Annotated in this window: 44 protein-coding genes (2 of these 44 running past the window's edge); 16 read left to right on the top strand and 28 right to left on the bottom strand. The window is 30.8% G+C overall.

The genetic code is table 11. From position 1 onward, the window contains the following. The 5 genes from atpB to Q0828_RS04685 all read right to left on the bottom strand — a co-directional run. A protein-coding gene (gene atpB, locus Q0828_RS04705; protein WP_298418120.1) for a F0F1 ATP synthase subunit A crosses the window boundary here: on the bottom strand, positions 1-489 show its 5' end (the start). 642 nt of this gene lie to the left of the window's left edge; only the first 489 of its 1,131 coding nucleotides appear in the window; its start codon is at positions 487-489; its stop codon lies off the left edge, out of view. Positions 490-571: 82 nt separating this feature from the next. Further along, entirely contained in the window at positions 572-970 is a 399-nt protein-coding gene (locus tag Q0828_RS04700) for a DUF6168 family protein (protein WP_298418119.1), read from the bottom strand. Further along, positions 963-1,184, bottom strand: coding sequence for an AtpZ/AtpI family protein (locus tag Q0828_RS04695; RefSeq protein WP_298418117.1), 222 nt, complete (start codon positions 1,182-1,184; stop codon positions 963-965). Before Q0828_RS04695 ends, Q0828_RS04700 begins: the two co-directional genes overlap by 8 nt. Continuing rightward, positions 1,153-1,563 carry a polymer-forming cytoskeletal protein gene (locus Q0828_RS04690; RefSeq protein ID WP_298418116.1) on the bottom strand — a complete coding sequence of 137 codons (411 nt, stop codon included), beginning with the start codon at positions 1,561-1,563 and terminating at the stop codon, positions 1,153-1,155. The genes Q0828_RS04695 and Q0828_RS04690 overlap by 32 nt, the downstream gene beginning before the upstream one ends. 47 nt (positions 1,564-1,610) lie before the next feature. After that, positions 1,611-4,133, bottom strand: coding sequence for a hypothetical protein (locus Q0828_RS04685; RefSeq protein WP_298418114.1), 2,523 nt, complete (start codon positions 4,131-4,133; stop codon positions 1,611-1,613). A 230-nt stretch (positions 4,134-4,363) separates the two neighbouring features. On the opposite strand from Q0828_RS04685, the gene Q0828_RS04680 reads away from it, so the two are divergent. The 7 genes from Q0828_RS04680 to Q0828_RS04650 all read left to right on the top strand — a co-directional run bounded on the left by Q0828_RS04680 (position 4,364) and on the right by Q0828_RS04650 (position 12,402). Next, positions 4,364-5,239 carry a LytTR family DNA-binding domain-containing protein gene (locus Q0828_RS04680; protein WP_298418112.1) on the top strand — a complete coding sequence of 292 codons (876 nt, stop codon included), beginning with the start codon at positions 4,364-4,366 and terminating at the stop codon, positions 5,237-5,239. 127 nt (positions 5,240-5,366) lie between these two features. Further along, complete coding sequence (locus tag Q0828_RS04675; RefSeq protein WP_298418111.1) at positions 5,367-6,527, top strand: aspartyl protease family protein; 1,161 nt, start codon at positions 5,367-5,369, stop codon at positions 6,525-6,527. Positions 6,528-6,535: 8 nt separating this feature from the next. Beyond that, the gene (locus Q0828_RS04670; protein ID WP_298418109.1) at positions 6,536-7,561 is read left to right on the top strand and encodes an alpha/beta hydrolase; all 1,026 of its coding nucleotides are present in this window, start codon (positions 6,536-6,538) and stop codon (positions 7,559-7,561) included. Positions 7,562-7,915: 354 nt separating this feature from the next. Next, positions 7,916-9,229: a tyrosine-type recombinase/integrase gene (locus Q0828_RS04665; protein WP_298418107.1), complete on the top strand. Its 1,314-nt coding sequence runs from the start codon at positions 7,916-7,918 to the stop codon at positions 9,227-9,229. Positions 9,230-10,283: 1,054 nt separating this feature from the next. Beyond that, positions 10,284-10,463 carry a hypothetical protein gene (locus Q0828_RS04660; protein ID WP_298418106.1) on the top strand — a complete coding sequence of 60 codons (180 nt, stop codon included), beginning with the start codon at positions 10,284-10,286 and terminating at the stop codon, positions 10,461-10,463. Positions 10,464-10,465: 2 nt separating this feature from the next. Beyond that, entirely contained in the window at positions 10,466-11,752 is a 1,287-nt protein-coding gene (locus Q0828_RS04655) for a hypothetical protein (RefSeq protein WP_298418104.1), read from the top strand. A 422-nt stretch (positions 11,753-12,174) separates the two neighbouring features. Beyond that, complete coding sequence (locus Q0828_RS04650) at positions 12,175-12,402, top strand: hypothetical protein (protein ID WP_298418102.1); 228 nt, start codon at positions 12,175-12,177, stop codon at positions 12,400-12,402. Positions 12,403-13,692: 1,290 nt separating this feature from the next. Here the strand turns inward: Q0828_RS04650 and Q0828_RS04645 are convergent. The 3 genes from Q0828_RS04645 to Q0828_RS04635 are packed head-to-tail and all read right to left on the bottom strand — an operon-like array spanning position 13,693 to position 17,419. Then, positions 13,693-16,371, bottom strand: a complete 2,679-nt coding sequence (locus tag Q0828_RS04645; protein WP_298418100.1) for a carboxypeptidase-like regulatory domain-containing protein — start codon at positions 16,369-16,371, stop codon at positions 13,693-13,695. Between the two features lie 3 nt (positions 16,372-16,374). After that, complete coding sequence (locus tag Q0828_RS04640) at positions 16,375-17,118, bottom strand: GLPGLI family protein (protein ID WP_298418098.1); 744 nt, start codon at positions 17,116-17,118, stop codon at positions 16,375-16,377. 52 nt (positions 17,119-17,170) lie between these two features. Further along, positions 17,171-17,419 carry a hypothetical protein gene (locus Q0828_RS04635; RefSeq protein WP_298418097.1) on the bottom strand — a complete coding sequence of 83 codons (249 nt, stop codon included), beginning with the start codon at positions 17,417-17,419 and terminating at the stop codon, positions 17,171-17,173. 396 nt (positions 17,420-17,815) lie between these two features. On the opposite strand from Q0828_RS04635, the gene Q0828_RS04630 reads away from it, so the two are divergent. Next, entirely contained in the window at positions 17,816-18,256 is a 441-nt protein-coding gene (locus Q0828_RS04630; protein ID WP_298418096.1) for a hypothetical protein, read from the top strand. Positions 18,257-18,259: 3 nt separating this feature from the next. Here Q0828_RS04630 and Q0828_RS04625 read toward each other — a convergent pair whose 3' ends face one another. The 8 genes from Q0828_RS04625 to Q0828_RS04590 form a co-directional block, all read right to left on the bottom strand. Continuing rightward, complete coding sequence (locus Q0828_RS04625) at positions 18,260-18,454, bottom strand: hypothetical protein (RefSeq protein ID WP_298418095.1); 195 nt, start codon at positions 18,452-18,454, stop codon at positions 18,260-18,262. Between the two features lie 15 nt (positions 18,455-18,469). Further along, positions 18,470-19,084 carry a hypothetical protein gene (locus Q0828_RS04620; protein WP_298418094.1) on the bottom strand — a complete coding sequence of 205 codons (615 nt, stop codon included), beginning with the start codon at positions 19,082-19,084 and terminating at the stop codon, positions 18,470-18,472. Further along, positions 19,047-19,187, bottom strand: coding sequence for a hypothetical protein (locus Q0828_RS04615; RefSeq protein WP_298418093.1), 141 nt, complete (start codon positions 19,185-19,187; stop codon positions 19,047-19,049). Before Q0828_RS04615 ends, Q0828_RS04620 begins: the two co-directional genes overlap by 38 nt. Positions 19,188-19,699: 512 nt before the next feature. Beyond that, a complete protein-coding gene (locus tag Q0828_RS04610; protein ID WP_298418092.1) occupies positions 19,700-21,247 on the bottom strand; it encodes a hypothetical protein in 1,548 nt (515 codons plus the stop codon). Positions 21,248-21,430: 183 nt separating this feature from the next. After that, positions 21,431-22,105 (bottom strand): hypothetical protein, encoded by a 675-nt coding sequence (locus tag Q0828_RS04605; RefSeq protein ID WP_298418091.1) that lies wholly within the window; start codon positions 22,103-22,105, stop codon positions 21,431-21,433. A 167-nt stretch (positions 22,106-22,272) separates the two neighbouring features. Next, the gene (locus Q0828_RS04600) at positions 22,273-22,881 is read right to left on the bottom strand and encodes a hypothetical protein (RefSeq protein WP_298418090.1); all 609 of its coding nucleotides are present in this window, start codon (positions 22,879-22,881) and stop codon (positions 22,273-22,275) included. Positions 22,882-22,991: 110 nt separating this feature from the next. Next, on the bottom strand, positions 22,992-25,052 hold the full coding sequence (locus Q0828_RS04595; protein ID WP_298418088.1) for a nitrilase-related carbon-nitrogen hydrolase: 2,061 nt from the start codon (positions 25,050-25,052) through the stop codon (positions 22,992-22,994). A gap of 330 nt (positions 25,053-25,382) precedes the next feature. Next, a complete protein-coding gene (locus Q0828_RS04590; RefSeq protein WP_298418221.1) occupies positions 25,383-25,778 on the bottom strand; it encodes an IS110 family transposase in 396 nt (131 codons plus the stop codon). A gap of 710 nt (positions 25,779-26,488) precedes the next feature. Here Q0828_RS04590 and dndC point away from each other — a divergent pair. From dndC to Q0828_RS04565, 5 genes are read left to right on the top strand one after another with little or no spacing between them, the layout of a single operon-like run. Beyond that, positions 26,489-27,826, top strand: a complete 1,338-nt coding sequence (gene dndC, locus Q0828_RS04585) for a DNA phosphorothioation system sulfurtransferase DndC (protein WP_298418086.1) — start codon at positions 26,489-26,491, stop codon at positions 27,824-27,826. Continuing rightward, entirely contained in the window at positions 27,826-29,937 is a 2,112-nt protein-coding gene (dndD, locus tag Q0828_RS04580) for a DNA sulfur modification protein DndD (RefSeq protein WP_298418084.1), read from the top strand. Before dndC ends, dndD begins: the two co-directional genes overlap by 1 nt. Next, positions 29,927-31,480, top strand: a complete 1,554-nt coding sequence (locus tag Q0828_RS04575; protein ID WP_298418082.1) for a DndE family protein — start codon at positions 29,927-29,929, stop codon at positions 31,478-31,480. The genes dndD and Q0828_RS04575 overlap by 11 nt, the downstream gene beginning before the upstream one ends. A gap of 2 nt (positions 31,481-31,482) precedes the next feature. Further along, positions 31,483-32,112: a hypothetical protein gene (locus Q0828_RS04570; RefSeq protein ID WP_298418080.1), complete on the top strand. Its 630-nt coding sequence runs from the start codon at positions 31,483-31,485 to the stop codon at positions 32,110-32,112. 2 nt (positions 32,113-32,114) lie between these two features. Then, positions 32,115-33,356, top strand: a complete 1,242-nt coding sequence (locus Q0828_RS04565) for a DGQHR domain-containing protein (protein ID WP_298418078.1) — start codon at positions 32,115-32,117, stop codon at positions 33,354-33,356. A gap of 117 nt (positions 33,357-33,473) precedes the next feature. Here the strand turns inward: Q0828_RS04565 and Q0828_RS04560 are convergent, their stop codons facing one another. Next, complete coding sequence (locus tag Q0828_RS04560) at positions 33,474-35,294, bottom strand: NACHT domain-containing protein (RefSeq protein ID WP_298418077.1); 1,821 nt, start codon at positions 35,292-35,294, stop codon at positions 33,474-33,476. 124 nt (positions 35,295-35,418) lie between these two features. Between Q0828_RS04560 and Q0828_RS04555 the strand changes: the two genes are divergently transcribed. Both Q0828_RS04555 and Q0828_RS04550 read left to right on the top strand, forming a co-directional pair. Beyond that, complete coding sequence (locus Q0828_RS04555; RefSeq protein WP_298418075.1) at positions 35,419-36,567, top strand: hypothetical protein; 1,149 nt, start codon at positions 35,419-35,421, stop codon at positions 36,565-36,567. 8 nt (positions 36,568-36,575) lie between these two features. Beyond that, a complete protein-coding gene (locus Q0828_RS04550; protein WP_298418073.1) occupies positions 36,576-37,499 on the top strand; it encodes an HNH endonuclease in 924 nt (307 codons plus the stop codon). 52 nt (positions 37,500-37,551) lie between these two features. On the opposite strand, the gene Q0828_RS04545 is transcribed toward Q0828_RS04550, so the two are convergent. The 11 genes from Q0828_RS04545 to Q0828_RS04495 form a co-directional block, all read right to left on the bottom strand. Beyond that, the gene (locus Q0828_RS04545; protein WP_298418072.1) at positions 37,552-38,355 is read right to left on the bottom strand and encodes a hypothetical protein; all 804 of its coding nucleotides are present in this window, start codon (positions 38,353-38,355) and stop codon (positions 37,552-37,554) included. Beyond that, positions 38,348-41,647, bottom strand: coding sequence for an AAA domain-containing protein (locus Q0828_RS04540; protein ID WP_298418071.1), 3,300 nt, complete (start codon positions 41,645-41,647; stop codon positions 38,348-38,350). The genes Q0828_RS04545 and Q0828_RS04540 overlap by 8 nt, the downstream gene beginning before the upstream one ends. 496 nt (positions 41,648-42,143) lie before the next feature. Then, on the bottom strand, positions 42,144-45,053 hold the full coding sequence (locus Q0828_RS04535; protein WP_298418069.1) for a PQQ-dependent sugar dehydrogenase: 2,910 nt from the start codon (positions 45,051-45,053) through the stop codon (positions 42,144-42,146). 35 nt (positions 45,054-45,088) lie between these two features. Further along, positions 45,089-51,298, bottom strand: a complete 6,210-nt coding sequence (locus tag Q0828_RS04530) for a LamG-like jellyroll fold domain-containing protein (RefSeq protein WP_298418068.1) — start codon at positions 51,296-51,298, stop codon at positions 45,089-45,091. Positions 51,299-51,594: 296 nt separating this feature from the next. Further along, positions 51,595-52,290, bottom strand: coding sequence for an ABC transporter ATP-binding protein (locus tag Q0828_RS04525; protein WP_298418066.1), 696 nt, complete (start codon positions 52,288-52,290; stop codon positions 51,595-51,597). 18 nt (positions 52,291-52,308) lie between these two features. After that, positions 52,309-53,793, bottom strand: coding sequence for a DUF5687 family protein (locus Q0828_RS04520; protein WP_298418065.1), 1,485 nt, complete (start codon positions 53,791-53,793; stop codon positions 52,309-52,311). A 61-nt stretch (positions 53,794-53,854) separates the two neighbouring features. Continuing rightward, complete coding sequence (locus Q0828_RS04515) at positions 53,855-54,550, bottom strand: hypothetical protein (RefSeq protein ID WP_298418064.1); 696 nt, start codon at positions 54,548-54,550, stop codon at positions 53,855-53,857. A gap of 46 nt (positions 54,551-54,596) precedes the next feature. Then, positions 54,597-55,310 carry a hypothetical protein gene (locus Q0828_RS04510; RefSeq protein WP_298418062.1) on the bottom strand — a complete coding sequence of 238 codons (714 nt, stop codon included), beginning with the start codon at positions 55,308-55,310 and terminating at the stop codon, positions 54,597-54,599. A gap of 27 nt (positions 55,311-55,337) precedes the next feature. After that, on the bottom strand, positions 55,338-56,063 hold the full coding sequence (locus Q0828_RS04505) for a hypothetical protein (protein ID WP_298418061.1): 726 nt from the start codon (positions 56,061-56,063) through the stop codon (positions 55,338-55,340). Positions 56,064-56,078: 15 nt separating this feature from the next. Beyond that, positions 56,079-56,810, bottom strand: a complete 732-nt coding sequence (locus Q0828_RS04500) for a hypothetical protein (protein ID WP_298418059.1) — start codon at positions 56,808-56,810, stop codon at positions 56,079-56,081. Positions 56,811-56,864: 54 nt separating this feature from the next. Next, the gene (locus Q0828_RS04495; protein WP_298418058.1) at positions 56,865-57,203 is read right to left on the bottom strand and encodes a helix-turn-helix transcriptional regulator; all 339 of its coding nucleotides are present in this window, start codon (positions 57,201-57,203) and stop codon (positions 56,865-56,867) included. A 157-nt stretch (positions 57,204-57,360) separates the two neighbouring features. Between Q0828_RS04495 and Q0828_RS04490 the strand changes: the two genes are divergently transcribed. Beyond that, a protein-coding gene (locus Q0828_RS04490; RefSeq protein ID WP_298418056.1) for a ferredoxin--NADP reductase crosses the window boundary here: on the top strand, positions 57,361-57,671 show its start. Its footprint extends 730 nt past the window's final position; only the first 311 of its 1,041 coding nucleotides appear in the window; the start codon lies at positions 57,361-57,363; the stop codon falls past the right edge of the window.

The raw sequence follows: 57,671 nt of genomic DNA, 5'->3' as shown, positions 1-57,671 counted from the left end.
CAATCCTACTAGTAAAACTCCCATTACACTTTTAGTAATTGAGAAGTCTAATACTTTGTGTGCATTTGTTGCGTGGTGATCTGCGTCAAATGCTACATGATCAGCACCTGCGTCTAATTCGTAGATTTTTCCGTGAATTTTTGTCAATTTCGTCCCGTCTTTGTCAACAATTACATGTCCGTCATCATTGTGATGAAACTCAGAAGACATGAACATTTTAACACCATTACTCGTAGAAACAATTACTGGTAAAGGAAAACCAAAGTGTTTTCTTTCTCCAGCATCGCTTGTATAAGAGAATAGGTTGAAATCGTGTGAATCTTGAATGTGGTGTAGAATGTATGCTTCTACTTCTTCTTTGGTATTGATCATACCACCATCATTCTGATCGTCGTGTTTTTTGTCTGTATCACTAGCGAAACTATGAAAAGAACATAGTGCTATTGCTAATACTGTAAGAAACTTGATAGATTTTTGTACTATCTTCATAATTGATTTATTCAAAAATTACCCTTCGTAAATTCTGCGCAAAATTAAACAATTAATTAGAAAAACAGCTTTTTTTTCAACTTTATTTCAGAGAATGATTTTTGTTTAAGATTTTGATGATAAAATAGACCTCTTGTATTAGAAAAATAAACATTGGAATTAGTAGTGCTATTCGCTGTGCATTTGATAATTTTTCTGCTGTGACTATTGGATCATAAAAAACAGCACAAAATGCAATTATTTTCAACACAAAAGACGCTAAGTATATGAATCCCAATTGCGGACTTATTTTTTTGTTGTTTACCAATAAAGCAAATATGATACAGATTTGCAACGAAAAGAATGCATGAAAAGCATACATGTTTCGCAATGAAAGCCCAAGTGCTATTTCTTGACTTTCTATATAGTAATTATGAATGAAATCTCCTAAGAAAAATAAGATTCCAAAAGCCAGCATGTATACAAGGATTTTTTTAGTCATCATTGGTGATTTTTAATACTTGCTTAATGATGAGATACATAGATGCAAATATTCCAAAAAGCGTGAAACTTGTTTCCCAAAATGCTTGATCGTATTTTATATCTAGCCAATTTCCTAAGTAATTACAAGCATAGATAGTTAAACCCATTTGTAATCCTGCTCCACTAAGTCGTAATGCTTTATTAAGCGGTTTTGTCGGCTTTTTTTCCTTCACCTGCGTTCAGTTCTTTAATTCCTGTTTTCATAGCACATGTAGCGTTAAAAGTAGCGCCAGGATCTATAGAAAGTTTGCTTACAACAACTTCTCCTTCTATCACAGCCGTACTTTTTAAGGTAAGCAAGTTAGACACCGTTAGCTCTCCGTGAAATTTCCCTTCAATGTCTGCATTGGCACAAATTACTTTTCCAACAATAACACCGCTAGCTCCTATTACAATTTTTCCAGAAGTTTCTACGCTTCCTTCAAGCTTTCCATCGATTCTAAAATCTGCCTTTGAGACCACATCACCTGTAATGTGCGTAGATTTTCCTATTCGGTTTGATTGTCCACGTGTTTCATTTGCCGTGCGCTTTTTTTTAGATTCTGAAAACATGTTTTTGGGTTTGAGGAATTGTTGTTTTGATTAATTTGTAGGTATGGTTAGTTTACTTCACTTAAGTTTTTATGAATTTGCACTATTTGATAATTCTCAGATGATAGTAACACATGATCCTTTTTTATCAGATATTTTGGATTTGAACGCAGCGTGTATTCAAAACTTGCAGCGGTCATTTTGGTTGAGAATCCATGTATTACAATGAAAATTTCGTTTCTGTTATACACATCTTGCGTCACTGTAATCATTTGATATCCAAAATCATTTAATGCTTCTTTTACTGTTTTATCTAATGCTTCTATTGCTTCTGTTTCATCAGCATTGAATTGATAGATAATTTTAAAGTGTCTTGATTTTTCATCATTTACCAATTTGTTATTTTTTAATTTTGGTAATGATTTTTTTATAATTTCTTGCGCACGCTTTCCTTCTTCATCATTTGGATAGTTTAGTGCCACAAAGTTTAGTGCTTTTTTGTACGCTTGATATCCATCTAATCGTGCTATACTAATTGCTTTCAGCATTTCAAATTTTGGCACTATTTCTTCTCCAGTAAATTGTCGAATGTATTTTTCACAGTCTGCTAATGAACCTTTGAAATCTTGACTTGCAAATTTCTTATATGTTTTAGCGTATAGACTTTCAGGACTGTTTTCGTCAGAAGCAATTACATCTTCCGGATTTCTTAGAATTTGCGCATAGCGACTATCACCATGATTGTTTAAGATATCATTTTTATAATCATCTGCTTTACTTGATTCTAAAAGCGTGTATATTTTGTATAGGTTATATTTTGAAGGAAGAATCAATTTTTCTTCAGGACCGTTTTCTAGTAATTGTTCTAAACGATTTGCTGCCAATTGATATTCTTTGAATTTTTCCTTGTAGATAAGTCCTAATTGGTAATAAGCAAAGTTTCTTTCTTTCCCAATGCTATCAATTATTTTTTCGTCTGATGGAATTCTTCCAGTGTAAAAAGCTACCGAATAGATATCTTTTTCATCTTCATCAGCTACATTTTCACTTTCTCCGCGTGTGTTTGTTCTGACGATGGTTTGCTTGTCTGATAATCTCCAATTATCTTCTAATGGACGATCGCCCCATTTTTTTCTAAATTCATTTTTACCATATGCAGCCGTTGTTTGATTGTAAAAGTAAAATTCATCACTTCCAGTTCTTGGCCCTACATTGTTTCTACTACTTGCAAATTCATTAGCTACAAAGTTTTTCTTTTGCTCTTCTTCTTCAAGTTTTGCTTGTTCTGCTGCTTTTAGTTCGTCAATATGTTTTTGAAAATAGTCTGTACGTTCTGCTTCTGATAGACTCACCAAATTTAGAATACTATCATTTACATAGGCAATATCTTCATATTTGATAACATCATCTAGGTTGGCTCTTTTCTTTTCAATACGTCTAAATTTCTTTGTATTCTTTTTTAGGTTTAAAAGTGTACTGTCAAAATACTTTCCAGCATCTTTATATTTTGCATCGTCAAAACGCAACGCCGCAACGTTTTCATAATCTAATGCTTTTAAGTATCTATCTTTTGTTGCTTTTTTAATGGATTTATTGAAAAATTCTTCTGCAAGTTCTAAGGAATCATTTTCTAAATGATAGGTTGCTAATTGACGATAGATTCTATCTAAGAAAGGTCTGTTTTCACGATCTTCAGCTAAATCAGTTAACATTTCTAAAAACTCTTCTTTGTTTTCGTCTGTTACTTCAAAGTTTTTCGCTTTTTCAATGTATGCATTTATCATATACACTCTTGGCGATTTTCTGTTAAGATCAATTACTTTGTCAAACGCAATATCTGCACTATCTTTATAACCAAGTTCATTAAACAACTGTCCGATAATGTAGTTGTAACGTCCTTGTTCTTCTCGTTTTTTTGTAGAAGCTGCTGCTAATTTCATTACTTGCACAGCGCTGTCTTTTTGTTTTAGATTGATATATGCCTGACCCAATACTGCATTTGCATCTGCATATTGTTGATTGTCTAGTTTTTCAAAACGTAAGATTCGTTTCAAATTCGCAATAGCATATTCTTCATTTTCTAAACGAAGGTGTGTTTTTTCGCGCCAAATGCGAGCTTCATTGATTTTATCACTATCAGGATATTCCCCTAAGATATAGTTAAATGCTTCTAATGCCGGAATGAAACGTTGGTCAAAGTAACGCGCTTCTCCTAATAGTAAATACGCTTCGTCCATTTGCGGATTTCGTTGACGGCCTCCAATTTCCATGGAATGTTTTTGAATCGCTTTTACTGCTTTTTCTTCTGCTTTTTCGAAGTTTGGGTTTTTTCCACCTTGTCCCGGAAGTGTTAAATCGTCTAGGATTTCCATACGTTCTACAGGAAGAATTTCCCAATAGTCATCTACATATGCATTCATTAAGGCTTCACGACCTTCTTCAAAAGCTACTTTTCCATTGAATAATACATTGTATTTTGTGGTAACAGAGTGGAAATTTCTGTTGATAAATGTATCTTTTTTGGTAGAACAACTAAAGAGCAAAATCCCTAGTACTGATAACGTTACCGATATATAAAGTGTTTTCTTCAAGGTGAATCAATTTTGTATTTCTAAAACTAAATTCTTAATCATTTAGTATACAGAAGGGTAAAAATACATTTCTTTTTGAAAAAATTAATAAAAAGGCGTGTAAAATGTTGATTTTGACTTTTAGCTACACTCCTTTAACCATTGGTATTTTAGCCACTCATAGCGCACTTTTATATTTAAAAGTTAACATTTGAGTTTTATCCTATTTTCTTCGCTAACTTTACACTGTTATGCTTACTTTTCTTCAAAAACCTCATCCATTTATTTTTAACAGGTATAGTATTGTCATTCCTGGCGCAGCTACTTTTTTGATTATTGTGCTGTTAGCACCTTTTGTATTTGGTGAGATTGAAATTTTCCCAAGAAGTTTTTACGCCTTAGTAATTGCCTTGTTCGTAGCCGCAAGCATTTTTACAGGTGTGAAGTTATTACAAAAGCTATTTCCTTCTTTTATGAAAGAAGATGTTTGGACTGTTGGACGTGAAATTTTGCTTTTTTTGATGATTACTTTTTTGATCGTTTTGATCATTTTTGTTTGTCTATATTTTTTACATACCGGACACGATTCTTTTGTGCAACTTTTTGCAAAAACTGCCTTTTTCACATGTTGTATCAGTATTTTCCCCATTGTTATTTTGGTATTGTTTGAACAATTTAGGCAACAAAAAATACAGTTAAACCGCGCACAAACATTGACACAGTTATTGAAAGCGGAAAATGAAAAATTACTACTAGAAACACAAAAAACAAGTATTTCCAATCCGTTATTTCAATTAAAAGAAGAGAATGGAAAAGTAGCATTGTTAGTACACGCTCCGGAGATTATCTGTTTACAATCCGACGGGAATTATGTTGAAGTTTTTTTTGAAGAGAATCAAATTATCACCAAAAAACTCATTCGAAATCGATTAAAAAATCTGGAAGAACAATTGCCAAAAACGATTTTTTTTAGATGCCATAATCGCTTTTTGATTAATGGAAATTGTATTGTTACTATTGAAGGCAACGCACGAAATTTAGAACTTACCTTACGCGGAATCGATTTTAAAGTACCTGTTTCACGAAGCAAAGCAACCCTGATTTCTGATTTTTTACAGTCCTTGTAAAAGTTACTTACGGCATTTTATCACAAATACATCCCAAACACACCAAAGCACACGTACGAAAGACGTATTCACGTTTATAGCTGCAATTTTGTGGTTTTCGGATAATAAATATTTAAAATAGAAAGCTTTGAAGAAGTATATTATTTTCAGTGTTATTTTTTTAGTTTTTCATACGAATTGCGATACCGCAAAGCAATTGCAATTAGAAGCAAATGCAGATGTGAAATTTTCCAGAAAAACACATCGTATTCCTTTTGAATATAGAAAGGATTTGATTTTGGTAAAAGCACAGTTGCAAGGAAGCAATTTTAAGAATACGTTTATTTTTGATACAGGCGCTTTTAATAGTAAGATTGAATATGAGTTAGCAGAATCGCTTGGGCTTGCTACAGCATCAAAGCAATCTAATGGAACAGCGCAAGGCATTCGGAGAATGATTGAAATGACTGTTATAGATTCTGTTCTGTTTGACGAGTTAACTTTTTATGGAATTTCCGCAGGAAAACTGAAATACGATTCAAAGTCATACAGTCTGTGTTTGGCTCCTGACGGAATTATTGGCGCCAACCTTATTAAATTGGCAAATTGGAAAGTGGATTACAAACGCAAAGAGTTAGTCGTTTTTGAAGATGCGTTTCAGTTTGATGAACAATTACCAAAACATAGTGTTAATTTTTACACGTCTTTTTTGTCGGGCATTCCAAAAATTGATGTTGAAATTGAAGGCGTTGTGATTAAAGATGTGTTGTTTGATTTGGGTTATAATGGCGGATTGGTTATTCCTAAAAAATATGCTTCTAAGTTTTCAAATATAGCTTCTAAAACATTTGTAGATCAATCGACTTCGGGTATTTACGGAAGCAATCGTGATACGTTGATTGTAAAAGATTTACAAGTAAAAATTTCAGATTTTAGCACTAAAATTCCTGTACAATTTTCATCGCTTGATAAAGCTTTATTGGGAAATGATTTTTTAGAACATTTTACGTTGTATATAGATTATACGAACGAAAAAATAATTTTACAACCTACTGAAGTCGTTCATATTGAAAAAGAGAAACCATTTATTCCGGGTATTTTAAATGATTCCCTTTGGGTTGTAAATCGCTGTAAAACCAATGAACAACTAAAAATTGGAGACACATTACGTAGTATTAATGGTTTGACACCAAAAGAGGTTTTTGATTCGCATTGCGATTATTTTCTGAATTTGACCACCTTTTTACAGAAAGACACACTCGTGTTAGAGACACTGGATTATCAAAATTTTTACTTCACTTTAAAATAAATCAAAAAATGAAATGTATTCGAGTATTTTTTATATTGATTTTTATCAGTCAATTTATTTATGCGCAAAAAGTAAAAGACTTTTTTTATACAATACCTGAAACTAAAGAGCTTCCTGTTTTCGTTAGAGGAAACATACGAAACCAAAAAATTTTATTATTTGTACAAGGTGGATCAGCCGAAAATGGCATTGATTTTGGACGATCTAATTATCCAAAATGGAAGAAAACTCTGGAGAAAAATGTTGCTATTGCCTATTTTGATCAACGTGGCTTAAATAAATCTATTACGAAGATTGATACTAGCAAAATTAATCCTATACAAGTTTCAAAAGATATTTTACTAATTGCCAAAAAATTACACAAAACCTATAACGCAGAAATTTACTTGTTTGGTCATAGTACTGGCGGACAAAATGTATTGGATTGTTTGGCTACATTTCCCAAAGAAGCTAGTTTTATAAAAGCTGGAATTGCCTTTAATGCACCTATTACCACTGATTTTTCTCCTGAACGCTATACAACATATAGGCCTTTGTATTTAAAGAATTTAGCCCATCATTTTATTGCAAAAGATACAAATACTGCATATTGGGAAAAGGCACTGCATTGGATGACTGCAACCGATTCCATACATACGCCTGAGATTTCACGACAATGGAATAGCTATGTCGATCGTGCTTATAACCCCAAGAAACGAAGTATTGGATTGGGAATGGTGCTAAGCGTTATTTTTTCACGCCCGTATAATCCTATCAAGTATTTGAATCAAAAAGATAATGATTTGGTTGGTGATTTACTATGGAAAGCAGATCGTAATTTGAATCGTTGGGAATTACTCCCGAAAATTCAACATCCTTTACTATTACTTACAGGGCAATTTGATGCAATTGCTGTTCCCGAAGAGCTAGAAGTTGCACAAAAACTGATTCCAAATTCAGAATTAATAATTTTACCCAATTGCGGACATAGTCCTTTTTTTGACCAACCAAAATTGTTTGAAAAAGCTGTGTTATCGTTTATCGGAGTTGAATGAGTAAACCGTATTTATACGCTATAAGAATTTGTTTCGCGTTAAGGACATTTCGACTGCGCTCAATGTGACAAGTAAAAATAAAAGAAATGTCACTTTTACAGAGGTATTTCTCGTTTTATTCGTCTTACGAATGCTTCAGTTCTACTCAGTATGATGCATACTCGTTTGTACGCATTAAGGATAGCAGCATTTGTTTGAGCTCTTCATGATTGGAATTCCTATATACGCAGGAATGATAAAACAGGAAAGCGAGTGCGGATAGCTATACCTATTGACTTTTTGAGTTAAATGTATGAAAATGGCTTCAATCCCAGTATTCGTCTGTGTTTTTCTTATTTTGAAAACACAAATTTTATGTATAATTTTAATGATATTTTACAAAACGAATACGTTATCGAATACAGTTTGAAAGGAAAGAAAGATTATTCAGAACCGAAAATTTATGATGCAGGAGGAGATTTAAACAAACGTTGGTACGTTTATTATTCCTATCGTGATCCCAAAACTAACAAGTTAAAAAGACAGCCACCAATCTACAAAGGTGCTAATCGCTTTAAAACTAAAGCTGAACGCTATGAGATACTCATGGCGTATAAACAAGCTTTGAAGAAATTACTTTCTAAAGGATACAGTCCTTATGAGAATTTTAAAGTGACTGACGCCAAAATAGAAAAGGAGCAAAAAGAAGCCTCCAAAGAAAATAATTCAGCTTTCAAAGCAACTAACTATACGACTATTAAAGCATTGGAATTTGCTGTTGAACAAAAAGAGGCATATTGGTCTGACCGCGCTAAAATCACTATTAATGGACATTACAAGAGATTTGTAAAATGGTTAAGAGAAAATGAGCTAGATACGGTTGACATTAAAAAGTTAAAACGTCGCGAAATTGCTGTTTTTCTAAATTCATTGAAGAAATATAATAAGCAACGAGAATTAACGGATGAACCTGTACGTGCAAAAACAAGAAATAGCTACCGAACTTCCTTATCACTTTTATTCAATCAATTGGTAAGTGATGACATCTTGGAATACAATCCTGTAAAGGCTATTCAAAAGCTTAAAGAGAATCCTAAAGCACATAAAGCGTATACAGATGAGCAAGTTGTACAAATGCGCGAGTATATGGATCAAAATGATCCGTATTTGAGAAAGTTTACGCAATTCATTGCGTATGCTTTTTTAAGAAATGTAGAAGTATGCAGATTAAGGGTAAAGGATATTGATCTTAAAAATAGAAGATTGTATGTTCAAACCAAAACAGAAGCACAAGAAGTAGTTCCTATTATTGGTAATCTTGCTAAGGTGATTGAGCAAATGGAGCTTCATAAATATGAGCCTAATGATTTTGTCTTTACCAATAAGGAACAATGTGGAGAATGGAGTACCACTGAAAAAGCAAAAACATATTTCTTTTACCGCAGATATGCTGATATGAAAGAAGCTTTGAAACTTGATGAAGATCAGACCTTATATTCTTTTAAGCATACTGCGGCATCCAATTTATACAAATCACTAGCTTCCGAAGGAAAAGCAGACGAACAAGTCCTTACCGAACTGATGAGCTTTACAAGACATAAAACCAAATCACAGCTTCGCAAATATTTAAGAGGTATTGGAGCTTCGTTGGCAAAAGATTATTCTAATAAATACACGATTGACTTTTAAATCCAAGACATAAAAAAGGGCGTTCGATAAAATCATAACTATGGTTGTCATTACTTTTAAAAGCATGGCGCTCTTTTTTTATTTCAATCAACTCATCACTTAGCGGTAAGCTTTTTAAAACAACTTATTGCTTAGCGATGAGTTGTTTTTATTTGTATTAAAATGAATGAAAAGTAATTTTCTTTTAGCAGTTCCAAATTCTCTTTAAGTTGTTCAGTTTTTCAATCCAATTTCTCAAAACTAGCGTTTTGTAACTTTTTTACATACTAATTCACAACGAAAAACATCAGAAAAAGATTATTATTCATTGTTTTTTTGATGCACATCAAAACTTTTTTTCAAAAAAAATAAAATTCTTCTGTTTTTTTGAAGAGTTTTATGCTAAAAATCATCGTTTAGGAGTCAAAAAATAGTCTTTGGGATTTTTATTTTTAGTTTCTTAAATATAAGGTGTTGATTTTTAATCGTTTAAATGAATTTAAAAAAAAACGCAACTAAAAAAGGGTAAAAAGTACACCAAAAGTATCCAAAACTTTGTCCAAACTATGACCAAAGTTTTATCAAACTTTAATGAAAATTTTAACAAAACTTACATAAAATTTGTTACAACTTTCAGTAAATAAGAGAGTTACATTTTTAAAAAATCTTTGTTTTTCAAATGCTACGCTAGTTTTTAAAAGAAAAATTAATTAGATTTACTACACATCAAAAATGATATACGTATCATTCTATGGCGATTTGATTTAGAGATTAAATGCTCATAGTTCAGAACTCGTTTTATAAACCTTTTAAAAAGAACAGGAAGTCGTAAAGAAACAAAATTGTAGAACCGAACAATCATATTGATTGCAAAAAAATAGTCAGCATTCCATAGAAGACATAAAGAAGTAACCAATATTCAATCAGATACATCTAGCTGATTAATCTTAGATGTAAGTATCTCAGACATATTTTAAAAATGCGAAGTTGCCTTTTTGAGCGACCAAGGATTCTTTTGTCCAAAATTATAGAAATCGCTGTTCATTAATTCTACACAAATTATGTAATAATTTAATTGAAAGCAGAAACAGTATATAACGTCATTCAAGCATTAAACTCAGAAGAAAAGCTGAGATTATATGCTATGCTTGACTTACCTAAAGTTTCTGTCGTAAAGCGTAAAATAAAAAAAGAAAAACTCATCTCTGTGGCTTCGGCAATGGATGATTTGTTAGTCAATACTTTTAATAAATAATAATGAGCATCATTCATTTTTCAACTGTTTTTAAAGCGCTTGATGTTTTTGTAGAAAAACACAATGCTTTTTCTGATGATCTTTCAAGTCGTTTGCGTCAACCTGTGATTGCAACAGCTAGAGAGATTATTAGAATTTATGGTGCTTCATTATTTAAAGCTAGTAAAAAAGCTAGTTTTGATACTGCTTCTATTCCTCCCTTAGCAACAAATAACGTACAGTTGGCGAAGATTTCTCACACAAGTACCAGAACTATTAAAAGACATCTAAAAAAGCTTTTAAAAGCCAATGTTATCATCGAGAAAATTAATTATGGTCGTAAGGCAAATTATGAACTTTATTTAAACCCTAAAATACTGTTGATAAACAGTGAAAAAGCTGTCAATAAGCAACCAAATCAAAAAGAAAATAAAAAACTAAAAAAGACTGATAATCAGTTTTTTAAAAAAGATTATTGGACAACTTGTCCCCAAACAGACGCTAGTAACAATAGTTACATAAATAATATATTAATAGCAGTTGATAACAAAATGAACATTGATCGTAGCTTAAGTTATAGGTCTTCCAAAGTTGAAGCTTTGGCTGGTAACAATTTTACAGGATACGTAGAGAAGGAAGGCGGTAAAAGAATAAAAGAGCCACTTTCGCAAGGCACACCAGGCGCGCGAAATTTGAAGCGTACTAACGATGTAGAGAAGGAAGGAGAACTCCCTGAAGTTAAAACACAGGCAAAAGACATAGATTCAAGGCTTGAAGCTTCGGGGATTCCCTTTCTTAATTCGTATGTTGATATTTTGTGGGAACTCGCTAAAAAGAAATTATACAAAGAGGTTTGCTTGACTGAAAATGTGGAGAAAAAGACCAAAGAGTTATTGTATTTGTGGTATCAGCCTGTAAAAAAACAACATTTAGATAAAGTTCACAATGTCTACATGAAACGTATTGAATTAGTCCAGAAGTATCTTGCCAAAGATTCCAAGAATAGATTCGTTCAATTACCGCATTTGTATTTCGACACAAAAAATAAAAATGGATTTGCAGGAACTAAAGTTTGGTATGAAGACCATATACGCAGTAAGCAGAAAATAAGATTAAAATTAATTACTCATGCACAAATTCGTCGTTTTTTAAATAATGAGCAAAAAAATACTATAAATCAAAAGCCACGTTTGGCATTATTTAAAGATTGTGAAAAACGAATTCAACAACTTGGAAAACCTGTATTGCTTAATCAATTTTACACAGCAGTTTTAAATGAAAAAAATAAGACTGTCTTCATATCTGAATAGTTTTTAATCGAAATAGCTTTTATGAAATTTCAAAGCCTAAAAATGACTGATTCAAGTGTTCCCTATAAGTTCCCAAAGAGTGACTCAGAAGTGACCAGAAGTTGACTTAAAATACTTTTTAAAATTCAAATTACTGATTATTTGAGTTTTAAGCGCTTACGATTTGGTAAACAAGTTTGGTGGGTCACCTTTTATTCAAAAACCGTTGAACTCATCATTGGTATTGTAAAAATCTTCTAAAGCTTATATCCTAAATTTGTAATTGGATATTTTTGACTCCTTTCAAATTGTTCAAGTTACAAAGGTTAACAAATGATTTTTAACAGCTTCTATCCATCTTTGCTTTATAACGGAATTTAGAGATTCTTAAAGATGGTGCTTTGCTCTCCTTAAATTATTTATTAATTATAAAACTTCATTCAATGAGAAGAAAAGAAAAATCAATAAAAGAGAAACTCGATTTAGATTCGATAAAATCAGAAATAAAACCCATTATAAACACAAAAGAAATTTTAAAGCATCCAGCGACTAAAATTATTATTACAGGAATTGTTGTTTACGGATTTTTAAGAGTTTCAAAATATTATGTAAGTGCCTTTAGCGGATTAGTGAAAGCTGTACGGGATGCGAAAAGCAACCTTAACGGATGACTTGTTTATTTATAAATTTCTTAAACACTATTTTATGTTTTTATGGAAGACAAAATTTAAGCAAGATCGAGTAATTTTTTGAACTTAATTTTCTTAAAGATTCGCACGGCAACATCTTTTTTTTAAAAAATAAATTGAATTCATTTTTTTAAAAAATTACGCCTTTTTAGAAAAAAAAGATAAAAATTAAAAAAAAATCATCTTTTTAAAAAAGTAAAAGCGGTTTTACTTTTTACGGTAAAAATAAAACCACTTTGATTTTTGATTTATTAATTGACTATATATCAATATTTTAGATATTTTTAAAAATAAACCGAAAAAATAAAAGCAAAAAATAAACATTAAAAACAATGTTTTTTTTAAATAAACATTGTTAAAAATAATTTATTCACGTTTTTCTAAATGTTTCATCAAAAAGTGAAATATATTATTAAGCTATAAACTTTAGAAAATTAGATGTGTTTTTCCACAAAAAAATTGATGTTATGATTTATTAATTTTCCTTGAAATCTAGTCTTTCAAAAACGCATGCCAGTTTTCACTCCACTTAAAGTATTACTTTAAGGTTTTTTTTGCTCTATTTTGAATAGGCTCAACATTGAATTCGTTTGAAAAGATGTATTGAAAATTTTGAAGCATCTAATTACATAAATGATTTTCTATAGGTGTAAATATTTATGGATTCGTTTATGTCTCCAGAAATTTTATGAATGCCTTTGCTGAACATAATTTCTAAACAGTAATACGATCAAAAAAGCTTCAATCATTACAATTGAAGCTTTCGGGTAAAAGAATAATTCTAGTTTTACGATAATTTAGGGTTTCTAGGTAAATTATTCTGTTTATCTATAGTATATGTAGAATCCAATAATGGTTATGAGTACCACAAAACAAGCACATGAGCAAAACCCAATTATAAACCATCTGAAACGTTCTAATTTTTTTAAAGACATTATTTATTTAAATTTGTTAGAGTGGCAAGGCGATGAGTATTAAGCCTCTCGTATATCGCCTTGCACTAAACAACAAAGTTCAATGAAAACTTCGTTAATAATACGTCAAGAGTAATTAGCACTAAAGTTGGTAAAAGTGCTTTTTAGTAGAAACTTAAATTGAAAAAATGATACTATTCTTGACGTGTTAATTTTAGTTTTTATTCGTCATTAAAACGAGTCACATATTTTTTTATGTAAGGGAACAACCAAAAAATTGATATGCAAAATGTTATTATTCCTAACATATAAAAAACTGTCTCTACTATTCCAAGTATATAATCCATCATCATATCTTTTAGAGTTTATATGAGATTTTTAATAATAATATTCTAGGTTGAATAAACGTTCTTTCGTCTGATACTACGATGTTACTAAATGAGTTTCGTTGTCTAAAGTCTACACCAAATAAATTTGACGCTGATATCTCAAAACCCCAAGCGCTGTTATCTTTTTGGTAGAATAAAGAACTGTTAGCTACATCAAAAGTATTTGTATTGTTCAAAGTCGTATTTTGAAATTCTTCACGTTTGTAATCAACTTTGAAAATAAAGTCATTCAGAAAATCATAACTAAGATTGATATTGAATACGTCATTTTCAAACTTTGCATTTGTATTCGCTTTGTAACTTGAAAATGTTTTATTGTAACCAATACCAATGTTTGGGTAGTCTTTAAATCGTGTACTTATTCCGCCACCTACTGTATAATTATTTGAAGTATTTTCTATCAATTCATCATTTACGGACGTAAAGAAATTGGAAAATGAAAGATTTGTTTTTGCTGATAGTTTTACTTTTCCATATCCTTTCTTCAACGAACCTCTAACATTTACATATTCATCAACCGCATCCAATAGTATTGGTGTTAAAATATTATCAATTCCTTGTATAACATTTGCCGTTTTTAAATTTCGGGTACTCTTGCGATAGTTTACAGATAAGTTGTATTGAATATTTTTAAACATACTGAAACGATAGTAGCTAATACGTGCGTTGTGGTATAACTCATTTCCTAGCGTTTCGTCTCCTCTGTATATGTTATTGAAATTTGTAAGCGTGAAACGATTTGCAAATTGTGTAACAGTAGGGAAACGTGTCTGCAAGCTATAATTGAAGCTTAATATCTTTGAGCTGTTAAATTCAACTTTTGTAGTAAATTTTGGAAGCAAAACTGCCTTTGATTTATTGCTACGTTCTGTAAACTGCTCAATACCCCAAAAGAAATTATGATATGTTAAACTTGGTTTTATGGTTACGATTCCGCTTTTGAACTTATAATCGACACCAAAATAAATATCGTTGAAATTTACCCTTGATTGATTCCCGAAATTACTATCTGTAAAATCGTTTGTTGTACCATCTTGTAACCGTTGGAAATCAAAAGTAGAATAGTTATCATTTACCACATTTGCACCCGTAGTGAAATATAAATGGTTCAATTTATTTAAAACGTAGTAGTATTTTCCAACAACTTTAAAAGATTGTGTTTTGCGGAGTTTATTACTGTTGATGTCTAAAATAGCTTCATCTTCAATCGGAAGTAAACCATTTAAAAATGATTGATCAGTTTGCCAATTGGTTTTAGGTTGTGATCTATTAAAGTTATAATTTAAAACAACACTAATTGTATTTTTTTGATTGAATTGTTTGTGAAGTTCTACGCTTTCACGAAACGAAAAATCGTCAATACGTTCGTTTTGATTAATCGAAGAATTTATAAAACTTGATTCCGTTAAAATATTTCCCTGTATGGTGTTTTTTGACGCTTTTATGTTTGTTTCAAAAAGTAACTCCGTGTTTTCATCTGGAGCGTAACTAAACGCAAATTTCCCAATTCCAAACTTATTTGTGTTGTCAAATTCATTTCTTCTGTTTTCAATAAGGTTGTCACTCGCTATATAGTTGTTAGTAGTTGTAGTGAGTGTTTGAAGCTTGTCGTTTGATAAAATACTATATCCTGTTAAAGATAATTTGTTGTTGAAATCATGGGAAATATTTAATGCGTTGAATTGATTGGTATTTTCTACAAAGTTTTGATTATCCAAAAATCTTGTAAAGTCATTATCAAATAATGACAAATAGGATTCGGTATCAGAAAAGAGTTTGCTAATTCCACCATTGAAATCTAAGTAGTCTTTGAATGTAAACGACTTCTTTCCTGTATTGTTAAAGTCCGTTATCATGTTTAGTGATGTTTTAGGACTGTAATAGTAAATCTTAGGATTCAAAATATAACGTTCTTTAATACCCATAGCGGTTTCTATATCTCCAAAAACAAACTTTTTTTTGTCCTCTTTCAGTTTGACATTCATAACCATTTCATCACTATCTTCTAAGCCTTTTAAAAAGGCAACATCTGAATAATTGTCAAGCACTTCAATTTTATCAACTACATCAGCAGGAATATTGTTCACTGCAAGCTTACTATCGCCTGTAAAAAATTGCTTATTCTCAACAAGTACACGAGAAACCTTTTTCCCCTTTATAGTTACATTTCCCTGTTTGTCAACTTCAACAGTTGGCAAGTTCTTTAAAATGTCTCTCAACTTGCGTTCGTCTCCTGTTTTAAAAGCGTCCACTTTAAAAGACATTGTATCTTTTTTTATAACCACAGGCGGTGTATAGTTTAGCGTTACTTCTCCTAAAGACTCAGTATCTTTTTTTAATAAAACAGCTATCGTTTTAGATTCAATAGCTTTGTACGTGATCTCCTGTGGAACATACCCAAGATAGCTAATAGTTATTTTATACGTTTCATCCTTTTCAAGCTTCAACTCAAAATATCCTTTATTGTTGGATATTGAAAACTTCATTGCACTATCGCCTTGCGGTTCTGCTATGATGTTCGCATTTGACAATATTATATTAGTAGTATCTTCCTTTATTGTTCCCGACAATTTTATATTCTGACACAAAACATTCTGAAAGAATCCTAAAAGTATTATCAAATAAACAATTGAATACTTTTTAAACATTAATTAGTTTTTTTTATCTGATATTATAATACCATTCATTTTTTCAATTTGTCTTTTGTATTCCTCTTCTGTGATTTTTTCACCTTTTAGAATAGGAATTTCAACTTCTTCTTCACTTAAAAAATTTATTTTATAGACATAAAAAGTGAAATGTGAATCTTGCAGTTCTAATATTAAGCCTGGTAAATTATTAAAGTCTTTAATTCCAAAATTTACAGGAATTTGAGGTGCATACCAAGCAACAATATTGAATGTAAATTTTTTAGCAGGATTAATGATTGTTTTTGTTTTATATGCCTTGTAACATTTGTATTTACCAATCATTTTACTCTCTTTGGTAAGTGTCCAATCCGATGAAGAAAGAGTATTTGACGTAACTAAAAATCGTTCTCCAAAAGAGTCCGTTTGTCTAAAAACAGTCTTATTTTGAAGATCCGTTAAATAATTGCCACCTCCAACAACAATTTTTGCGTGGCTGTGTCCCATAGGAGACACATCATTTTCTAAAACTTCATCTATATAAAAATATGATTTTTTATCCTTAAACTTTAAATTAAATGTTATGCCTTTGGATTGTCGCATAAGTTCATCATTAAGCTTATCGAATTCATTTTTTTTCTTTGTTGAATCTCTTTGATTTTGAATAAACTTATATACTATGTGACCAGCAACATTTTCATTAGATTGAGAATAGAGAACAGAATTAAATAAGCAACAAATAATAAGTAATAGATATATTTTTTTCATCATAGTTATTTTTAATACAAGGCTACCATTAAAGGTAGCCTTTTCATTTTGTTTAGTTAGCATCCAATATTTCTTGCATTGTGTAACCTTCACATAATGCGTAAGCTGCATTCATGTGAAATGTAGCTGCTTCAATTGAATACCCTGCATTAAGTGATTGGTGCATGACGATATACGCTCTATCTTCACACTCCTCAGAAGTTTCAACTTCAATAATTTCTTCTTCTAATAATGAAGCACTAAAACTCATCGTAGAAAACATCAATAATAGCACCAAAGATGCTGAAAATAATTTTTTCATTTTGTAAATAATTAAATTAATTGCCTACTCTTTGAAATGGTTTTCGGCATTCCCATAAATTACTGCAACACAATTTTTTGAGAATTAGGAGGAATTTCACTATTTACAACCATGAAACTATAACTATGAAAAAAAATGAAAATTGCATTTAGGTAAGAGTATTCTTCCCCTTTTTTGAGGGGATTATTCCCTTTTTTAAAATTATAATAAGTAAACACAATCTTTAAATTTTAGTATCTTGCTAGGCTAATACTAATTAAATATTTATGAAATTTTAAGACTGTGAATAAACAACTCTTTAGGTATTAACATGAAAAGCAAAGAATGTACCCATCACAGCCTTATATATATAAATATCTATACAAATATAGATATTTATCTCAATAATTACAAAATATGGAGCGATTTTACTCTAAAATAAAATCAAGAATACTTAAACACATTGAAGATAAAGGAATTAGCAAGCGTCAATTTTATATTGAGACTGGTATTTCTAATGGTGTTTTAGATAAAAAAACAGGCTTAACTGAATTGAATATCGAAAAATATCTCAATACTTATGAAGAAATTAATCCTACTTGGCTTCTAACAGGTAAGGGAAATATGTATACTGATAATAGAAATGAAACTAATGATATTGAACAGGGAAGTGATTTTAGCTTGTCTTTACTAAACGCATTGGTAAATGATGAAAAAATCAGAAAAGCTTTGAAATTGATAATAGGCAAAGAGATAAACGATTTTATTACAACCAAATCCTTGGATAAGTTAAACAACACAGAAGCTTCGGAAAGTTTAGAAAAAAATGAAATTAAAAATACAGAAGATAAAAGTTAAAGTTTACTTTTTCTTGTTTTTTAAAATTGAGGAAGCCAAACGTGCAATTTTTTTAACTTCTTCATAGTTGGTTTCTTTAGTAGTCAATCTTTTCATCTCCACTTCAATAAACCATTGAAGCGTTTCAGATTCTTTGAATTCAGATTCTAACTTTTTGAGAAGTTCATTTTTGATATTTTCTAATTCTTCATCGTTCATCACAAAGACAGAAATTTAATCTTTATTAATTTCATTTACAATTTCTTGAATAGTGACATTTATATCTTCTCCTGTTACATCAATTAAAGCTTTGTAAGTTATCGTTTCTTCCTTCGATGGCATTATTGAAGCTATATCGCTAATTCTTTTAGAATCACCTTGTAATACTTTAATATTTCTAGCTATATTAGAAAGCCTTACTGCATTTTTTGTTGTTCTTTTAATAAAAAGTATAAATAAATAGCTTATCAAAAGTGATAGAATGATAATTGATGTGTAATAGTAAAATTCATCAAAGTCATTTCTTGCCCACAACGACCAAGTAATATAATAAATTGATATTGACATAAGCATAAATGAAATAAATATCATTATTTTTCTAAACAAGGCTATATGGATAAATAATGATGAGAAATAGGTAGCAACGCTACTTATAAATAAAGTAATTGGAACACCTATTGCATAGAAAAACATTCGTGCATTGTAATAACCAAAGACTTTTACTTCTGAACTTTTATCTAAAAAAATATGAATGAAAGGTGCTGTGAAACCAATTACAGCACCAATCAAGATAATAATGATAGTTAATTTGTTACCTATCGTCTGGGTGTTGGATTTTTTCTTTGTCAATGGCTTCAATTGTGTTGTTATCTTCTTCGTTTAAAGCTTCGGGATTACAACTTGTCAAATTCATAAATAAAAGTCCTAATACTAATAATGATAATTTTTTCATGTTAATACTTTTTAGATTAATTATTACTTACCTGTAAAGTAATAATAATCATAAAGTATTTATAGATTCAAATCATTAAATTTCAGTATTTTAAAACTATTATTCCACTAATTTTTAAGTCAAATAATTACCAATTACAAAGTTAGAATTAAGACATTCTAAAGAATATAGTAAAACCGTAAAATATCTATGGTTTAAGTTTTGAAGTGAATTGTGTAAAATAAAAATGATTTCCTTACGGTTTTCCGTAATGGTTATAAAAAAAAGAGTTACGTTAGTAAAAGTAAATATTGTTATGCTAATTTTGTTTACTGTACTACAGGTTTTCCGTATTCTATGTATAAAGAAAGTTGATCCATTAAAAGTATTAACAAACCTGTCTGTATAGGAAAATATATCTTGAAAGTTTAATAGGCTAGAATTAAAGAAATTTGTATCACGCTCTTGCATAGTCTTAGTGACCAGCTTTTAAGATGTATGGGTATTATATGTGCTTATTGTGTGCTATTTTTTTATGATTCAATTCTTTTTCTTTCTTTGAAATCTAATAATAGAAGCACGACCATTAAAATTATCATCAAGATATTAATCCATCCCGTAAATTTAGATTGTTCAATCTGTAGAAATACATCAGGTAAAATCAACTTGCCTCCAGTTAGAAGTATTAAATTTGGTATAAAGTTGGTTGTGACAAACGTAGCAAGAACAGACCAAAACGCACGCATATATCTTTTTTTTGGGTCTTTAGTTAATAGATATAAAAAAACAAGTATAGCAGCAATCGTAGGTATTTGAAATTGAATTGATATTACGGGTAGAATGTAAACAAAAACTCCAATAAATAAACCTCCAATTAATGATTTAAAACCCCAATATGTATTGTATCTGCTTCTTCTGGAATTTAAATTATTTTTTAACCATTTCTCGTAATCTACTTTTTCCTTTTTCCATAATTCATTTAATCCTATTCGGAAATTTTGATAAGCTTTACGAGTAAGTTCTCTTTTCTTCTTTTGTTGTTTAGCCAATTCAGCCTCTTTTAGTTTAAGTTTTAATTCTCCAACGTAAGAAGTAAAGAGTGCTAGAGCTATCTGTGATTCTCTTGACTTTCTTGCCGAATTACTACTATAAACTCCAATGATTATACTTAATAATATTCCAATTGAAACAAGTTTCATCAAATTTTCGTCCACAATAAATAGTGAATAAATACATATTCCCAAGACTGTGGTAAAAAAGAAAATATTGGAAGCTAGTGTTAATTTATGATGAAACTTTCTGTTTCTTTTTAAATCAGCTTCAACTTCTTTAAGTCCTAATTCATCGTTTGAAAAAATGAATTCTGTTATTCCTGGAGGCGCTGGAAACGATATTTCTGGATTTGCAATTAAGTCTGGGTCTGATTTTCTATCAATATTAGATGAACTTAGATTCTTATTTTCTCCTAACATTTTGTGGATTTTCGACTTAATATCTTTATGCTCAGAAGCATTCTTTGGTTTAATTTTATCCCATGAGATATCATTACCACTATCAACAATTGAAGGTATTAAGGCAGATACTTTATTGATTCGCATTCTCAGTAGAAAAAGAATAAAAATGCCTAGCACTAAAAATATCATCATATTAGGATTCTCTATCAAAAAATGAAATCCAAATTGAACAACTAAAACAATTATCCAAATAAGAGCAATACAAGACGAAATAGCAATAATAATTTCTATTATGAAAAATATTTCTTTACATATAGAAGATTTATTCTCTTTATTCTTTTCTTCATATTCCTTTAATACTCTTTTTTTATGCTCCTCTAACTCTTTTTTAGATTCAAAATCTTCTTGTTGGTTCAAGTAAATTAATGCTATTTGCAAAAATGAAATTTCCTCATCCGAATTAAAGACTTCTCTTTTTTTTAGTGAGCTTTCCCATCTTTTTCCTATCACTTTATTAATAGATTTGAGCATAGCTTCAAACGCAGATATTCTTCTGTTATGTCTACCAACAAAACTTACAACAAGTTGGAACAAGATTGTTAATATGAATATTTGAAAAAACTCCATTTTATAATTGATATTAGTTTTCTAATTTGAAATATTGGTTCTTTTCTTTATGGTTGTACAAAAGATTTAGGCGATTAAGTAACATAAAAATCTCAGTAAAACATTGAATTAGATAAAAACCAAAAGTCTTAATTTTAACACCATGACTTATTTTATGCATACATTTTTACCGCTAGTTAATTATTAAAACCCTAATGCCTCTAGCACTTCGGATTTTGGCAACTCCTTACTTAAAACATTGTCAATCCAAATTCCAGATTTATATGTTCCATCTTTAAAATATAGTATTCCATATCCGTCCCACTCAGCTTGTTTATATTCACCAACATATTTTACGATGTCAACATAATTATTTTTCTCAAGAGGATTGTTTTTGGGGTAATGACTTATTCCAAACCCATCCTGTTTACTGTTTTTCCAAGAGCCATTGTAGATTGTACCATCATCATGAAGCAAAGTACCAATACCTGAACGACTGTTTTCTTTCCATTGTCCAAAATATATTGCTTTTCCAAACCAGACATAAATTCCATATCCATTCCTTTTATCATTTCTATATTGTCCAGAAAAAAGTCCTCTTCCTTGAGAATATTTATATGTACCAAAGCCACTTTTATTTTTTTTACTATCTACTTGTCCACTATACCAAGTACCATCATCGTATTCCCAATTAACGAGGTTATTTTGCTTGAAATTTGAAGAACTAAAAGACGAATCCCAAGAACTAGAATTTTGCTGTTTAGTTTGCTGATTTTGGTAATATGCATCAGCTCGTCTTTGTTGTTCTTTAGTTTGTCCTAAAACCGTTAGCATTCCAATTATTATAAATGTAATTGATAAGATTAATGCTTTTTTCATAATGTCAAATTTTATTGGTTAATTTTATTTTCAACTTAAAGGCTAGAAAAACAAGTGATAAAGAAGCATAAAATTTTCAGCAAAGCATTGAATTAGATACACACCAAAAGTCCTTATTTTACTACTACAAAATATTTTATATATACATTGTCACCGTCAATTACCTATCAAAAACCTAATGCTTCAAGTACTTCAAGTTTTGGTAGTTCCTTACTTAAGACATTTTCAATCCAAACTCCAGATTTATAAGTGCCATCTTTAAAATATACTATTCCATATCCGTGCCATTCTCCCTCTTTATATTCTCCTAAATATTTTATGATATTTGAATAACCATTAAATGATGCTGGATTGGTTTTTGACCATTTAGAGATTACAAATCCATTCTTTTTTCCAAGTTTAAAAGATCCAAAAAAACTATAACCATTTTTATTGGAATAAAAAGTAAACCCATTAGCTTTATTGTTTATAAACTGACTAAAAAAGATTCCATTATTTTCTCTCGAATAATCTATTCCTAATCCATTTCTTTCTTTATTTTTTCCTTTCCCAACGTACCAATCACCATTATTATTCTCCCATTTAACAAGATTATTTTGATTATAATTAGGATTAGAAGAACCGAACAGCCAATCCCAAGATTTTGACAATTGTTCTTGTTTTTGTTGATTTTGATAGTAAGTCTCAGCTCGTCTTTGTTGTTCTCTAGTTTGCCCTAAAACTATTTGTGTTCCAACTGTTATTAATGTAATCGCTAGAATTAATATTTTTTTCATAATGTAAATTTTATTGGCTAGTTTATTTTAACCTAAAGTTAGCTGTTTTGTCAAAAGCGATAGCTAAGTATAGCCTACATTGATGTTTTAGCTTTTGTTAGACATATTTTTTATAATATATTCATCTCATTTTCTAGTTCAGTTAAAACTTGATCAAAATCGAAAAGACAGTAATTTTTTCTAATACTTGATTTCATTACAGTATATGCTTTATGTCCAAAAACAAATGCTTTCATATCTAATTTTATTTTCAATATTTTAAATAGAATATAAAAAATATAGGATTTTTCAACTTGGTCAGTGTCTAATTTTGCAAGGTCAAAATACTTAAGAGCTAAATTTAAATGCTTTTCAGACTGATTATATTTTTGTAGTTCAAAATAATATGCCCCACTAATAAAATTGTAATAAGCTAATCGAGAATATTCTTGTTCTTCTAAAAGAGTTTTTTTAGCAATATTTAATTGTAGTTTTTCGTGCGTTTTCTCTAACCATAATTTTGCATCATCCAATTTGTTTTCTCTCAAAAACCTACAAGCAGAACATTGAAAGGAAACAATTTTCATATTTTCAATTTCAGCATTTGATCCAATATAATTATCTGCAAGGTCTCTGTAATCTGAGAGAGTATCGGTGTTGAACCCACAACCATAATCTAGTAATTCCCATTGGTATTTTTGAAGTTCCTTTTTTTCAATCAAATTAAGCCTATCAAAATCCTTCGACAGTTGATAAGACTTTAAAAAATAGCCTTTTGCCAATTGCTTATTTCCTAAAGCCCAATGAACTTTTAGTAAGTTAATTTTTAGTTTAAAAGATACTATTCCGTCATCACCTTTGATCTGTCTTAGAATTAGTTCTGCAATTTTTTTTATTTTAGATGTGAGTATTATTTTTTGGGTTTTTTGCCAATCATATTCGTAGACACGAGTGAAGAGTTCTAAAAAATCTGGAGTTATAACAAGGGTTGGGAATCCCCATATTAACTCTTCTAAATATTCTAAACATTGATCAAACTCAAATTTACACTTGTTTATTTCTCGTTCAATCAATTCTAAACCTTGTTGATTACCTTTTTCAATTATAAGTTTTCTAATAGATTCCTTTTCAAATATTTCTTTATTTTTTTTAATTATTTGATTCAAAAAAACATAAGATTGGTCTAAAATATTATCCTTCACTATGTGTTTTTGTATCGGATTTGTGAATAATTGATTTTCTTTTATGTTTTTAGGTTTTATTTGCTGTAGTTCTTCTTTTGTTAACTGGCGTAATGTGTTATTTTTACTTACATATGGATATTCACACTTTATTAATGAACGGCTAGGGTTATTATTTGGATATGAAACTTTTTTCGTTGTTAAATTACATTCAACAATTAAAAATCCTTCTACTGAAGGCATTTCAATTGCCCTTCTTTCAATTCCGTCATTTCTGGTTAACCCCAATTCTTTAAATTCTAAAAATCCTTCTTTATAGTCGTTACCAAAAAAAGATGAACGCCCGTCAGAAACTTCATTGCATAATGCATTGCAGTATATCACATATATTCCTTCATCAAATTCTTTCACCACTCTATCAATTGATTGGTGATGTTCTCTTCCTTTAGGTTGAAGAGCAATAACACATAGTATATCTATATTTTTCTTAAGAATTTTACTTCTTAGACTTATGTCAAATAGATCTGCACAAATCATTACAGCAAAATTACCTATTGGTGTGTTTTCAAAATATGCAAATTTTGTTCCTCCCACTGGACCAGAATCTATTTTTCGAGAGACTTCATGTGGAGATAATTTACTTTTTTCTGTTAAATATCTTTTCCCTTGATAAAAGACAGGTGATGTATTATAAAAATTATCTTTACGCTTAAGGTATGTACTACCACCAATTACTATAATTTTAGTATTTGATGTCCATTTTCTTATCCTTTCATGTAAATTTGAAGGAATAGAAAATTCAGGAAAAACTATTAAATCAACTGAATTTTTATTTCCAAACTCAAGAATATTATCGATGAAATTTTCATTCTCCTTTTTTAAATTTAGTTGATAGCATTGATTTTTATCTCTTGATAATTGAGAAGCATCCCAAGATGGCTGAGAAATAAGAATTCGTGCTGTTTTTTTAGGTCTCATTCCCCAGTTTTCAGACTTTAATTCTATGTTCATAATTTAATCGATTTCTATATTTTCTGAGTCATATATTTTCTAATAATGTTCATAATTATATCTAATACCTAGATAATAGTGAAAATTTACAAGTGCATGTTTATCAATTACAAAAATTTCGTTTAGTATGATTTTTACTTCTTTAAAAGCGAATCTTACGTCATCGAAAAATATTTTTTAATTTCTTAAGAAACTTTTATTACAGTATTATTTGGAATAAACACTTAATTTTAAATAATAAGTAAAATCAATTAAAACTTGTAGTCTGTAATTTACATATTTTAAAATTGTCAGACAAACCTCCTTTAGTTTTTGAATTATGAATATATTCTACATAACTTCCAAAGTATCAATTTCATATTTTACAACATAAGGTGTTTTTCTTCTCACAACAGCAAAAGCTCTTGCTACCAATTTATTCCTAATGATATTAATTGTACTCATTTTATGTTTGCCTTTTTCGATACGTGAATTGAAGAAATCTTTTATTTCAGGATCAGTTTGTAATGCACAGATTGCACACATATTTAGAATACTTTTTAGCTTTTTGTTAGCTAAATTAGATACTCTGTTTCGTCTGTTTATACTAGAACCTGATTGGTGAGGAAATGGAGCTATTCCACAATATGAAGCGAACTGTCGCCATGTCTTAAACTTTACAAAACAATCGGTATATACAATCATTGATATAACAGAAATCGCACCAAGCTCCTGAATACTAGTTATTAACTCATACTGCTCTTTTATAACTAAATCATTATTGATTATTTTTTAATTGTTGTCATGATAGTTTTTAATAGATTCAATTAAGGGTTTCCGTAATTGGATAATCATCTATATTGACAAATATTACTTTAATAATACATAACTCTCATTTTTTACTCTTGTAAAGTATAGTTGTGCTAATCTTAGTGTGGTACATTCCGTAAGTCATATCAAAATACTCTCAATCGGGTTTGCGGCAGTTGCCACCTCATTTAAAACCAATCGGCTAGCCAAGCTTTGCAATTTGTTGCCAATTAGGATTTTTCCAAGAGAAGTGAATATCGTTTGTTTAAACCATGAGCACATTGCTGATATTACACGTAATTTAATCCCTAGTTCTTTATTGTCGCGTATAATTAATCCCTCTGCTTTGGTTCTAATACTAGGATGAAACGTTTTAACTCTTCTATCTGTATGTGTATACCATGTTTTTTATTGGAATTTTCCGTTAAGGTTAACATATATAAATCTGACTGTTTTTATGTAGAAATATTGTCCTTCCTTTTGAGTAATGATTATTATATTTTATTGAGGAAAACCGTAATTAATACAAACAAAAACATATTAACTTCGCCCAAATTATATTGATCCGTAAAATAATTACGGAAGTCTTTTTCAATAAACTATAATGTTGTAAATTTCCAGTCAATATGAAATTTCCTATAATTTAGATGAAGAAGACTAATTATATCATTGAAGAAATAATTGACCAATATACTTTAGAGGATAACAACAGACCATGGATTATTGGTTTTAGTGGTGGAAAAGACTCTACTGTAATGTTGACTCTAGTATGGTTAAGTTTACTGAAAATTAAAAATGAAGTTGATGAAAAATTCCTGAAAAGAGAAGTTTGGGTAGTATGTAATGATACTTTGGTTGAAAACCCTATAATTACAAACTATGTAAATGGAATACTAGAAAAAATTAAGGTTGCTGCAATTCGACACAACTTGCCTATAAAAGTTAAAAAGACAATACCTCGATTAGAAGATTCATTTTGGGTTAACTTAATTGGTAAGGGCTATCCTGCACCAAACAATGCTTTTAGATGGTGTACAGAAAGATTAAAAATTAAACCGACATCAAGATTCATTGATGAGATTGTTAATAGTGAAGATAACGACCATAAAGAAGCAATTGTTTTAGTCGGAACGAGAAAGAGTGAAAGTGCTTCCAGAGCTAAGTCAATAAAAAAACATGAGATAAAGGGAAAACGTTTAACAAAACATCCGCTTCAGAAAAATGTTTTCGTGTATTCTCCAATAAAGGAACTTTATTTAGAAGAAATATGGTATATAATCAACACATTTGAATCTCCTTGGGGAGCAGAAAAAAACCAATTATTTAACATTTATTCAGACGCGAGCGCAGATGATTATGAATGTCCTACTTTGGTGTCTAACAAAGAGCATAAATCTTGTGGACAAAGTAGATTTGGTTGTTGGACATGCACAGTAGTTAGAAAAGATAAATCAATTTCCGCACAAATTGAGAATGGAGAAGAATGGCTAATACCTTTGAGAGACGTTAGAAACTGGATTCAAGAAGAACGAAATAATCCTGATAATAGATCGGATTACAGAAGAAACGGAACATTAGCAGCTATACCAAATGGCGGTTATGTTGTTCAAAAACACAGAGTCAAAATATTAGAAAAAGTTTTTGAAGCCCAGAAAAAGATTAATGATATGGGAATTGATGTAGAGTTGATAAATAATCAAGAACTTATAGCAATACAAGTCACTTGGTATAGAGACCTTTATTTTGATTTTAAGGTTTCGGATATCTACAATAAAATATTTAATAAAAATCTTGATATGAAACAGCATAATGAACTTATAAAGAAAGAAGAAGAAATTTTATTATCAGCTTGTGAGAATAACAAAGAACATTTCAGTTTGATTCAAGATTTATTAAAGCTTGAAAAATCAAAAACGATTATGATGAAAAGAAGAGGTTTGATAGAGGATATTGAAAATAGATACAAACAATTTATTACTGCATAATGATAATAAAATCTATTGAGCTAAATAATTTTAGGATTTACAAAGGGAATAATCTTATTGATTTATCTGTTACAGATGATGAAAATATTATTATTGTTAGTGGTAAAAATGGTTTTGGGAAGACTACTTTTCTTATGTCTTTAGTCTGGTGTTTGTATGGGCGGCAAATGAGTGATGTCGATGATATCTATAAAAATGAGATTCAAAATAATGGAAATTATCGTCAATACATTAAAAGTAGCCTTAATAAACAAGCTGAGTTTGAAGGAAAAACAAAATTCTCAGTTTCTGTTACGTTCTCAGGTATTACGACAATCCCAGATGTAACATGTAATGAGCTAAAAATAACAAGAACTTATTTTACTGAAGGAAATAAGGAAGAAGACCTTGACATTTTAATTGATGGTTATGAAAGTGAATTAGTTAAAAATATAGGAGCAGAACATTTCATCCGTGATTTTATAATGCCAATGGAAATTGCTAAGTTTTTCTTTTTTGATGCAGAGAAAATAGTTTCCCTTGCAGAAATTCATACTGCGGAGCAAAGACAAAAATTAAGTAATGCCTTTTCGGAAGTTTTAGGCATAAAACAATATCAAAGTTTAAAGGAAGACTTAGAACAGTATTTAGAAAAATTGAAATCTGAAACTGCTAATGCAAAGGAAAAAGCTGAATTAAAAAGGCTTAAAACAGATGTTGAAATTGCCGATGATAGAATAAAAGAAGTTCAAGAAGAAATTAAAAATCTTGAAGAAGAAGCATCTGGAATGAAGTATGAAATTAACAAACTTCAAGAGAAGCTGATAAAACAAGGAAGCCTTATAACTGTAGAACAACTAAATGAATTAAAAGATAGAAAAGACAACCTAGAGAAACAAGTGGGTATTTTAAATGCTGAACTAAAAAAACATTATGAAGTCATCCCTTTTGCAATTGCAGGAAATTTGTTAACGGAAGTTCTGGAGCAAATTATTGTTGAAAGAGATTTAATTAGTCAAAAATTTAATGAAGATAAAGTTGAAAAAATTACAGATAATATTATCAATGATTTAATTAAAATTCCACATCCTGATGATTTAGTTATAAGTTATAAGGTACAAGAGTATTATATTGGTAATCTAAAAGGATTAATACAAAAGCATATTGGAGGAGAATCTGAAAGGAAACCAAATTCAAATTCTGACACAGAAATTATACATAGTTTTTCAGAATCTGAAAAATCGGAATTGAACCAATTTATTAATAACATTCGACTATCTTTCAAAGAAACATTCAATCGGATCAATTCCGATTATATAAGGTCAAAGAATGAATTGAATGATATCAATAAGCGAATTAAGCTAGCTGAAGAGAAGTCAGAAAACCCGCTCGTCAAGGCTGATAGGGAAAGAAAATCTCAATTAGAAAATAAGTATGATGGAATTTTGAGAAATATTGGTGTACTAGGGCAGGAAATTGAAACAAATAATGATGTTAAAGTAAAATCAAAAAAAGAGATTAAAAGAATATCAGACAAACTTAAAGTTTCAAAAGGTAAACAGCAAATTAGTCAAGAAGTAGAGAAATCAATAAAATATCTAAAAAAATTCATTGGAGATTTTAAAATTGAAAAAAAGCATAGTCTTTCAAAAAGAATAAAAGATGGTTTAGATATTCTACTTCATAAAAGAAGTTTTATAAGCGACGTTCAAGTAGAAATTTTGGGCGATGATATAGAAATTAATTTAATCGACGCAAGAGGGAAAGAAATAAATAAGGATTCTCTTTCTAAAGGAGAGCAACAAATGTATGCAACTGCTTTACTAAAAGGGCTTGTGGATGAGTCAAATATAGATTTTCCTGTATTTATAGATTCTCCAATGCAAAAGTTTGATATAGATCATTCCAATAGCATAGTAAAACACTTTTATCCACAGGTTTCTAATCAAGTAATTATCTTCCCTTTATTGAAAAAGGAAATGACAGAAGATGAATTTAATATCTTGTTGCCTAGCATAAGCAAAACTTATTTAATTAAAAATACAGATAACGAGCGATCTACTTTTGAACAAGTTGAGAATAAAGAACAATTGTTTGACGTATTTGAAAAAGATTATCAAGATGCAGTTTAATATAAGTACATCACCAGAAAATGAACCATTAGTTAAATCCTTGACTCAAAAAATAGGTCTTGGTTCAGAAAATCACATATCTAGGATAGCTCTAGCTTATTCTTTAAGTAAAGGGTATAGTTTAGATTTAGAAAAAAATTTACGTCCCTTTGGAGGAAAAGAATATAAAGATCATACTTTATTTGGAAGCTACAAAGAGTATTATGTTGCATTAATCTGTCAACGTTATCAAATACATAGAGACGATTCCAATATCAGAAAATATCTTAAAATGCATATAGATCAAGGTTTGGAATTGATAAATAAGTTTTTTGAAGATAACCAAAACTTCTCTGGTATTGAATTCTTATTAGATAATATTGAAATAGGTATTGATTCAATGAATGAGCATGAAAATTCATTTGAATTTACTAAAAACAACAATTCCTCGTTGAATGAAAAAGAGAGTTTTGTAAAGCCAATCAAAATTTTAGTTGGAGAAACTGAAAAAGGAGAAGAAATTTATTTTACTCCTAATGATACATCAATATATGGTAATTGTCATATTGCAGTTGCAGGAAATTCTGGAACAGGAAAATCATATTTCTCAAGAAAGATTTTAGAGCGTATTGTACAAGGGACTAATGGTAGTGTCAATTTCTTATATCTTGATTTCAAAGGTTTAAATGAAAGTGACAAAACAAGTAATGACTTCAAAAGCTTTTTCAAAACTACGAACGCTGAATTGGTTGACACACCACAAAATTCTTTTCCTGTTAATCCTTTATCATTTATAGATAATGTAAATGAGAAAAATAAAATTGTAGGTATCGGTAGATTTGTAGATATCATTACCAAATACGCTAATCTTGGGAATGTGCAAAAACAAAACCTTAAAGATGCTACAATAAATGCTTTTGAAAATAGAAACGATGGCTCATACCCAACCTTAAAAGAAGTTTTAGAAAATGTGTATGAGATTGCAGGAGACAAGCCTACATCACTTACACAAATATTGATTGGATTAACTGAAATTGAATTATTTGATAATGAAAAACATGGAGACTTCATTAATTCCAATTATTATTTAAGTCTTTCAGGAGATTTAAGTAAAGAAGTTCGTTTTACAGCTACATTTCTTGTAATTTATTATCTATATAATACATTTATGAATATGGATAAAGCTCCTATTGAGGACGATTACAGTGGGTTACGCTACGTTCTCTTAATTGACGAAGCTCATAATGTATTCAAGGAAAAGAAGTCACAAGAGATTCTCGAAAAATTATTGAGAGAAATTCGATCTCAAGGTGTAGCTGTGATGCTCGTTTCACAAGGAATTGAAGAATTTAACCAGCCTACTTTTGATTTTTCTTCCATGTGTCAATCGGCATTTTTAATGTCTATTAAAGATGGGAATAACTGGAAATCAATAAGTAAATTTCTTGGTGCTGGGGAAAAACAACGAACCAAAATAAATCGCTCTATGGAAACAATAAACCCTCGACAAGCCATTACCAATGTTAAGGAGTTTAATTTTGGAGAGATTTTTAATACTAAATAATTATGCCTGAATTTCTAACTAACATTTATTTTTACATAATTTTATCATCTGGTTTAATTATAACTTGGTGGATAATAAAAATAAGGAAAGCTGATTCAAAAACTGAATTTGGTCTTATGGTTAAATTTTTAAAAGAAAGAAGAAAAGAGCCATCTTCTTCTTTGGCATACTGGTTATATTTTTTAATAATTGTGCTTTTAATCGGAATTAGTGGTTCATTGATATCTGCACTTCCATCTTATGAAAATGGTTTTGATATGAATTCTACATCACTAAGTTTGATTGGTTATGCTGTGGTATTACTATGTTCTTCATCAATAGAATTAATTTTTATTGATTTAAACGACGAGGATAGTAAATACTACAATATCAAAAAAGGAATTACAATGTTAGGAGTTGCACTTGTAATTTTTAGTATTTTATTTGGTATTGTGACTTATTTTATACCACAAGAAATAGCCCGACTTGTCTTAAGCATTGTCGCTTGTATAGTTGCAGTTTATTTTTGGTGGATAACAAATGCAAGAAACTTATCAGTTTTAGATTCACCAATTCCTCCATCAACAGACAATACAACTGGTGGTAATACAAATAATTTAAGTGGGGCTACACCTCAAGAATTTACTGAATAATTATGGAGTACCCAAAAACAATTAAAGCAATAAAAGTTCACCAGCCTTTTGGAGATTTTTATGTTTGTGCATTAACAGCAAAAGATATCATTGATTTATCTTTTAGTGATCCTTTACGTTATGATGAAGATAAAAATTTAAAAGGTAGCCAACGAAAATTAGACGAGAAAGGCAGAGTCAGATCAATAACCAGTTATATCAATGGTAATGATACGGCATTCCCTAATTCAATAATTGTTTCTGCTAATTACAATGAGAAAGGTCTAATTGAAGAAGATGAAAATTTAACTTGGAAATTTAATCCTTCTGGTAGTGATAATATTTATGAAGTAATTATTCCAACACCAACAAAGTTAGCAGCAATCATAGATGGTCAACATAGAGTAAATGGTTTTAAAGAAGCTAGTATAGAACGTCAAAAAGAAATGGAGCTATTGGTTGCAATTTATTTTGATTTACCTAATCCGTATCAAGCTTATCTTTTTGCAACAATTAATTACAATCAAAAACCAGTAGATAAAAGTCTTGCTTTAGAACAGTTTGGATACTTTACGGAAGTAACCGAAAGTAAAACTTGGTCTCCAGAATTACTTGCCGTGCATCTATCGAAGAAACTAAATACTGAAAATGACTCTCCTTTTTTTAATCATATAAAAGTTGCTCCTCAAAATGATGAATTTTTACTTTCTAAAAAACCAAAAGAAATGGATTGGTTGGTATCTACTGCAACGATTGTCGATGGTGTTTTAAAGTTGATCTCCACTAATCCTAAGGAAGATTCTAATGAATTGAGAAGATTGAATGAAAAAGATAGAAACAGAACTAAAATAAGTAGAAATGACAACACACCTCTAAGACGTTTCTACATAGAAGGTAATGACTTATTTGTTTATAAAATAATTTTTAACTTCTTTAAAGTGGTTGATGTAGAAATATTCAAACCAGTTACAGGTCAAACATCTTACATAAAAAAAACTATTGGTATTCAAGCATTATTTGTAATCCTAAAAGAAATTTTAAATAGGAATTTAGATACAGACAAAAATATTAGTCAAGAATACTTTAAATCCTATATTGATCGATTTAAAACTATTGATTTTACCGATAATTTTTACACGGCATCTGGTATTGGCAAATCAAGAATTCAAAATTCTATATTATTAGCACTAGAATTCAAAAATTTTGAAGATATAAGAAATGAAGATCATATTCCCGAGTATAGAAGACTTTTGGAAAGAAATTAAAAAAATGTCATGGACAAATTGACAGTAACCTACTAAGGAAATAGCTAGTGCCCAAAAATGGAAATAAATCATCAGCATGGAAAGATTGTTAGTGTTTGAGCTAAATAACGTATTGAATTACTCTACAAAGGTTTTACGACAATAAAGATATTTTGGCATTTTATGATATATATCTGAGTCAATATTCTCTCCTTTCTTTTTACCCTTTTTAGATAATAGATAAATTTGTGTTTGATTGACAGTGTGCATTTCACTATCAATGTTATAAATGTCCAATATTATATTTTTTGAATTTCGCTTAAATATTGAATCAATCAAATTTTCAAAGCTATCAACTAATATATCCGTTGTAAATAAGGCTAACTGATTTTTATCTTGAATTTCACTTTGAACATATTTTGAGTACAAAAGTAAAGCACTGATTCCGACTTTTGAATTCTTATAAAAATCTGGTTTTTCCAATATAAGTCTATTAATAAACTTTTGAATAAAACTAAAAGAGACATTCTTTTTTATAAATATTGAAGTTAATTCGCTAAAATATAGGCTTGGATTGGAGGAGATCGTAATGGTTATGGCTAATTCATTAGGTAACATTTCTATTAATCTTTTATTTCCTATTATATTTGGTAACTTAACTAGATATTCTGCTGTCAAAAACTCTTGAATAGATTTATGTGCAAACTCATAAAATTCAAAACCAGATTGAACAAATAAACCAGTATGAGACTCAATATCATTGATAACACTTTTAGCTTCATTATAATCTAAGTCAAAATCATGATAGATAACTCTATAAACAATTTCTAAATCCTTTTTAGAAAATATTACCTTGTTATTTTTAGTTGTTAAATGATAAGATAAATTAGATAAAAACTCAAATTTTCTATCAATTTCAAACATAGCATATTTTGAACTTCTTTTTATTCTTCTTTGCTCATCCCATTCTTCAAGTAATAAGTTGACTATTTTTTTATATACAGTTTTTGGTTTATCAGGAATTTTACCAAGTCTTTCATAAATAGCACATAAATGTGCAATAGTTAATGGTCTTATTGATGTATCATTATATGGAGACTCTCTTACCTCTTCGAGAAATTTTTTTGCACTATTAACTCCAAGCCACTTTTCAGCAAAATTTTGAATTTGAATTTCATTTAATGGACATATTTCATAAACTGATATGCTTTCATTACTGTAGCTGAAATCTGCTGTTCGTGAAGTAAGTATTAATTTAGAATTCTCTAATTTTGATGCGATGTTAGTAACTTCATCCAGAATAATCTCCTTATGACTCTTAAAATGTAACTCATCGAAACCATCTATAATCAGCAAAACATTCAGTTTTTCTAATATTTCGATGACTAAGTTTGATTTAACTCGGTTTAAATCTTCTGCTGTTTGTATGATTTTGTTATCATCAGCACTGATTTTTAATCCTAAAACACCAAACAAATACTCTATTATTATACCAGAAGACTCTTTACTTCTATTCTTATTAAATTCACGTAGTTTTACTAAAATTGGATATTTAAACCTATTTGGAAAAAAATTCTCGTCAAAAAAAATAGATTGGCATAAATGCTTCATTGAAGTGGTTTTTCCTGCTCCAGGCTGACCTAGAATTGCCAAATGATTTTTTTCTCTTTCCAAAGCCTGCAAAAAAGGAATTACAGTAATTTTTTCGTCTTCTACAATTCTTACTCTTTTAGGATAGATATACAGATCTAATGGTATAAAAATTCTTGAAGTTTGTTTAGAGTTTTTTAAATCTTTAAATGTTATTTCATTAGACCAATTCTTAACATATCTAATATGATTATTAATTGATTTTTCAATTTCCTTCTTATCAGATTTTATTTTTATTTTTTTAAACCTGTTACTTACAATTGCTAAAATTAAACTAACAGATTCTTTAATTATTGTTTCTTTAATCATAAATTCAATATACTAAATACTACATTCAATAAAGTGAAAAATTACAAAATTATAATATAAAATACATACATTTAATATAGCAAACTGTTATTAGCGTATTATAATAAAACTAAAATCCAATTATATGAGCAAAGAAAAATTAACTCGAAAGCAATTATATGATTTGGTATGGTCTAAACCTTTAACTAAACTTGCTAAAGAATATGCAATTTCTGATACAGGTTTACGAAAGATTTGCAAAAAGCATAATATTCCATTACCAAAACTAGGGCATTGGCAAAAATTACAATATGGCAAAAAAGTTACTATAATAGCTCTCCCTAAAATTCAAGACGATAATACTTTAATTGAGTTATCTATCAGAACCGAGGGAGATGAAAATAATTATAGTTATTTATCAGAATATCATAAACTGAAAAAGGAAATAGAAAATGATAAAACTTTAAAGATTACAGTTCCAGATACAATTTCAAGATATGATCCACTCATTACATTAGCTAGAAAAGATTTACAAAATAAAAAGCCATCTCAATGGAGTAACTCTAAAGGATTGATATTTTCATCTATTGGTATTTTGAACATAGAGGTCTCAAAATCTAATATAAAAAGAGCATTGAAATTTTTAGACACACTAATTAAACTTTTAAAAAAGCGTGGTCATGAAATCAAAATTGATAATGGAAAAACGTATGCTATTGTAAATAATGAAGAATTAGAATTAAGATGCAGAGAAACTTTAAAAAGAGTCAAAAGTGAGAAATATAAATGGGAGAGTTATGACTATGTTCCTTCTGGTAGGCTAGTTTTAAAACTTGAAAATAAATATCCAAATAAAGAATGGAAAGATGGTAAGCAAAGAAAATTAGAAGATCAATTGCCGAATATCTTAACTACTTTAGAATTAAGAAGTGAAAAAATAAAAAAGGAACGTATAGAAAGAGAAGAAGCTCGAAAACAATATGAAATAGAAAAAGCCAAAGAAGAGCTTTTAAAACAAAAGAGGGATATCGAATTAGGAAGTTTTAAGAAACTTTATTTTGCTACTGAATTACATCATAAAGCAAATGTAATGAGAAACTACATCAGCAAAATAAAAGAAGATGCTATCAAAAAGGATGATCTCACAGAACAATTGATAAAATGGATTGATTGGGCTTCTAAAAAAGCAGATTGGGTTGACCCTCTAACTGATTACAATGAAGATGAATTACTTGGAGAATTTGAAGAAAAGTACTTTGAAAAAGAAAAACCGAAATACTCTTGGTATTTATAATTTATAAAATGATAGATTTTAAATTAAATAACTATAAGTTAATAAATAGTTCGGATAATATTATTCCTTTCAAAAGGAATATCCAGAAAGTATGTAGGTTTTGTAATAAAACCTCTTCTGAAGTTAGCTTTAATACCGTTCCACATATAATTCCAGAATTATTCGGAAAAAATAGTGTCACATCAAATTTTGAATGTGATAATTGTAATAATACATTCCAACTTTATGAATCGAGTTTATCTACTCTAGTATTACCATACATAACTCTATTAGGAATAAGAACTAAAAACAAAATTCCATCATTTCAATCATCAAAGAAAAATGGAAAAAAAGCTACTTTAATGCGAATTAGAGATAATGTTAGAGAATTTAATTTTCACAATAATTTAGATGATATCGAAATTGATTACAGCGAAAATAAGTGTACAATAATATTTAGAACTAAAAAGTTTGTCCCTTTTCACATTCACCAAATATTATTAAAAATTAGTATTTCATTACTTCCTGAAAGTGATTTAATTGAAAACAAACATTATTTAGATCATTTATTCTGTAAAGAACCGCTTAACAATGGCTCTGAAATACCCGAATTATGGAGATACCAATTAGGAAATAAAATTTTTAAAAAGCCATCAGCTAAATTATTTAAAGCGAAAGATGTTCTTGTAGACAAAGAAGAATTTCCAGAATATTTTCTTGTTCTAGCATTTGGAAATATTGTATTTCAATACTTTTTACCACTATCAAAAAAAAATAAACATATTCACAAAAAATCAAATAATATTAGTTTTGAAATTTTCCCTGCTTTCTATTGGAATATATCAAAAATTAATAAAATTGAATATAATACATTCGATATACTCGAAACGAGAAAAGTAACCATAGATGAAAAAATTGATCTCACTTTTGATAAAATTCAAAGTGATAATTAGTTATCAAGAAAGCTAACTATTAATACTTGAAAGTTTTACTGCTACGGATAACTTATGAAGATGTGTAGGTTAAAGAGAGTGTCGCTTCTAACGTATGCCCCTCAAATTGATGCACACTATTTTTAGAATGTCTGATTTCGTATTCTTTTTGACCGTCTTTATCATTCTCGTATTCTAACAATATAAATTTAATTGAACTTTTGTGTGATACAATCGTGTTGTCTTCAAAATCATAAAAAGTACTATCCTTTTTTTGATCGTTAAAAAAAGAAACAAAATCATTCTGTTTTATTATGTTTAATGTTGGTCTATTTTGATGTGGCAGAAACTCTTCGACGCTATTATTCAATTTATGAGTTTGAAATATTTTATACCCTGAAAATCTCTTGCTTTTTTGTGAAACACCTTTGTCTATTCTTTTATTTACGTCAAAGAAATTTTGTGTTAGATCATTATAATAGTATTCAAAATCAATCGTTTCTAAATTCTGAATTTTAGTTTTATTTTTTAAAAATTCATTGCCAATGTGTGTAACTTTATAAATTGTTTCATCATTCTGAATACTTTCAGTCATCAATTCATTTTTTAACAAATAATGGAATTGCATGGTTACAAAATCAGTTTCAGTAATTCCTAAAAAATCACAGACCGCTTTGTGTGATGAAACGTTACTATTAATTAATTCTAAAATAATTTTACTGAATCGATCAATTTCGACATTTTTTTCAATTACAATTTTCTGTTTACACTGCCAAAATGGAATAAACACTTCTTTTACTTTCTTTAGCGTGAAGTGTTCTGTTGTTTTATGATCTTTGAACTTATTAAATATTTTCTCTTGAAATTTCTTATCCATTTACAGCTTCTTTTAATGAGTTATAAATCAATCTTTGTTCTTCCAACTCTTTAATTATATTTTTAAGTTTGAAATCATTGAATCTATCATCTTTATATAACATAGCTCTTTTCAAAATATATTCACTATCTCCAACAATAATTAATAAGCGTTTCGCTCTTGAGAGTGCTACATTTATTCTTCGATAATCTTGAAGAAACCCTAATATACTTTTATTACTGTCACTTCTCACAATATCATAGATAATAATATCTCGCTCCGATCCTTGAAATTTATCTACTGTATTTATTTCAATTAACGACTTAACTTTTTCGTCCTTTTTACTATTGAAGTTTGAATATTTATCACATTTTATTTCATTTCTCAATAAATTCACTTGTCCCCTGTAACCTGCAATAACTCCAATATTAAAAGGTTTATTCTTATCTAAGTTTCCATCATAAAGTTCATTCAATTTTTCAAGGGTTTCTTGAATAGCTTTTGCATTACAGTAATTTTTCCTATCAAACTTATTTCCATTATCGTTTGGTTTATCTTTATTTGAAGTAGTTATAAATATTACAGAATTAGGAACTTTTATTAATATGTCATTTTCTGTTATTTGAACTAAAGGCTTCTTTAAATCTAATCCATGTGATTTGTCATCATCATAATCCTTTAAGATATCAATTTCAACATTTGGATTCTTAAGCTTTTTGTCATAGAAATGATTTGAAATTATATTTCCTATATGTCTTGGCATTCGATATTGAATGTCTAACATCTTTATATAAGGTTCTAGGCTTGGATTTTGCTCAAATGAAGAAATCAATTTTTCAAATAAACTTTTTCCAAATGTTTTTTCAAAATCTAATCCATTATCATCAAGCTGTTTTTTAACTTTATCTTTTATTAATTCTTCTCTCGTAATTACTGGCGGTAATTGTTTGTGATCGCCAATCAGAATAATATTGCGCCCCATACTTATTGGCACAAGTGTTTCCCCAGGCGAAGCTTTACTAGCTTCATCCATGATAACATAATCAAATTTTAGATTGATTTTTCGGTACTTTGAACTTGCGATATGAATACAAGTCGCCCCAAAAACATTCATAGACATTGCATACGCTGTTCCTAAATCTATGGTTGTACTTCCATTATTTAATACTGATTTCCCTTCTGTTGTTGCATTTGAAGTAAAAGCAAACCATTCTTTTTGTAGTTGTAATAATTTTAGATTAGTTGTTCCAAGTTCTTTTTTGAAAATATTTTCAATAGCACTCTTAGTTTTTACATGTTCAAATAACTTTTTAATATAGCCTGAACTAACTCTTAATTTTTTAAAGAATTCGTTCAAAAATTCCTTTTCATTACCATTTTGTATTCTGCTGTAAAAAGAATAAAATTTAATCATTGCTTTATTTTTTGATTTCACACCAATTTTATGATTAAAGTTCTCCTCTGATTTTAATTGAGTTTGCTGAATCCAATGGTTCAACTTGTTTTCAAATAAATGTGCTTTGACATCTTGCTGAATACTATCATTATCTACAACTTCATTGCTTGCCAATCGCATGAATAAAATTTCTTTAGGAAGTCTTTCCAACACATTGTCAACTGCTAAATTTGATTGAGAAGTGATTAATATTTTACAATTAGAATTTTTAGCTACCAATTGCTCTACTAATTCTACAATAACAGTCGTTTTACCTGCGCCTGGTGGTCCTTGTATGAGGAATACTGGTTTTCTATGTAAAGCTTCTAAAACGGCTTCCTTTTGACTTTCATCATTTTTTAATTTATCTGATTTTAGATTTTTTTCAAAATCATCATAATTAAAATCAATACGATTGAATGGCGGAGTTTTTTCGGGAGTTGTCAAAATTCCGATAATCTCTGGATTTTCAATAGTTCTTTCTTTGAATTGCTTACAAGCTTCAACTTGTTTCTTGTATTGACTTATTTCTTGTGTTACATCTTGTATTAGTTTTCCTTTGGCTGGAATTTCTTCAAGATCAACTTTCGTGTCTTTTAAAATTAATGATTGATCTGATGAATCAAAGTCGAGAATTGTTCCAATCTCAGAATCGTCGATATATAAAACAACTTTCTCCTTTTTGAGTTTTCTAATTTCATCCCAATCAATAAAACCTTCCGTTAAGGTAAATCGTATATTTTGTTGATTATTTCTTGTTTCAGCTCTTTCAACATAGTTTGCTTTAAAAGCTTTTTCTTCTATGAACTTTTTTTCTTCTTTGGGAAGTACTTGCCACTCTTTTAAAGTATTTGTGTGACTTTTATATTGACTAGCCAATTTATTTTTCTCATCATATTTATCTTGAAAGAATTCAAAACAATCAAAACTTGTGTAATCTAATGCGAAACTGAAATTTGCAATTGAACCAATCTTTATTGTTTTTTCATAACGATCATTTATATAAGGAATAAATAGATAGTTCTGCGGATCAACATAATAACGTCCTGAATAATTTTCTGTACTAAACTGCCCCATAATTTGACCTTGTTTAGATTTTTCAGTTTCAATAGTCCAATAACAGACTTCATTCATTTCTTTTATTATTGGCTCAAAGTCATCATCTGAAACATTTGATTTGATTTTGATAGTATTTCTTGTATCTGAAATATTTAATGACTCTTTAATTTCATTTATATCATCTATAAGTTCTGAATATTTCTTGTACCGATCTATTCGTTCTTTCGCTAAACTCTTGGGAATTATATTGGCTTTGTTAGCTAAATACTCTTGATATAAAGTCGCTATCGCAAAGATATCGTCTTGTATTTTCGGTTTTTGATTCGCTATAATTTCGGGAGATAAAAAACCTTCGTCAAGTGCATGGTAAAGCTTGAAAATTTCAAACAATCCAATGTATTTTATGAGTACTTCATCATTATTATTTACCAATACCGTTTCATCATTCAATACAAACCCGTATCTGTTTTTACTTTTGAGAAGATTTAATGTCTTTACAAGATTTAAAAAATTCCTTTTGTTGAAATCTTCTATTTGGAAAAAGTCTTCTTGACTATTCTCATAAACGATATAGTATTTGTTGTTTACTTTATCAAATCCTGTTTCAATGACTTTCTGAACTCCAAATATATTTTCATTGATAAATGGATTTATTTCATTTTTAAATATTCGATCTATCGTTTTTTTATATTCAGATTTCAATTGTATTGTGAAGATTTCAAATTCTGAACCAGAGTTATCTTCCGTAAGCCACAGTTTTAGGTTTTCTCCATAAGAAGTTATTTGGTCAATTATTTCGTAATCATTGATTTTTTGCATTAATAGTGACTGTTATTTTTATTGATTTCTGTTATATTAAAATAGCTTATAAAGAAAAAAATAATTCTTTATAAAATCTTACGGTTTTCCTTATTGAATTAGTGTAGAAAGAGATAGTAACGTTACAATGATTTGGAAATCTTAAACCAAATTTAAAGAATAACTATTTAGAGGAAAGCTAACTACTTAGAGATATAATTTTAGTTTTCTAAAAAGAATTAGAATGATTTTGTTTAAATTTGAAAAGTATTAATTAATAAAATAAGAATACACAAACGAATACGATTACCTGTTCGTAATCAACTCTTTAAATTGTAAATGACTAAAAGTGAGTAATATATGTTTTTAGAGTTTTCAGAGGAAAAGCGGATAGCCTGACCGCAATGAAAAAAGCACTAAACTTTACATTTCGAGTTTCCTCAATATGCTGTTTAGTGCTTTTTTTATTGTGGGAATGCCCACATTATGAGTGTTGAATCTTTTTTTATGGAAAGATTTATAGTTTTATTAGTTTTTTGACTGATAACACTTTGCTTGGCGTTTTGATTTCAAGGAAATAAATACCTCCACGAACGTTGGTCATTCCTGAGAATTCTACTGTATTTCCATTGTTGTTTTGTATTGTTTTTTGTGATAGAATTCTACCTTGCGCATCGTTTAACATCAATGTAATTTGCTCATTTTGATATGTTGATGGCAAAGCAATTTTTACGACATCTTTTACCGGATTTGGATATAAACGTATGTTTGTTAGTACGTTTTGATCTTCCGTAGATAACGTATTTCCGATAATATTGATGCTATAATCTTCAAATTCTCCAATGTTTCCATCAAAACTACCGTCACACGAATCACTTGGATGCCACCAGTTTCTGAATGCTACACGCATTCGTGTTTGTCCTTCTAACGCTGAGTTTGGAATTGTAATATTTGCAGATATATAGTTTCCATTTACAGTACCAGCAGTTCCTGTACCTCCCTGAAACCAAACATCTTCTCCTGCATCTGTGAAGTCACCATCTTGATTTAAATCAATCCAAACAGCAAAACCTACTTCCATCCACGGTTGCTCTCTGTTAACGTCTATTTGAATCATTTCTGTGTCTCCTACATCTATGTCGGCAATACTACTACTGTAATCTCCGTAACCACCATCAAAACCTGATGACTGATCAATGTTTTGTGTCTGCGACCCGAAACGAACTCTGTTTATGTAATGTGTAGCTGATGTATTTGGAACGTTTGGTGAGCAATATGATATGGTCGTTGTTGTAAAGAATGAAGCTGTGTATGATGATTGACTCGCTCCACAGTTACTTCTGATTTCCAACTCGTAATTGGTAAGTAAGTCTAACCCTGTAAGCGTAATCATATTTGTACTGGCTACAACAGTTGTCCAAGTAAGCGCTCCTAATTCTCGGTAGCGAACGTCAAAGGCAACATCTTCGATTGCATCCCAGGTTATACTTGCCGTTGAAGCACCTGGTGTTACTATAATGTTTGCAGGAGCAGGAATTGCATTTACCGTTACATTTTGCGTAGCGTTTACAATAGTTCCATTGTCATTAAAAGCCCATGTGATGGTTCCGCTTTGTCCGGCTGTATAGGTTACTTGATCTGTAGTTGTAGCAGTAATTTCTACACATCCGTTGGAAATAACTTTTGGTGCTGGTATTGTAATTGCACAGTTACTTACAACATCATCCAGCATTGGCGCCGTGATTGCTGTAGGGTTTGCATTTGGTTGTACCGTGACCATTGCAGAACATCTGCTTTCGTTTCCATCATTGTCAGTTATAGTAAACCATACTGTTTGTGGAGTTCCTGTATGCGAACAATCAAATGTGTCTCTGTCGATTACGATTGTGTCTATTCCTGCATTACCACCTGTAGAACCGTTATTAATTTGTGCTGCTGTAATGGTTGTATTTCCAGTAGGATCTAGCATTACAGTAATATCCTGACAGTTTGCTACTGGCGGATTTGAAATGGCTGCACCTACATATTGAATTTTTATGATGGTTCCTCCATTTTCGATAGAAACTCCGCTTGTTGAAGAAGGACCCGAAGTTCCTCCACTGTTGTCTGTTATTGCATAAATAGTTAGTCCATCTGGCGATATAGCCACATCTCTGTATCGATCATTTGATGAGTGAAATTCTTCATAAGCATCTCCTACAATGTCGCCTCCTTCAGGTGTCACTTTAGCACGATAGATGGTTCCTTTTTTTAGTGTTGGAATTAGTAATGAACGTCCCCATCCCGGAATATTATTTGCTTCATGAATGTCAATTCCTGATGGCGCTACTGATGGCCATGAAAACCAGCCTCCTTGCGGATCTGTATTTGTTGTACTTCCGTAGGTTCCAATTGGTGGTTGAAAGTTAGCTGGCACGTCATTTATTGTTGGATACGACTCATATTCTGTAGCAGTATCTGCGCCAACCGGACAGTTATGATCACTAAAACTACCTGCATTACAAGCGCCTCCTAATGAAGACCAGTTACAGTATGTGTATGCCATGTTATCATAATATCCTGCGATTTGCGGCCAACCATAGTTTTTTCCTTCTTCTATGATGTTAATTTCATCATCAACTTTAGCGCCATGTTCTGAGTTGTATAACGTTCCGTCCTGCGCAAAGATGATTCCCTGTGCATTTCTATGTCCGTATGTATATACGTGACTTTGCACATTGTTAAATACAGGATTGTCTGTTGGAATAGTTCCGTCTAAATTGATACGAAGTGTTTTTCCCGGATAGTTAGCATAATCCGTTGGAGATGTTGGTAGCACTTGTGATAATATAGGATCACACGCATTGTCAAATTGGTTTGCTCCCTGATCACCAATAGTGTAATATATTTTTAAATCTGGCCCTATGATGAGTCGTCCAGAGTTATGATCAGCACTTCCTGGCAACCCTTCTAAGATAGTACCATTTGTATCAAGTGATGTATCTTCTGTAAGCGTTCCGGCAGCATTGTTGTATACCAAACGCACTAAACGTACTTTTAAACCGCTATCATTATAGGTATATGCAGCATATACATAGTTGTTCGTTGTTGTTGTAATATCTGCATATAATGCCGGATGAATCGCCATTCCCATCAAACCACCTTGTTTTGCATTGACTACTTTGCTACTTAAGTCAATTAGTGTTGTGATAGCGCCTCCATTGGTTCCGATACGAACAATTTTTTCTCCAACACGTTCTGTAATCCATAGATTATCATCTGGCCCATAGGTGATTTCCCATGGGAAATCGAAAGCAAAATCTGCTGTTAAAGTAGATGTATTCCAGTCTGTTCCCGAAGTTACAGCACTTGGAAGCGGCGTCATGGGACCTTGTGCATAGCTAAAAGATGTGCATAGCCATGCAAGTAAGAGTAATTTTTTATACATATATAAGTAGGGTTTAAAAAATTTGAGTTTGTTGTTTAGTTATTTATAATTTGCTTTTTTGTGATACTTGCTTTTTGGGTTTCAATGGTAAAAATATACACTCCTGTTTTAAGTGATACGGGAATTTTTATCTCTGCTAATGTTGTGTTTAGTTTGTCTGCAAATACGGATTGCCCTAGTAGATTGTGAATTTTTAATCCATCTAATGCATGTCTTTTTGGATTTTTGATGATTAGTGTATCATCATTATTATTGTAATGAACGATGATATCTTCCGCTATTTCGAATTCATCTACCGATAATGAATTTTCAGCAAAGGTAATTCTAAAGCGATCTTCAAGTAAACCTGCATCTACATTTATCATGAAATTTCCATTTCGTAAATTATGAAATGTACTATTGTATGTATCTTCTACATATATATTTACATCATCAGGTACGTTTTCTAATTCTTGAATACTTATTTCTATAATTCCACCAACTGCAGTTCTAACATTTAAAGGCAATACAGTACTTTCAGTGACCTCATCAATTCCTTGAATCACATAGGTTGAATTATTGAATGCCCAGGTCATATCTTCCGGATTGTCTTCAATCATTTCTCCATCGTATCCCCAATCAAAATCCGGACTTGCGTTTTCATCTACTGTTAGTAGTAAGTGACGTTCGTATCCTACCGGAGAGTTGTATTTGATTCTATATTTAGGACGCAAATCTTCTGGAATGTCTGGGTTTTGATTTGTTGTAGTAGTATCATCTTCCGGATTTCCATTTCTGTAGAACCATGAATTTGTGTTTCCTGCTTCCGTTACAAATATTCTTTGATCGTTTTCAAAAGTTACCTGACCATCTGTATCTGCTACGACAAAGAATCCCTGACTTACAGGAATGTATCTTCTTGGTGTTTTTAAGGCAGTTCCTCCTGGATCTATCCCTACAAGTGCAATAGCCGTAGTTCCCCCTGAAAGGTTGTAAAGTCCGTAACCACCTTGATATTGTACATATACGTGTGAGTTACCGCCATAATGCTCCCAAAAATATAGTGTTCCACTAAGATGTGTATTATCGTTGATAAGTTCGTTTGCATCTATTGCTGACGGATATGGATTTCCAACTAAATAATCGTTTCCTCCATTAATTCCTAAGGAAATGGTTCCGTTATTTGGAACACCTCTGAATACATAGTTTTGTTCGTTTGCAATTGGATCTGTTGATGGTCCTTTTAAGGTGTATCCTTCTCCTACTAATAGATTTCCTGTACTTTGTACATGTTGCCAAAGTGAATATTCACCATCTAATCCATTTACAAATTTCCAAACCCAATACTCAGCTACTTGAATTGGCGTTGTAGCACCATTCCCATTGAGTCCACCAATGAAATTGATAGCTTCCGGATTACTTGGGTCAGTTCCATCCATAAGAACACCTTGTAAGGTATACGATTCGTCTCCGTCAATAGCAGCATCAGGATTTGTCGTATGTACAGGTGATGACCAATAGTTGTACGTGTACAGATTTCTTGTTCCTTGCTGATCTCTTTCAAGACTTGCATTTGCACCAGCAACAATGGTACTTGTTTCTGTTTGTACTAATTGCGCTTCTCCCTGTAAATCTATTGCTCCATTAAGGTTTAAGTACCATGAATTCTGTAGCTCAACATCGCTTGTTACTTGAAGTTTTACACCGTCATCAACTACTAAACCGATTCCTTTATGGGTATCTGAAGTATTTATATTATGTTTTACATGCACTATTGACCAATCTTTATTTACTGCTGTGCTTGTGATATCCCACACATCACCGTGCAACCATGTTCCTGTTGTTGTCCAATCGCCATCTGCTTGTGTTTCGTATGGTAATGGCGCTGTTTGTGGATAAATATTTTTGATGTTATAAATTCTAGCACCTGTATTTTCATCAACAGTAACAGTAGTTTTATCATCAAGGATATCATCTTTAAATGTATCCATTTTGTAGTATTTTAATAGCGATGTTCCTAATGAAGTAGAAATATCATATGGAATAATTGTTCCGCTATCAAAGCTATTTGTGTCGTCTAATTCTTGATAGATCATACGTTGTAGTTCATTTGTCTCCAACGCTTTGTTAAATACTCTAACTTCATCTATTTCCCCTGCAAAGTAATTAGTATCACTTGCTGGCTCTCTTCCAATAGTTAATCCAGAAGTATCCGAATTTACTCCTCCTAATGCAGACGACCCATCTTGTTCTCCATTGATAAAGAGTGCTGTTTTACCAACAGAAGATGTCACAACTGCCAAATGCGTCCAAATTCCATCTCTAATTCTTGTTGAAGAAGTTACAATTGTAGCTCCGTTTAAAGAAACACTTACAGTATTGTCTGTATTTACAGTAATATAGAAGTTTTGCTGCCCAACTACCACACGTGTTGAGCTGGTTGCATTAGCTCCAGTTATTCTTACGAATGCCATCAATGAAGCATCTCCAGCACTTATAACATTGCTATCTTCCACATAATCATTTCTTCCATCAAAGAAAAGTGTGTATTTGTCATCGATATCTCTTGGTGATCCGTAAGAAGCTGTATCTGTATCAAAAGCATCTAAAATACCATCGCCATCTATATCTGCTGCACCATCAATTTCACCATCATTGTCTGCATCTAAATGTGCATAAATTGTAGCGCTTATGTCGGTTCCGTTAGAAGGATTGTTTGTAGCATCATTACTATCAACATCTAAATAATCAGGAATTCCATCAAAGTCACTATCTGCTGGTGTTGGATAGTTTGCACTTCCGTGATCGTTTCCGACTCCATCATCATTTAAGTCCATCATTGGAAGGATTCCATCTCCATCTGGCTCAGTTGCTGGATCTTTATCATCTACATCTGTACCTTCACCAACACCATTTCCACTTACATCTACATCTCCAAAACCATCATATTCTTCACTGTCAAAAATTCCGTCGTTATCACTATCAAGATCTATATAATCAGGCGTTCCATCTAAATCAGAATCTAATAGCGTAATGCTTTCATATAAGTCATGCATACCATTGTTATTGGTATCTGCCCAAGGAACTACTGTATCATTAAATAATGTAGCATCTTTGTCATTGTCTGGCAGGTTTAATTCAACGATGTTAGGAATTCCATCATTATCGTTATCTAAATCAACTGTATCCGCAATTCCATCTCCATCGGAATCGCATAGTTGTTGTTTTACGAAGATATCATCAATAGCTAAGTCATTTCCGATACCTCCTAATTGATTATTTACAAGTTGTACTGTAAATTGCGTAAATGTGGTTGTAAAAGTAGCGCTTACCTCAACCCAATCTCCTGCTGGAGACGTTGGCGGAATTAACCCCGAAGTAGCCGTTGCAATTTGATTTCCATTAGGATCAAAAACTAATATTTGCACTTCCGGACGTAATCGGGTTGCAATATCAATGGCATCAGTTCTATCAATATTTAAAGCTGAAAACCCATAGGTAATAGGCACATTTGGTGTTACTCCTACAATATTTGCTTCAAAAAAGATTCCCGGATCTTCATCTGCATTAAATATTGCCATTCTTCCATCTACATCACCAGGCGTATGATCATCTCCAGTATACCAATAATTATCAGCCCATTGTGCAATGTCATCTGTAGGCGTCTGATCTACTCCATCTCCATTTGCTATTTGATGGTATACTGTATATTCTCCATCGTTTAAACTTGTTGGATTAAAAGCTGTAGGGCAAGCAGTTCCCGCTCCATTTTCATAACAATATGTCGTTTGCACTCCAATAGTAAACGCGTCAATTTCTACACGTGTTGCTGCATTAGAACCGAAAGTTTCATTCAGAAACACAACTTCTGTTTGTGTTGCATTTAAAGCGCTTCCACAAGCTGAATTTTCTAACGTATCTATAATTCCATCATTGTCATCATCAATATCTACATTATCAGTAATACCATCTCCATCCGTATCAGGAAATGTCTGCACACCTTCTCCTCTTACAACAAATGTATATGGATTTTCATCACTATCATCGTTTCCTATAGTTATGGTTGCCTGATGTACGGCAATTGTTGAAGGATCATAACTGATCGTAAATGTTGTACTTTCCCCTATGCTCAATACTGTATCTGCAGGTTGTGTAACCGAGAAATCAGTACTTCCTGAAATTTGAACTACTGGAGTTCCGACTAAATTTAGATCGAGTCCTCCATTGTTACTAATGGTATATACATTTGTAATTGTTCCTTCATAAATATCATATACAGCAAAGTCTGTTTCGTTTTCTGTATCAGCATCCCCTAATCCTGCACCATCGTTAATTATGTTTCCATTTCCTGAAATAGAAATTTCTCCCGGAGAAGCTGGATCAATAATAAGGTTTATAGAATAATCTTCAAATTCCCCCAAATTTCCATTAAAATCTCCATCACATGGATCTGTTGGATGCCACCAATTTCTAAACGCTACACGCATTCTTGTTTGTCCAGCTACCGCTGAAGTAGGAATGGTAAAATTGGCTGACACAGAGTTTCCTGCTACTGTTCCGGCTGTTCCTGTTCCTCCCTGAAACCAAATATCTTCTCCTGTGTCTGTAAAATCACCATCATTATTTAAATCAATCCAAACTGCAAAACCTACTTGCATCCAGTTTTGATCTTTGTTTACATCTATTCGTATCGTTTCTGTACTTCCTATGTTAACATCTGCAATGCTAGCAGTATAATCTCCATAACCATTGTCATATCCAGAAGAGTTGTCTATGTTTTGTGCTTGTGATCCAAAACGAACTCTATTTATATAGTGTGCTGCACTTAAATTAGTTACTACAGGTGTGCAGTATGCATGATCTGTTGTTGTAAAGTTGAAGGTGCTTGAAAAAGCAGAATTACCTCCATTACATATAGAACTCACTTCTAATTCATAATCTGTATTAGAGCTTAATCCCGTAAGATTTAATGAATTTGAAGGTGCCAGTAGCGTAATCCAATCTGTACTACCAACTTCACGATATTGAACTTCATAGGAAGTTATTCCTGCAAGTGCATCCCAAGTTATGGTGGCTGTTGTAGCTTCCAGCGCACTGGTTGCTATGTTCGTTGGTGCTATTAATCCACTAATAGTAATATTTTCAGTTGCTATTGCTGAATTTCCAGTTACGGAATCATAGTATAGCCAATCAATTGTATAGCTTCCTGCTGTAGAAAAAGAAACAGGATCACTTGTTGTTGGTGTAATGGTTCTACATTGATACGAAGAACTAACTGCTGCCGCTGTATAATCACAATACGCATTAACATTTGGCAATGTAGGCGCCATCAAAGCTCCAGTATAAGCATTTACCGTAACAGTTGCAGTACAAGTATCCGTTAAACCATAACTATCTTCCACTGTCAGCGTTACCGTATTTGCTCCAAGATCTAAACAGGTAAAATTTGTTTTATCAAGTGACAACATTGGAACTCCAGAATCTACCGTAGATCCGTTGTCAATATCTGCAGTTGTAATAGTTGCAGTATCAAAAGCATCCAGTGAAATTACAATGTCGTTACAGAATGCCTGTGGAGGAGTTACTGCTAAAATTCCTTCTAAAGTTAAATCGTCTATGTAATAATTATCATTTCCTCCAGCTGCATTTTGAAATGTACAACGAATTGTTGCTGTAAAAGCGGTTGCAGCATCCGGAATAGGTACTGTGTAAGGATTTGTTTGTACACCATTGGTTCCAAATGCTAATGCATCTGAAGTATCATTTGCTCCATCTATAAGTTGAACCGTATTATTAACCCAAGCACCTGATTCATAGTAAGAATAATCTAACCATAAGTCTTCATTATTTTCAGGATCTCCAAGTGAATGGTACGCTATGGAAAAGGTAACACTATTGTATATGCTAATGTCTTGTTGTGCTAATACAATGTTTGGCGCATTATCCCAATAATTTTTAAATTCCAAGCAATAATCAGCTGACGCTGGAGTTGTTATTATTGAATTTACAACTCTAATTTGCCCATTGGTAGATGTGGCTGTATAATCCCAATTATCTGTTCCCTGATGAACGGTAACATTGGTTGTGGTATTTTGATCAGCAATTAGAATCTGAGCCGTAGCACTTCCGTTGTTAAATTGCTGTTGCGCAATTGTTGTTTGAGCATAAGAAATGTTAAGAAATAGCAGGCTAAAAATTAATAAATATAGCTGTCTTTGCAATAATTCACACGCAGTAACTGCATGAAAGTAGGGGCGTTTTTTCATGACATAAATAGGATTTAACTTAGGGGATATTTTTGCCCGAAAATATATTATTTTCGGAATTTTATCAAAAAATTTAATGTTACATATGTGTCAAAAAATTGTAAATATGTGTCATTTTCTATTAAAAGTAAGTCAATCTTTATTTTGCCTAAAATATTAACTTACAAATATTGAAATGAATAAATTTAAAGCTAGCTAATCCTGTGACTTAAAAGGTTTTTAAATTAAAAAAGGATAGTAAGCATATGTTTGAATTTACATACCTACTATCCTTTCCATTACGGTTGTTTTTCTTCTTATCCAGCAAAGAACATTTCTAATTCTTTAAGTGTTTCTTCAGAAGTTTCAATATCTTTTACAACTTCACCTTTGTTGAGTACTACGATTCGGTCTGAAACTTCCGTTACATGCATTAAATCGTGACTTGATACTAAAACCGTTACGTTTTGATCTTCTGCTAGTTTCTTAATGATTCCTTTTAAACGAATTTGCGTTGTAGGATCTAGATTTGCGAACGGCTCATCTAGGATGATTACTTCCGGATTTCCAATGAAAGAAGCAACAATTCCAGCCTTTTTTTGGTTTCCTTTACTTAAATCTCGCAAGTATTTTTTTTGGTTTAGAATTTCTCCGTGAAAGAAATCTTCAAATTGTGACAATAGTTGATCAACATCCGATTTGTTTTGCCCTCTTAGCTCACCTATGAAGTAAAAATATTCTTCTGCAGTCAAATAGCCAATTAGAAAACTTTCATCAATAAATGACGACGTGAACGGTTTCCACTCTTCGCTTTCGTGTACTTTTATTCCATTATTTTTGATATATCCGCTTGACGGCTGAATTAAATCAAGTAATAAACTGAATAATGTTGTTTTTCCTGCTCCATTGTTTCCTACCAATCCAAAACTTTGTCCTTTTGGTATGTCTAGTTTACCTATTTTGAGTACGGTATTTGATCCGTACGTTTTTGAGATATCATATATTGCAATCATGTGTGTCGTTTTAATAGATTATTTTTTTTCGCCAAAAGCTGAAATGGTTTTATACTTTCCTTTTTGATATACTTTTTCAATTTTGTTTAAGAAGAAATTCTTAAATAGTAACCCAATAATTCCGCTTGCTCCTAAGCAAATAATTCCTGTTGTTAAATCGAATAATAAGTATGGAACATACAATAACAATACAGGTAATAGCAGTTTTGGCAATGCTACTAGTAATTGAGTTGGATTGAATCCTTGTGTATTACTAAACGCTTTTGCTTTTGCGTTTAATTCTATCGGAACTCTATTAAGTGCACCACCAAATAGTGTTACAAACGAGTTGATTCCGATATTGAATGATGCGCCTGCGGCTATCATTCCAAAAATGTCCCAACCAAAGTAAATGTATGGCGTACTGAGTATGAATGAGATTAATACCGCCAATACCATTAGATACCATTTTGATTCTAGGTATTGCCTGTATGGAATGTTTTGACTCATCATCATTTTGTAATATTCACTATCCCACGAAGGCACCATTTGTCCAAACGAGAATAGAAAACCTGCTGTAATAAATAACGAAGCAAATGCTAACATCGCTGGCATATCACGATAAATATCTTGCGTAAAAAAGATGAGTCCGTAGAATAAAAACATTCCTGACATAAATATTACTTGTCGTGGCCTTTTGTTTCTAGAAATCATTCGCACATCATTTTTTAGGAATGTTGCCAGTTTCCCAAAACGATCTAACCATGAAAGATCTGACGTTTTTACTTCCTTTATTTCTTTAGAAATTGCACCATCTAAATAGAAACGCTTGTTTAAGTAATCAAAATTTAAGTAGTATAGAAAACATGCCAATGCAACAGGAATGACTACTAAATATGGTTGATTGTATAGTGCATTAAAGATTACTCCAAAGAATTCTGATACTTTGTAAATTTCAAAATATTCTAAAGCTCCACAAGCCGCTAATAGTCCTAATGTAATGTAAAATACCGTATTACTTTTGTTAACGAGTATGTTTAAGAAGTTTAATGCTTGCGTAATAGCAACTACCGAAACAACCCAAGCAAATACATTTAATCCTGAGTACTGAAAATCTGAGTTTTGAAATAGTAGTACAATACTAAACGGAATAAACATGAATAACGGTAGAATATTGAAAAAAGAAACCGTTGTTTTTCCGAGTAGGAAATGAATGATATTTTTTTTCTTGACAGGAATAATCATTAACGGTTTTATATTCATGACAGGCATTTGCTGCATGAAGTATCGAATGATTAAGTCCATGAGGAACCAAAAGATAAGAAAGTTGTTTACCGTTTGCATTGGATCAATACCTGGAACCATTTTTTTCACTATAAAAAAGAGTCCTACTCCTAATACTAAAGCACAACCACCAAAGTACAAGGCAGCTAATACGAGTAATATTTTGATGGCGATTCCTTTTTGAAAAGCGGAAGATCTAAAGAATTCTTTCCACTGTAGACTTAGAAATTTTTTGACCATTGTGTTTTATTGGATTGGGTTAACATGTAGTTAGTGTCAGTTTTTCAATTTTGTTACACTCTTACACTGAAAGTTCGTATTCAGGATAAGCTTCACGTAGCAATTCTTCTGCTTTTTCGGGCAATACATTTACACTAATATACGTGAATAACATCACAAAGACTAATATCATAGCTGTTAGCATTTGCACTATGTAATTGTCTGATATTAAAACATCTAAATGATACATTATTTGAAAAAGATTTAGTACAGAAAACCAACCATATCCTGTGTTGTAAATCATTTCCTCTAATTTCCAACGCTTACCTGTTTTCTTTGCTTTTGTATTGTATTTTCTTTTTTCTTTAAACGTTAGTATTGTTAAATATAGAAAGAAGCCAAAGTATGCAAAACCTATAACCCATTCACTGAATGAAACGTATCTTATGAAATAAAATAGCAATGATACTGCACATAATGTTCCTATGATTTTTGGAAGCTTAATGTATTCACGCATGAAGCGAAAAATGATTTTAAGGTAGCGTTTTGAAATTGCCGACGTATGCTTTTCTATAATATCGCTAAAACCGAAGATCCCAAACTCTTTGAACTCTGCGTTTAATGCATCTTCAAAAGATAGTTTTGGATTGTTTTCCCATCGTTTTTCAATCCCGTTTGCTAAATGATCTACTAATTCGGTTTGTAAATCATAATGTTCCACGTAATGATCACGGGTAAATTTATATAATTGTTCTATTTGCGTTGTTGATAATTTCATCGTTTTCTTTTACAATTATTTATATACTGATACAAATATTTAATTGTTATGTAGTTAAGAGTTTGTATTGTGAAACAAGTCGTTTTCTAATATTACTTATTGTTATTAATCCTGAAATGTTAAGCACTAATGCAAAAAGCCAATATGTTAATAACAACCATTGATTTTCAAACAAAATTTCATCTACTACGGAGAACATATATAAGAACAAGGATGGTAATGCCATGACACTTAGCACATTTTCTCCAGAAATCATTTTTTTATATTTTTTAAAATGAAAGAAGAATTGCGCAATTTGTGGTATTGCTACACTAAACAATAGTAATAACTTTATGGTTGCAAAATCTAGTGTTGTTGTTGCAAAATAAAGACAAAATATGATTCCAAAAGCAATGATGTTTTTTGGTGTTTTTATTAAAAAACTCAGCGCAATTTTGAAAAGTTCCCGTTGTTGACTCCAATGAATTTGCTTTCTTTTTTCTTTTATGAGTTTTTGAAAACCTTCATTTGTTTGCTTGTTTTCTTCTATTTTCCATTTCCATTCTTTTTTGTCTAGCACATACTTTGAACTTATTTTGTTTCCAAAACTTAGCGCTACCATTTTTAATGCTTCTTCAAAATCAACATTTGCATTTATCATTTCATCTTCAGTAGCCAATACAAAATGATCTAAAAGTTCCATTCGCAAGTCTAAATAGGAAATACCGCTAATGCTTAGATAACTATCTATATATTGTATTTGCTGTTTTGTCAATTTCATTTTTCTTTTACAATTCTATGGCATGACTTAGTTAGTTACTAAATCATAGTATTCTTTATATTCTTCACATACTTTATCGTATCGCATAAATCCTGCTTTTATTAAAGGAAACATCAAAATTAAGAATCCAGCAAATAGCTGAAAGCTTACTTTTTCATCATATATCATTTCATATACATTTGGAAAAAAGCTTAATAAGTGAATCCATCCAATTAGTCCCATCATAGACATATTGATATGTAATGATTTTTTAGGAATTACTCCTTTGATAAACTTGTATATAATGATTAGAAATGGATAGAATAAATAGATAAATCCTACACCTAACGCCCATTTTTCAGAATATTCAGAAAACACAATCATGAGTAAAATTAGCAATGTAAGTTCTATGTAGAACTTGAGTGAAACCAATAGGTTTCCCAATTGTCTAAAGTATGCTTTTGTATGTTTTTTACCTATTTGTTTTTGCTTTTCGCGTTGTAATTTTTTAAATCCTTCTCCATCAGAGAATGTTCCGGCAGGAATCCATTTTGCATTGTTTTTGTTTAAAATGTATCCTTGTCTGATTTCATTCCCAAAAGAAATGGTTATTGCTTCTAACGCTTCTTCAAAACTCATAGACTCATGCGTCATTTTTTCTTCTACGCCTGTTGCAACATGATCTAATATTTCCAAACGTACATCCCAAAATTGCACACCACTTTGCTGCAAATATTCATCAATGTATCGTATTTCTTCTTGAGTTAATTTCATAAGTTTTGCTACGTATTATACTGAAACAATTTCTTTGTATTTTTTATATTCATTGAATATTTTTTTGTGAATTGACAAGCTAGCTTTTATTACAGGGTAAAACAATATTATAGATAACATTACCCAAAATAGTTGTTTAGCTTCCAATCCACGAGCTGCGAAGATAAATCCGAACATATTGATGGTAATACCTAAAAACACAGATATTACTTTTGAACTCATTTCTCCTCGAAGTGAATCTCTTGTAAATTTTTGGTATTTCCCAACAACCATGAGTGTTCTAAAAATATCTACTGTAAGCCATATTCCAACTGCTACAAAACCCAATTTTGTATAGTATTGAAACGTAATGTACACCATAAGTGCAAAGCATATATAGTCTGCATAGAATTGTAACCGAGTAAAGTTTTCTTTGACTTGTTTCACCAACAACTTTAGGTATTGTTTTCGGTTTTGTTTGCGTTTTTCTTCTTCTACTTCTTTAAAGCCTTTATTGTTTGAGAATATTCCAGAGAAAATCACTTCTGTTCTATCACTATTTATTAGGTGGCGTTCTTGAATGTCGTTTCCAAAAGCAATGGTTACTTCCATGAGTGCTTCATCAAAAGAAAGTGTTGTTGTTGTCAGTTTAGCTTCAACAGCTTCTATAAAATGATCTAAAAGTTCCACACGAACATCCCAATATGTTACACCACTTCGTTGTAAATATTCGTCAATAGTTTGTATTTGTGCTGTTGTAAGTTTCATAGTGTTCACTCTATTGTTTATTAATCTGCTTTTTTAGATTTAAGAAACAATACTTTATTCTATACTCCAATTCGGATTTACCAATACTTGCATATTGCGAATGTAATTTTCTAGTTCTTTCAGTTTGTTTACTGTTTCTTTGCTTCCTTTTTCTGTAAGCTTGTAATATTTACGCAAGCGATTGTCCACTTTGGCAACTTCAACATCTAACAAATCTTCCGCTTCAAGTTTGTGCAAAGCAGGATATAAAGCGCCTTCTGTAATATTTAGCTCTCCATTAGTAATTTCTTTTACTTTTTGTGTGATTTCATATCCATACATTTTTCCGTTCTCTTCCAAGAGTTTTAAAATGATGGTATGTAGGCTTCCTTTGTATAATTTTGAGTTTCCCATGGCGTAATTTGTTGTTCAAATATAATACATAATTTTCTTATGCATAAGTTTTTTAGGTATAATTTGTTATAAAATCCCTTTAAAAGCCTTATTTGTTTGTTTATTTTTGCACAATTATTCGCAATTTGCGATCATTTTTATCAAAATAGATTACATAATGTCAGATTTTCGTCAGTTAGAAGTACGTCATATTCATAGAGAGACACCAAGCGCAGTAAGCGTAGAGTTTGCTATCCCTACAGCATTGGAACCTGAATTTTCATTTAAGTCAGGACAGTATATTACGATTAAGAAAACTATAAATGGAGAAGAAGTCAGGAGAGCTTATTCTTTATGTTCTACTCCAAAAGAGAATGTTGTAAAAGTTGCTATTAAGGAAGTAACCGACGGAACATTTTCAACTTACGCCAATAAAGAGTTGACAGCAGGAACCGTTTTAGAAGTGCATCCGCCAGAAGGAAAGTTTGT

The organism is uncultured Kordia sp., from assembly GCF_947496985.1.
Taxonomy (GTDB): domain Bacteria; phylum Bacteroidota; class Bacteroidia; order Flavobacteriales; family Flavobacteriaceae; genus Kordia.
This window is presented reverse-complemented; position numbering and strand designations above follow the sequence as displayed.

Bases quoted from the DNA above. Each gene is read 5' to 3' on its own strand.
- Q0828_RS04700 (WP_298418119.1), bottom strand. From the start codon at position 970: ATGACTAAAAAAATCCTTGTATACATGCTGGCTTTTGGAATCTTATTT.
- Q0828_RS04690 (WP_298418116.1), bottom strand. From the start codon at position 1,563: ATGTTTTCAGAATCTAAAAAAAAGCGCACGGCAAATGAAACACGTGGA.
- Q0828_RS04680 (WP_298418112.1), top strand. From the start codon at position 4,364: ATGCTTACTTTTCTTCAAAAACCTCATCCATTTATTTTTAACAGGTAT.
- Q0828_RS04670 (WP_298418109.1), top strand. From the start codon at position 6,536: ATGAAATGTATTCGAGTATTTTTTATATTGATTTTTATCAGTCAATTT.
- Q0828_RS04665 (WP_298418107.1), top strand. From the start codon at position 7,916: ATGTATAATTTTAATGATATTTTACAAAACGAATACGTTATCGAATAC.
- Q0828_RS04655 (WP_298418104.1), top strand. From the start codon at position 10,466: ATGAGCATCATTCATTTTTCAACTGTTTTTAAAGCGCTTGATGTTTTT.
- Q0828_RS04650 (WP_298418102.1), top strand. From the start codon at position 12,175: ATGAGAAGAAAAGAAAAATCAATAAAAGAGAAACTCGATTTAGATTCG.
- Q0828_RS04645 (WP_298418100.1), bottom strand. From the start codon at position 16,371: ATGTTTAAAAAGTATTCAATTGTTTATTTGATAATACTTTTAGGATTC.
- Q0828_RS04640 (WP_298418098.1), bottom strand. From the start codon at position 17,118: ATGAAAAAAATATATCTATTACTTATTATTTGTTGCTTATTTAATTCT.
- Q0828_RS04635 (WP_298418097.1), bottom strand. From the start codon at position 17,419: ATGAAAAAATTATTTTCAGCATCTTTGGTGCTATTATTGATGTTTTCT.
- Q0828_RS04630 (WP_298418096.1), top strand. From the start codon at position 17,816: ATGGAGCGATTTTACTCTAAAATAAAATCAAGAATACTTAAACACATT.
- Q0828_RS04625 (WP_298418095.1), bottom strand. From the start codon at position 18,454: ATGAACGATGAAGAATTAGAAAATATCAAAAATGAACTTCTCAAAAAG.
- Q0828_RS04615 (WP_298418093.1), bottom strand. From the start codon at position 19,187: ATGAAAAAATTATCATTATTAGTATTAGGACTTTTATTTATGAATTTG.
- Q0828_RS04610 (WP_298418092.1), bottom strand. From the start codon at position 21,247: ATGGAGTTTTTTCAAATATTCATATTAACAATCTTGTTCCAACTTGTT.
- Q0828_RS04605 (WP_298418091.1), bottom strand. From the start codon at position 22,105: ATGAAAAAAGCATTAATCTTATCAATTACATTTATAATAATTGGAATG.
- Q0828_RS04600 (WP_298418090.1), bottom strand. From the start codon at position 22,881: ATGAAAAAAATATTAATTCTAGCGATTACATTAATAACAGTTGGAACA.
- Q0828_RS04595 (WP_298418088.1), bottom strand. From the start codon at position 25,052: ATGAACATAGAATTAAAGTCTGAAAACTGGGGAATGAGACCTAAAAAA.
- dndC (WP_298418086.1), top strand. From the start codon at position 26,489: ATGAAGAAGACTAATTATATCATTGAAGAAATAATTGACCAATATACT.
- dndD (WP_298418084.1), top strand. From the start codon at position 27,826: ATGATAATAAAATCTATTGAGCTAAATAATTTTAGGATTTACAAAGGG.
- Q0828_RS04575 (WP_298418082.1), top strand. From the start codon at position 29,927: ATGCAGTTTAATATAAGTACATCACCAGAAAATGAACCATTAGTTAAA.
- Q0828_RS04570 (WP_298418080.1), top strand. From the start codon at position 31,483: ATGCCTGAATTTCTAACTAACATTTATTTTTACATAATTTTATCATCT.
- Q0828_RS04565 (WP_298418078.1), top strand. From the start codon at position 32,115: ATGGAGTACCCAAAAACAATTAAAGCAATAAAAGTTCACCAGCCTTTT.
- Q0828_RS04560 (WP_298418077.1), bottom strand. From the start codon at position 35,294: ATGATTAAAGAAACAATAATTAAAGAATCTGTTAGTTTAATTTTAGCA.
- Q0828_RS04555 (WP_298418075.1), top strand. From the start codon at position 35,419: ATGAGCAAAGAAAAATTAACTCGAAAGCAATTATATGATTTGGTATGG.
- Q0828_RS04550 (WP_298418073.1), top strand. From the start codon at position 36,576: ATGATAGATTTTAAATTAAATAACTATAAGTTAATAAATAGTTCGGAT.
- Q0828_RS04545 (WP_298418072.1), bottom strand. From the start codon at position 38,355: ATGGATAAGAAATTTCAAGAGAAAATATTTAATAAGTTCAAAGATCAT.
- Q0828_RS04540 (WP_298418071.1), bottom strand. From the start codon at position 41,647: ATGCAAAAAATCAATGATTACGAAATAATTGACCAAATAACTTCTTAT.
- Q0828_RS04535 (WP_298418069.1), bottom strand. From the start codon at position 45,053: ATGTATAAAAAATTACTCTTACTTGCATGGCTATGCACATCTTTTAGC.
- Q0828_RS04530 (WP_298418068.1), bottom strand. From the start codon at position 51,298: ATGAAAAAACGCCCCTACTTTCATGCAGTTACTGCGTGTGAATTATTG.
- Q0828_RS04525 (WP_298418066.1), bottom strand. From the start codon at position 52,290: ATGATTGCAATATATGATATCTCAAAAACGTACGGATCAAATACCGTA.
- Q0828_RS04520 (WP_298418065.1), bottom strand. From the start codon at position 53,793: ATGGTCAAAAAATTTCTAAGTCTACAGTGGAAAGAATTCTTTAGATCT.
- Q0828_RS04515 (WP_298418064.1), bottom strand. From the start codon at position 54,550: ATGAAATTATCAACAACGCAAATAGAACAATTATATAAATTTACCCGT.
- Q0828_RS04510 (WP_298418062.1), bottom strand. From the start codon at position 55,310: ATGAAATTGACAAAACAGCAAATACAATATATAGATAGTTATCTAAGC.
- Q0828_RS04505 (WP_298418061.1), bottom strand. From the start codon at position 56,063: ATGAAATTAACTCAAGAAGAAATACGATACATTGATGAATATTTGCAG.
- Q0828_RS04500 (WP_298418059.1), bottom strand. From the start codon at position 56,810: ATGAAACTTACAACAGCACAAATACAAACTATTGACGAATATTTACAA.
- Q0828_RS04495 (WP_298418058.1), bottom strand. From the start codon at position 57,203: ATGGGAAACTCAAAATTATACAAAGGAAGCCTACATACCATCATTTTA.